At 65.3% G+C, this 51,713-nt stretch carries 45 protein-coding genes; 17 read left to right on the forward strand and 28 right to left on the reverse strand.

Translation table 11 applies throughout. The features are described from left to right. Positions 1–78: 78 nt before the first annotated feature. The 4 genes from ACFM35_RS10950 to ACFM35_RS10965 are packed head-to-tail and all read right to left on the reverse strand — an operon-like array spanning position 79 to position 5,411. On the reverse strand, positions 79–1,413 hold the full coding sequence (locus ACFM35_RS10950; protein ID WP_378841912.1) for an ABC transporter substrate-binding protein: 1,335 nt from the start codon (positions 1,411–1,413) through the stop codon (positions 79–81). A 49-nt stretch (positions 1,414–1,462) separates the two neighbouring features. Next, positions 1,463–2,401, reverse strand: a complete 939-nt coding sequence (locus tag ACFM35_RS10955) for a carbohydrate ABC transporter permease (protein WP_378841914.1) — start codon at positions 2,399–2,401, stop codon at positions 1,463–1,465. Then, positions 2,398–3,339 (reverse strand): carbohydrate ABC transporter permease, encoded by a 942-nt coding sequence (locus tag ACFM35_RS10960; protein WP_378841916.1) that lies wholly within the window; start codon positions 3,337–3,339, stop codon positions 2,398–2,400. The genes ACFM35_RS10955 and ACFM35_RS10960 overlap by 4 nt, the downstream gene beginning before the upstream one ends. Continuing rightward, positions 3,336–5,411 (reverse strand): beta-galactosidase, encoded by a 2,076-nt coding sequence (locus ACFM35_RS10965; protein ID WP_378841918.1) that lies wholly within the window; start codon positions 5,409–5,411, stop codon positions 3,336–3,338. Before ACFM35_RS10965 ends, ACFM35_RS10960 begins: the two co-directional genes overlap by 4 nt. 157 nt (positions 5,412–5,568) lie before the next feature. Here ACFM35_RS10965 and ACFM35_RS10970 point away from each other — a divergent pair, with 157 nt between their 5' ends. Next, positions 5,569–6,591: a LacI family DNA-binding transcriptional regulator gene (locus tag ACFM35_RS10970; protein ID WP_378841920.1), complete on the forward strand. Its 1,023-nt coding sequence runs from the start codon at positions 5,569–5,571 to the stop codon at positions 6,589–6,591. A gap of 21 nt (positions 6,592–6,612) precedes the next feature. Here the strand turns inward: ACFM35_RS10970 and ACFM35_RS10975 are convergent, their stop codons facing one another. After that, positions 6,613–7,605 (reverse strand): phytanoyl-CoA dioxygenase family protein, encoded by a 993-nt coding sequence (locus ACFM35_RS10975; RefSeq protein WP_378841922.1) that lies wholly within the window; start codon positions 7,603–7,605, stop codon positions 6,613–6,615. A gap of 87 nt (positions 7,606–7,692) precedes the next feature. Here ACFM35_RS10975 and ACFM35_RS10980 point away from each other — a divergent pair, with 87 nt between their 5' ends. Together ACFM35_RS10980 and ACFM35_RS10985 are read left to right on the forward strand one after the other, a co-directional pair. After that, positions 7,693–8,526: a helix-turn-helix domain-containing protein gene (locus tag ACFM35_RS10980; protein ID WP_378841924.1), complete on the forward strand. Its 834-nt coding sequence runs from the start codon at positions 7,693–7,695 to the stop codon at positions 8,524–8,526. A gap of 160 nt (positions 8,527–8,686) precedes the next feature. Next, complete coding sequence (locus ACFM35_RS10985) at positions 8,687–9,523, forward strand: alpha/beta fold hydrolase (protein WP_378841926.1); 837 nt, start codon at positions 8,687–8,689, stop codon at positions 9,521–9,523. Positions 9,524–9,625: 102 nt separating this feature from the next. On the opposite strand, the gene ACFM35_RS10990 is transcribed toward ACFM35_RS10985, so the two are convergent. Both ACFM35_RS10990 and ACFM35_RS10995 read right to left on the reverse strand, forming a co-directional pair. Then, complete coding sequence (locus ACFM35_RS10990; protein ID WP_378841928.1) at positions 9,626–10,177, reverse strand: DUF4395 domain-containing protein; 552 nt, start codon at positions 10,175–10,177, stop codon at positions 9,626–9,628. Beyond that, a complete protein-coding gene (locus tag ACFM35_RS10995) occupies positions 10,164–10,604 on the reverse strand; it encodes a TlpA family protein disulfide reductase (RefSeq protein WP_378841930.1) in 441 nt (146 codons plus the stop codon). The genes ACFM35_RS10990 and ACFM35_RS10995 overlap by 14 nt, the downstream gene beginning before the upstream one ends. 217 nt (positions 10,605–10,821) lie before the next feature. Between ACFM35_RS10995 and ACFM35_RS11000 the strand changes: the two genes are divergently transcribed. Continuing rightward, positions 10,822–11,394, forward strand: coding sequence for a flavin reductase family protein (locus ACFM35_RS11000; RefSeq protein ID WP_378841932.1), 573 nt, complete (start codon positions 10,822–10,824; stop codon positions 11,392–11,394). A gap of 16 nt (positions 11,395–11,410) precedes the next feature. Here the strand turns inward: ACFM35_RS11000 and ACFM35_RS11005 are convergent, their stop codons facing one another. After that, complete coding sequence (locus tag ACFM35_RS11005; RefSeq protein WP_378841934.1) at positions 11,411–12,352, reverse strand: LysR family transcriptional regulator; 942 nt, start codon at positions 12,350–12,352, stop codon at positions 11,411–11,413. A gap of 123 nt (positions 12,353–12,475) precedes the next feature. On the opposite strand from ACFM35_RS11005, the gene ACFM35_RS11010 reads away from it, so the two are divergent. Continuing rightward, on the forward strand, positions 12,476–13,468 hold the full coding sequence (locus ACFM35_RS11010) for a DUF1852 domain-containing protein (protein WP_378841936.1): 993 nt from the start codon (positions 12,476–12,478) through the stop codon (positions 13,466–13,468). A gap of 17 nt (positions 13,469–13,485) precedes the next feature. Further along, positions 13,486–14,523: a methionine synthase gene (locus ACFM35_RS11015; protein ID WP_378841997.1), complete on the forward strand. Its 1,038-nt coding sequence runs from the start codon at positions 13,486–13,488 to the stop codon at positions 14,521–14,523. 15 nt (positions 14,524–14,538) lie between these two features. Here ACFM35_RS11015 and ACFM35_RS11020 read toward each other — a convergent pair whose 3' ends face one another. The 4 genes from ACFM35_RS11020 to ACFM35_RS11035 all read right to left on the reverse strand — a co-directional run bounded on the left by ACFM35_RS11020 (position 14,539) and on the right by ACFM35_RS11035 (position 17,329). Further along, complete coding sequence (locus tag ACFM35_RS11020) at positions 14,539–15,147, reverse strand: nucleoside deaminase (RefSeq protein ID WP_378841938.1); 609 nt, start codon at positions 15,145–15,147, stop codon at positions 14,539–14,541. Between the two features lie 108 nt (positions 15,148–15,255). Next, the gene (locus ACFM35_RS11025) at positions 15,256–15,597 is read right to left on the reverse strand and encodes a hypothetical protein (protein WP_378841940.1); all 342 of its coding nucleotides are present in this window, start codon (positions 15,595–15,597) and stop codon (positions 15,256–15,258) included. Positions 15,598–15,679: 82 nt separating this feature from the next. Next, positions 15,680–16,459, reverse strand: a complete 780-nt coding sequence (locus ACFM35_RS11030) for an SDR family NAD(P)-dependent oxidoreductase (protein WP_378841942.1) — start codon at positions 16,457–16,459, stop codon at positions 15,680–15,682. Between the two features lie 129 nt (positions 16,460–16,588). Next, on the reverse strand, positions 16,589–17,329 hold the full coding sequence (locus tag ACFM35_RS11035) for an SDR family oxidoreductase (protein WP_378841944.1): 741 nt from the start codon (positions 17,327–17,329) through the stop codon (positions 16,589–16,591). Positions 17,330–17,478: 149 nt separating this feature from the next. Between ACFM35_RS11035 and ACFM35_RS11040 the strand changes: the two genes are divergently transcribed. Then, positions 17,479–18,327: a helix-turn-helix transcriptional regulator gene (locus ACFM35_RS11040; protein WP_378841946.1), complete on the forward strand. Its 849-nt coding sequence runs from the start codon at positions 17,479–17,481 to the stop codon at positions 18,325–18,327. A 150-nt stretch (positions 18,328–18,477) separates the two neighbouring features. On the opposite strand, the gene ACFM35_RS11045 is transcribed toward ACFM35_RS11040, so the two are convergent. Both ACFM35_RS11045 and ACFM35_RS11050 read right to left on the reverse strand, forming a co-directional pair. Next, entirely contained in the window at positions 18,478–19,584 is a 1,107-nt protein-coding gene (locus ACFM35_RS11045; RefSeq protein WP_378841948.1) for a PucR family transcriptional regulator, read from the reverse strand. Between the two features lies 1 nt (position 19,585). After that, a complete protein-coding gene (locus tag ACFM35_RS11050) occupies positions 19,586–20,311 on the reverse strand; it encodes an alpha/beta fold hydrolase (protein ID WP_378841950.1) in 726 nt (241 codons plus the stop codon). 182 nt (positions 20,312–20,493) lie between these two features. On the opposite strand from ACFM35_RS11050, the gene ACFM35_RS11055 reads away from it, so the two are divergent. Further along, positions 20,494–23,187, forward strand: a complete 2,694-nt coding sequence (locus tag ACFM35_RS11055; protein ID WP_378841952.1) for an AAA family ATPase — start codon at positions 20,494–20,496, stop codon at positions 23,185–23,187. A gap of 218 nt (positions 23,188–23,405) precedes the next feature. Next, positions 23,406–23,603 carry a hypothetical protein gene (locus ACFM35_RS11060; RefSeq protein WP_378841954.1) on the forward strand — a complete coding sequence of 66 codons (198 nt, stop codon included), beginning with the start codon at positions 23,406–23,408 and terminating at the stop codon, positions 23,601–23,603. 176 nt (positions 23,604–23,779) lie between these two features. Here ACFM35_RS11060 and ACFM35_RS11065 read toward each other — a convergent pair whose 3' ends face one another. Then, positions 23,780–24,997 (reverse strand): cupin domain-containing protein, encoded by a 1,218-nt coding sequence (locus ACFM35_RS11065; protein ID WP_378841956.1) that lies wholly within the window; start codon positions 24,995–24,997, stop codon positions 23,780–23,782. Between the two features lie 270 nt (positions 24,998–25,267). Here ACFM35_RS11065 and ACFM35_RS11070 point away from each other — a divergent pair, with 270 nt between their 5' ends. Next, the gene (locus tag ACFM35_RS11070; RefSeq protein WP_378841958.1) at positions 25,268–25,930 is read left to right on the forward strand and encodes a YoaK family protein; all 663 of its coding nucleotides are present in this window, start codon (positions 25,268–25,270) and stop codon (positions 25,928–25,930) included. A gap of 5 nt (positions 25,931–25,935) precedes the next feature. On the opposite strand, the gene ACFM35_RS11075 is transcribed toward ACFM35_RS11070, so the two are convergent. From ACFM35_RS11075 to ACFM35_RS11095, 5 genes are all read right to left on the reverse strand, one after another. Beyond that, positions 25,936–26,220, reverse strand: a complete 285-nt coding sequence (locus ACFM35_RS11075; RefSeq protein WP_378841960.1) for a hypothetical protein — start codon at positions 26,218–26,220, stop codon at positions 25,936–25,938. Between the two features lie 33 nt (positions 26,221–26,253). Further along, the gene (locus ACFM35_RS11080) at positions 26,254–26,652 is read right to left on the reverse strand and encodes a nuclear transport factor 2 family protein (RefSeq protein WP_378841962.1); all 399 of its coding nucleotides are present in this window, start codon (positions 26,650–26,652) and stop codon (positions 26,254–26,256) included. Then, a complete protein-coding gene (locus ACFM35_RS11085) occupies positions 26,649–26,987 on the reverse strand; it encodes a hypothetical protein (protein ID WP_378841964.1) in 339 nt (112 codons plus the stop codon). Before ACFM35_RS11085 ends, ACFM35_RS11080 begins: the two co-directional genes overlap by 4 nt. A gap of 222 nt (positions 26,988–27,209) precedes the next feature. Then, positions 27,210–28,826 carry an MFS transporter gene (locus tag ACFM35_RS11090; RefSeq protein WP_378841965.1) on the reverse strand — a complete coding sequence of 539 codons (1,617 nt, stop codon included), beginning with the start codon at positions 28,824–28,826 and terminating at the stop codon, positions 27,210–27,212. A gap of 25 nt (positions 28,827–28,851) precedes the next feature. Further along, entirely contained in the window at positions 28,852–29,574 is a 723-nt protein-coding gene (locus ACFM35_RS11095; protein ID WP_378841967.1) for an alpha/beta fold hydrolase, read from the reverse strand. Positions 29,575–29,825: 251 nt separating this feature from the next. Here ACFM35_RS11095 and ACFM35_RS11100 point away from each other — a divergent pair, with 251 nt between their 5' ends. Continuing rightward, positions 29,826–30,953 (forward strand): FAD binding domain-containing protein, encoded by a 1,128-nt coding sequence (locus tag ACFM35_RS11100; RefSeq protein ID WP_378841969.1) that lies wholly within the window; start codon positions 29,826–29,828, stop codon positions 30,951–30,953. 23 nt (positions 30,954–30,976) lie between these two features. Continuing rightward, on the forward strand, positions 30,977–31,237 hold the full coding sequence (locus ACFM35_RS11105) for a hypothetical protein (RefSeq protein ID WP_378841971.1): 261 nt from the start codon (positions 30,977–30,979) through the stop codon (positions 31,235–31,237). A 112-nt stretch (positions 31,238–31,349) separates the two neighbouring features. On the opposite strand, the gene ACFM35_RS11110 is transcribed toward ACFM35_RS11105, so the two are convergent. From ACFM35_RS11110 to ACFM35_RS11140, 7 genes are all read right to left on the reverse strand, one after another. Beyond that, entirely contained in the window at positions 31,350–31,844 is a 495-nt protein-coding gene (locus ACFM35_RS11110) for a DsbA family protein (protein WP_378841973.1), read from the reverse strand. 54 nt (positions 31,845–31,898) lie between these two features. Next, the gene (locus ACFM35_RS11115) at positions 31,899–32,408 is read right to left on the reverse strand and encodes a redoxin domain-containing protein (RefSeq protein WP_378841975.1); all 510 of its coding nucleotides are present in this window, start codon (positions 32,406–32,408) and stop codon (positions 31,899–31,901) included. Between the two features lie 102 nt (positions 32,409–32,510). Beyond that, positions 32,511–32,891, reverse strand: a complete 381-nt coding sequence (crcB, locus tag ACFM35_RS11120; protein WP_378841977.1) for a fluoride efflux transporter CrcB — start codon at positions 32,889–32,891, stop codon at positions 32,511–32,513. After that, a complete protein-coding gene (locus ACFM35_RS11125; RefSeq protein WP_378841979.1) occupies positions 32,888–33,328 on the reverse strand; it encodes a fluoride efflux transporter FluC in 441 nt (146 codons plus the stop codon). The genes crcB and ACFM35_RS11125 overlap by 4 nt, the downstream gene beginning before the upstream one ends. A 151-nt stretch (positions 33,329–33,479) precedes the next feature. Beyond that, a complete protein-coding gene (locus tag ACFM35_RS11130; RefSeq protein WP_378841981.1) occupies positions 33,480–34,301 on the reverse strand; it encodes a carbohydrate ABC transporter permease in 822 nt (273 codons plus the stop codon). A 1-nt stretch (position 34,302) separates the two neighbouring features. Further along, the gene (locus tag ACFM35_RS11135; protein ID WP_378841983.1) at positions 34,303–35,223 is read right to left on the reverse strand and encodes a carbohydrate ABC transporter permease; all 921 of its coding nucleotides are present in this window, start codon (positions 35,221–35,223) and stop codon (positions 34,303–34,305) included. A 93-nt stretch (positions 35,224–35,316) separates the two neighbouring features. Next, on the reverse strand, positions 35,317–36,594 hold the full coding sequence (locus ACFM35_RS11140; protein ID WP_378841985.1) for an ABC transporter substrate-binding protein: 1,278 nt from the start codon (positions 36,592–36,594) through the stop codon (positions 35,317–35,319). Positions 36,595–36,833: 239 nt separating this feature from the next. Here ACFM35_RS11140 and ACFM35_RS11145 point away from each other — a divergent pair, with 239 nt between their 5' ends. From ACFM35_RS11145 to ACFM35_RS11160, 4 genes are all read left to right on the forward strand, one after another. After that, a complete protein-coding gene (locus tag ACFM35_RS11145; protein ID WP_378841986.1) occupies positions 36,834–37,859 on the forward strand; it encodes a LacI family DNA-binding transcriptional regulator in 1,026 nt (341 codons plus the stop codon). 111 nt (positions 37,860–37,970) lie between these two features. Next, positions 37,971–40,241 carry a glycoside hydrolase family 3 N-terminal domain-containing protein gene (locus ACFM35_RS11150; protein ID WP_378841988.1) on the forward strand — a complete coding sequence of 757 codons (2,271 nt, stop codon included), beginning with the start codon at positions 37,971–37,973 and terminating at the stop codon, positions 40,239–40,241. An 81-nt stretch (positions 40,242–40,322) separates the two neighbouring features. Further along, a complete protein-coding gene (locus ACFM35_RS11155) occupies positions 40,323–42,602 on the forward strand; it encodes an alpha-L-rhamnosidase (protein WP_378841989.1) in 2,280 nt (759 codons plus the stop codon). A gap of 173 nt (positions 42,603–42,775) precedes the next feature. Then, positions 42,776–45,613 (forward strand): discoidin domain-containing protein, encoded by a 2,838-nt coding sequence (locus tag ACFM35_RS11160; RefSeq protein ID WP_378841991.1) that lies wholly within the window; start codon positions 42,776–42,778, stop codon positions 45,611–45,613. Between the two features lie 86 nt (positions 45,614–45,699). Here ACFM35_RS11160 and ACFM35_RS11165 read toward each other — a convergent pair whose 3' ends face one another. Beyond that, a complete protein-coding gene (locus ACFM35_RS11165) occupies positions 45,700–48,369 on the reverse strand; it encodes a glycoside hydrolase family 3 C-terminal domain-containing protein (RefSeq protein ID WP_378841993.1) in 2,670 nt (889 codons plus the stop codon). 61 nt (positions 48,370–48,430) lie between these two features. Here ACFM35_RS11165 and ACFM35_RS11170 point away from each other — a divergent pair, with 61 nt between their 5' ends. Further along, on the forward strand, positions 48,431–51,703 hold the full coding sequence (locus ACFM35_RS11170; protein WP_378841995.1) for a discoidin domain-containing protein: 3,273 nt from the start codon (positions 48,431–48,433) through the stop codon (positions 51,701–51,703). Positions 51,704–51,713 lie beyond the last annotated feature (10 nt).

Here is a 51,713-nt window from a genome sequence, read left to right on the forward strand (position 1 = left end):
GCCCCCCCCCCCCCCTCCCTGGTTCCTCCACCGACTCCCCCCCCCCCCCCCCCGCGGAGGTGGGTGATCATGAAGCCGTCACTCCGCGACCGGGATGGACTGTGCCTTCAGCGCTTCGATCGTGGACGCCTGGCTGGCGGCCAGGGCGTCGGCGAGCGTCTCGCTCCCCGAGGCGGATGCCTTGAAGCCGTCCGACACGTCGGCGTACGTCTGCGTCATGGTCGGGCCCCACACGAAGTCGGGGCTGACCTGGGTCGCCGCTTCGGCGAACACGTCGTAGATCTTCTGTCCGCCGTAGAACTCGACGCCTTCCGACAATGACGGCAGCTCGAGACCGGCGGTGGTGGCCGGGTAGATCTGGGCCGTCTTGTTGAGCGAGGTCAGAGCCTCGGCATCCGTGTTCAACCACAGCGCGAACTTCGCCGCCTCATAGAGGTGCTCGGTGCCCTTGAAGACGGCGACCGACGATCCACCCCAGTTACCGGCGGCTTCCTGCCCGCTTTCCCACTGCGGCGCGAGGGCTACGGACCACTTGCCCGAGGTGTCGGGAGCGCCGCTCAGGATCGAGTTCGCACCCCAGACGGCGGAGTTCCAGGTCCACACCTCACTGGAGTTGTAGGCGTTGTTCCACTCGTCGGTCCATGCCGGATAGGTCGACACCAGATCGTTCTCGAGCAGGTCCTGCCAGTAGTCCGCGACCTTGACTGATTCGGGGCTGGTCAGATCGACCGACCACGCATCGCCGTCATTGCTGAACCATTCGCCGCCGGCCTGCCAGACGAACCCGGCGAACTGGTTGATGTCGGTCTGTGAGAAGTTCGTGATGTAGCCGCCCAGTGCCCGGATCTTCACCGCAGCATCGCGGTACTCGGCCCACGTCGTCGGCACGGGGATACCGTTCTGCTCGAAGAGGTCCGAGCGGTAGAACAGACCCATAGGCCCCTGGTCCTGAGGAACGCCGTAAACCTCGTTCTCCGTGCCGAGGGTGACCTGTCCCCAGGTCCACGGGAGGAACTGGTCTTCGGCCGCGACGACCTCCTCGCACGCCGAGAGGTCTTCCAGGCCATCCTGCACGCGGAAGTTGGGCAGTGCGTCGTACTCGATCTGTCCGAGGTCGGGCGCGTTCCCCGCTTCGAGCTGGTTGAAGAAGTTCTGGTACGTACCGGCATTGCCGGACGGCCCGGTCTGCACCTCGACCTGGATGTCGGGGTTGGCCTCGTTCCAGATCGCCACGGCGTCCTCGATGCCGGGGATCCAGGTGGTGAAGGACAGCGTCACATCGCCGCCGGAGGGGGCGCAGTCGCCGCCCGCCGCAGGATCGGTGGTGCTGGAGCCACCGCCGGAGCAGCCGGCGATGGTGAGTGCTGCGGTTGCGAGCAGGGCTGCAGTGACCGCTCGTGATGTCTTGCGCATGATCTCTCTTTCTTGGTGGGGGTGGACCGTCCGTGGTGCGGGCGGGGGTTTACTTCAGGGCGCCTGCCCCGAGCCCGTTGCGCCAGAAGCGCTGCAGGATCAGGAAGGTGATGATCAGCGGGATGATCGAGAGGAGCGAGCCGATGAGCACATACGTCCGCAGTTCGGGGAACTGGTTGATCGTGGAGTTCCACGCGTACAGGCCGTAGGTCACCGGGAACAGCTCCTCGCTGCGCAGCATGATCAGCGGCAGGAAGAAGTTGTTCCAGATCGAGACGAACTGGAACAGGAAAACCGTGACGAGCGCGGGGAACATCAGACGCACCGAGATGGTGAAGAAGGTGCGCACTTCGCCCGCCCCGTCGAGGCGACTCGCCTCGAGCAGTTCATCGGGCACGGATGCCTCGGCGAAGACGCGCGTGAGGTAGACGCCGAACGGGCTGACGATGCTGGGCAGGAAGACCGCCCAGAACGTGTTGGTGAGCTCGACCTGACTGAAGAGGAGGAACAGCGGAAGCGCGAGCGCCGTCGCCGGCACCAGGACCCCACCCAGAACCACGTTGAAGATGGTCTCGCGGCCACGGAATCGGTATTTGGCCAACGCGTAGCCGCACATCCCCGCGAGGATCGTGGCGACGAGCGCCCCGACGCCGGCATAGAGCGCACTGTTGAGCAGCCACCGCGCGTACACCCCATCGCGGTACCCGAAGAGCCCGGTGAGGTTCTCGAAGAACTGCGGCTCGGCGAACCACAGGGGATTGGTGGAGAACAGGTCGCCGCGCGACTTGGTCGAGGCCACCAGCAGCCACCAGATGGGCGTCAGGAAGTACAGGGTAAACACCGTCATGACGAGCAGCGCCGCGGCACGGGGGACGATCCCCTCGCGGGGTCCGCGGGCGCGGTCATTCCGCCGCCCGGAGCCTGTCACGAGAGCGCGTGTGTCCAGCGAGGACGTGCGCGGAGCATCCGGATTCGTCGCGAGGCTCATGATGCCGCCTTCCGTCGCGTGAGGCTGAGGAACGTGAAGGACAGGATGAATGTCGCGAGCGCGAGCACCACCGACATGGCGGCCGCCAGCGGGACGTTGGGGACGGCGCTCGTGGCGTAGATCGTCATGTTCGGAGTGAACGTGCTGGTGACCGCCGAGCTGAACGCGCGAAAGGTCTGCGGTTCGGCGAGCAGCTGCAGCGTGCCGATGATCGACAGCACGGCGGTCAGGACGAGCGACGGCCGGACGAGCGGGATTTTGATCGACCAGGCCATGCGCAGCTGACCGGCTCCATCGAGGCGCGCAGCCTCGTACAGGTCGGGCGGGATCGACAGCAGAGTCGAGTAGATGATGAGCATGTTGTAGCCGACGAAGACCCACGTGACGACGTTCGCGATCGACCAGAGCACGAAGTCCGCCGAGAGCAGATCGACCTGACTCGTCAAGGCGGTGAACGGGGACAGCCGCGGGGAATAGAGGAAGCCCCACATGATCGCCGCAATGACGCCGGGAACGGCGTACGGGACGAAGAAGGCCAGCCGGAAGAAGCGCTTGCCCCTGAGGAGGGGCGAGTCCAGGAGCAGTGCGAAGATCAGCGCCAGTCCGAGCATGACGGGCACCTGCACGGCGCCGAACAGGAGCACTCGGCCGACCGACTGCCAGAACACCTCGTTCTCGAAGACCCGGGCGTACTGCGCGAGACCGCCGAACACCTCCTTCGCTTCACCGAATGTCCCCTCGCGCTCGACCACCTGCAGCGACTTCCAGATCGCGTAGCAGATCGGCACGAGGTAGAACAGGATGAACAGCGCCGCGAAGGGCCCGACGAAGATCAGGAGTGCCCCGATCGGCGCGTTCCGGATTCGAGGTTTTCTGTGCGGCGGCGCTGCTGTCGGCGGCGGGGCGAGCACCGAAGGGGAGGCCTTGATCGAGCTCATCTCTGAGACTCCTCTCTGAGGACGCGAACGCTGCCGGGAGGGATCGTGAGTGCACCTCTCACCCGCTGACCGCTGAGGAGCTCGGTGCCGGAGCCCGAGACCTCCACGGTGTCCGTGCTGTGGTTGATGACGAACCGCCAGGCGCGACCGTCGTCCATCCGACGGCGGACGACTTCGACGTCCGGTCCGGCGCCGGGCTCGGGGACGATGCCCGCGCCTTCGACGACCCGCTGGACGAGTCGGGTGAGATCGGCGGGGTTCAGCATCGTGCCGACGTACCAGGCGTCGCCCGCAGCATCCGTCGGACCCGAGGACCGGCGGCGGGTGATCGCCGGCATACCCGTCGCGGGTCCGTCCGCGAACCGGTCGATGACTTCGGCATCCGAGACGACGATCCGCTCCGTCCAGAGCGTGGCACCCGCACCCGACGTCAGCGTGAGCGCGGTTCCCGGCATGACCGGCGCGAACTCATCGACACGGACCCCGAGCAGTGACCGCCAGGCGCCGGGATACCCGCCCGGGCGGACCCGGTCGTTCTCGTCGACGATGCCGCTGTAGAAGGTGATGAGAGTGTGCGCTCCTCCGGCCACGGCCTCGTCGAGCCGCGCCGACGCGCGGTCGGTGACGAGGTGGAGCGCGGGGACGACGATCAGCCGGTACGCGGTGAGGTCGGAGTCGGGGTGCACGACGTCCACCGTCACTCCGACAGCCCGCATCGCTTCGTACGCGGAGTGCACCTGTTCGAGATAGGTGATGGCCGTGGACGGCCTGTTCTCGGCATCGGTCGCCCACCAGGCATCCCAGCTGAACAGGATCGCCGCCTCCGACACCACTCGGCTGCCCTGGACCTCGGCGATGGATCCGACGGCCTGTCCCAGCTCGAGCGCCTCATCCCACACCGCACTCGCCGTGCCGGCGTGCGGCAGCAGCGCCGAGTGGAACTTCTCCGACCCTTGGAGCGATGCACGCCACTGGAAGAAGCAGACCCCGTCAGCACCACGGGCGACGTGGGCCAGCGAGTTGCGCAGCATCTCGCCGGGAAGCTTGGCGAGATTCGTCGGCTGCCAATTCACCGCGCCGGTCGAGTGCTCCATCAGCAGCCACGGCTCCCCCTGCGCGATGCCACGCGTGAGGTCGGCTGCGAAGGACAGCTCCGCGGCCGGCGCGCCGAGGCGATGATCGAGGTAGTGGTCGTTTGCGATGACGTCCATCTCGGGCGCCCACGACCAGTAGTCGAGTGCACTGATGTGCGCGGTGACCATGAAGTTCGTCGTGACCGGCCGGTCGCTGTGCCGTCGGATCACGTTTGCTTCGGCGATGTAGTACTCCCGGAGGGCGTCGGAGGAGAAACGTCGATAGTCGAGCATCTGACCGGGGTTCCGAGTGGAAAGAGTCGCGCGCGGCGTCAGGATCTCCGACCAGTCCGTGTAGGTCTGGCTCCAGAATGCCGTGCCCCAGGCGGCGTTCAGGCCGTCGATCGTGGCGTACTTGGCCCGCAGCCACGCCCGGAAGGCGTTCGTCGAGGTTTCGCAGTGACAGTAGGCGTTGTGGCAGCCCAGCTCGTTCGACACGTGCCACAGGGCGACCGCAGGATGACTGCCGTAGCGCTCGGCCACCGCCGCGACGACGGTGAGCGCGGCGTGCCGGAACACCGCCGAGCTCGGGCACCACGCCTGGCGACCGCCGGGGTAGCGGCGCGTGCCGTCCTCGACCATCGGCAGGATCTCGGGATGCCGCGTCGTCAGCCAGGGCGGCGGCGACGCCGTGCCGGTGCCGAGGTTGATCCGGATCCCGTGAGCGTGCAGCAGCTCGATCACCGCATCGAGGTCGGTGAAGTCGAAGGTGCCGTCCGGTCGCTGAAGGCGTGCCCAGCCGAAGATGTTGATCGCCACGAGATCGATGCCGGCCTCGCGCATCAGCGCCGCGTCCTCGCGCCAGACGTCCGGCGACCACTGCTCCGGGTTGTAGTCGCAGCCGAACGCGATGCCCCGGTGCGTGAAGCGGGGACGCCCTTCGTTCTCGTCCGTCCGGACGTCGACATCCGAAGGGCTGCGGGTGGCAGTCGTACTCACGTGTCTCCAGTGATCGGCGCTGATCGTGGTACCGCGGGCGCGGTTCTGTGCACGTGCACAGAACCGAACCAAAAAAATGGGCTCACCGTGTGTGCACGTACACACAATGTCATCTCGCTCCCGCTTCGTCAAGGCCGCGTCCCGATACAGTGAAGGCGTGCAGACTCCTCGCCCGAGAAAACGGCGCGCGACCGTACACGACGTCGCCATCCATTCGGGCGTCTCGCGTGGCACGGTCAGTCGTTACATCAACGGCAAGCAGTACGTTTCGGCCTCGGCACGTGAGGCGATCGAGGCGGCGATCCTCCAGGTCGGGTATGTGCCCAACACCGCCGCGCGCAACCTCGTCATGCAGCGCAGCCAGTCCGTCGGGTTCGTGGTCCACGAACCCGGGGCGTCCTTCGTGGAGGATCCCAACATCGGCGAGATCCTTCTCGGCGCCAACGCCGCGGTCTCGGCCGCCGACCATCAGATGGTGGTGCTGGTGGTCGATTCGGAACGAGACACCGCACGTGTCGCGCGCTATCTGTCGGGGGGCTTCGTCGAGGGGGTGGTCGTCGTCTCGGCGCGCTCGCACGATCCCATTTCGGACGTGATCGAACGACTCGAACTGCCTGCCGCGTATGTCGGGCGCCCCCCGGACGCTCCGGCCTCGGCGTCTTTCGTCGTCATCGACAACCGCAGCGCGGCGCAGACCATCACAGAGCGGCTGGCCGCCACCGGCCGACGCCGGATCGGCATGATCGCCGCGGCGCTCGACAGGGACTCCGGCGCAGACCGTCTGGCAGGTTTCCGCGCCGCCCTGGGTGCGGCGTTCGATCCCGATCTGGTCGAGGCCATTCCCCTGTACTCCTATTCCTCCGGGCGCGATGCGGCGACGGCTCTCCTCGAGCGCGCCCCCGACCTCGACGGCATCTTCGCGGCGTCGGATGCCGTCGCCGCCGGCGCGATGGAGGCGGTGCGGGCGGCCGGGCGCCGCATCCCCGAAGACATCGGCATCGTCGGATTCGACGACAGCGCGTGGTCGCGACGCACCACACCGGCATTGTCCACCGTCCGTCAACCCGCGCGCGAGCTCGGAGCCACCGCGGCGGGACTGGTACTCGGCAAGCTCATCGGCGACGCCGCCCCCTCGCAGGTCGAGCTCGATTGCGAAGTGGTGTGGCGAGATTCTGCCTGACGAGCTGCGACAACGAGCCCGTCAGAGGCCGGTTCCCACGGTATCCGCCGACTCGGGTGTGAACGGCACGCTGCCCGCGCTGCAGTACGAACCGGGGCTGTGGACCCCGTGCGCGACCCGGAGCTCGTGCGCCGCGTCGGAGCCGACCCGCGGGGCGAGAGCCGCAGAGACGTTCCAGTCGAAGACGTCTGCGTCCGGATGGCGTCGCTTCCACTCATCCCGGCCGAGCGCGACGAGTCTCAGTCGCTGGTCGATGAACTCGGCGTCCCACGGACCCTCGTCGAGGATCTGCTCAGCGGCGCGGAACTCGTAGTAGATCGTGCGCCTGAGCTTGCCCGCCGTTGTCGCCTCGGAACCGTGCACGAGCATGACATCGTGCACCAGCACATCGCCGGGATTCAGTTCGGTCTGCACAACACCGGGAGCATCCCACCCGAATTCCTCCTGAAGCTGGCAGACGTCCACCACCTGCCGCTGCGATCCGGGGGCCACCCGTAGCGAACCTGCGCCCTTGCGACTCTCGTCCAGATACACGTCGACGTTGAAGATGCGATGGGAGCGGGGGTGCACGGCGTCCTGATGCCAGTCGATCGGAGCCCCATCGCCGGTGTTCTTGAAGACGAGCGACTCGTAAGTGGGAACGAAATCGGGGCCTGCGAGGCTCTCGGCGATACCCAGCATTTCGGGGCTGCCCAGCAGTTCGAGCGAGGCGGCCTCGCTCTTGTTGTGCAGGTAGTTGACGCGGAACAGCACCCGTCCTGACGGTCGGTCGGCGAAGTTGTAGTCTCCGTCCCCATCCGTCTCGTTCTCCAGGGCGTGTCCGTCGGCAATCCATCGGGTGGATGCCTGCTGCAGCCGACGCAGCAGATCGCCGCCGATGCGGTTGCGCAGAATGACATAGCCGTTCTCGTCGAAGAACGCGATCTCCTCCTCCGTGAGGTGATAGTCGCGGCGCGCGTAGGTGTTCTCGGCGACGCTCCCCCGGTTCACGGTCGGCTGCGATGTGTGGCTCATGGTTGCTCCTTCTCTCCTGACCGACACTAGGCTCGAGATTCTCGTCATAGTTCGTGAAAATCACCCCTTCGTTCCGAGAATGTCACCATGGGTCTCTGGTCGCCGCCGAGTCTGTCCGGCAACACCTTCGGCTTCGCGGTCTGGCGCGGAACGACGGTCGCGATGACGGCGCCCCACGCGCACAATGACATCGAGATAAACTTCTGTGCGGCGCCGGTCACCTACGACGCAGCGGGTCGCACATCGATCCTGCCCGCGGGGGTGCCGAGCGCATTCTGGGGAGCGACGCCCCACCAGCTCGTCGACATCCCGCCTGACGTGCCGCTCGCCTACGCGACGATCCCGCTCGCACGCTTCCTGTCGTGGCGTGTGCCCGCGGATGCCAAAGACCGCCTGCTGGGCGGCGAAATCCTCCGCGGGCGCGACGCGTTCGACGGCCTGGGGTCGCGTTTCGAACGGTGGTCCGAAGACCTGCGCGCGGCCAGCGAGAACGCGCGGCGGGCGACGGCGCTCGAGATCGAGGCGCTGGTGATCCGGATGTCGGACGGCGACTTCTCGGAAGCGCGGGCCGGGTCCAGCCGATCGTCGCAAGACCTGCGACGCGCGGCCGACATGGCCACCTTCGTCGCAGCGAACTTCGCCGGCGACATCCGCGTGCCCGACGTCGCGCGAGCCGTGCACCTTCATCCGCACCGCGCCGCGGCGGCCTTCCGCGGCGTCTTCGGCATCAGCATCACGAGCTACGTCCAGCGCTACCGCGTGGCCGAGGCGCAACGTCTTCTTCTCACGACCGACCTTCCTTCCGGCGCCGTGGGAACCCGTGTCGGCTTCCAGTCCACGAGCTCCTACCATGCGGCATTCGCCGCGGTGACGGGGATCTCGCCCGCATCCTGGCGCCGCGCGCAGGTGACCGGATCATGAGCGCTCCGTCCGTCTACGGCCGCAGAGTCTGAACAAAAGTAGGAACCCCCCGGTCGGCGTCGAGCGCTACTTTGAGAGCGCTCCCCGCCGATCACCGGCCGAGAGCGTCCGCTCGTCGTCCTGAGAGCAGCTCGGGCCGACATGAACCTGGAGGTGCACCATGGCGTTTGTCACCACGGATGATGGCGCTGAGATCTATTACAAGGACTGGGGCAGCCGCGACGCGCAGCCGATCATGTTCCACCACGGTTGGCCGCTGTCGGCGGATGACTGGGACGCGCAGATGCTCTACTTCCTCGACAAGGGCTTCCGGGTCATCGCCAGCGACCGCCGCGGTCACGGACGGTCCTCGCAGATTTCCACCGGCCACGACATGGACCACTACGCCAGCGACGCCAACGCCGTGGTCGAACACCTCGACCTGCGAAACGCCGTCCACGTCGGCCACTCCACCGGCGGCGGCCAGGTCGCCCGTTACGTCGCGCAGTTCGGAGAACCGCAGGGACGCGTCGCCAAAGCCGTGCTCGTGTCCTCGGTTCCCCCGCTGATGGTCCAGACCGACGCGAACCCGGACGGAACACCGATCTCGGTGTTCGACGGATTCCGCGAGGCCCTGGCAGCGAACCGGGCCGAGTTCTACCAAGCCGTCGCCTCCGGACCGTTTTACGGCTTCAACCGCGAGGGCGCCAAGGTCTCACAGCCGGTGATCGACAACTGGTGGCGGCAGGGCATGACCGGCAGCGCCCAAGCCCACTACCTCGGCATCGCCGCGTTCTCCGAAACCGACCAGACGGAAGACCTCAAGGCCATCTCCGTCCCGGTCCTGGTCCTCCAGGGCGACGACGACCAGGTCGTCCCCTACAAAGACGCATCCCTCAAACAGCACGAGCTCCTCAGCAACTCCGCCCTGAAGATCTACGAGGGCTACCCCCACGGCATGCTCACCATCCACGCCGACGTCATCAACCCCGACATCCTCGCCTTCATCCAGGAATAACCGCACCACCCGACGAAAAGACGGCGCACCCGAGACGACCTCGGGTGCGCCGTCTCTTCATCACCCGCTCGCTACCCCGGCCGGGCCGGTCAGAACTCGGGGTCAGGCGGTGGCGGAGTGGCGGCCGAGGACACCGGCGCGGACGAACAGCAGATACAGCTGGCAGCCGAGGCACAGGCCGATCGATGCGTTCAGGAAGGCCGCGAGGAAGGCGGCCGCGCCGGCGATCGGGAGCGCCAGAGGCACGCCGAGCAGGTGCAGCACGAGTCCGACCGTCACGACGAACAGACCCACTCCCTGCGCGAAACGGGGCGGTCGAGGGTCTTCGAGCTCGGCCGGAGGGGCCAATCGCGGCCTCACCGCCGTGCGGAACAGCACCCCGTAGGGCTGGCTGGCAGGAAACGCGACCGCCCAGAGGAAGAGGAGGGCGATGACGGCGAACAGGACGAACCCGGCGTCGCCCGCCCGCTGAGCGAGCGAGGCGTCCGGAAGCGACCAGGTCGATCCGTCACGGGCGGCAGAGATGCCCGTCGCCGCGAAGAACGTCGCGATCAGGACGACGGCCGACGTGATGGCAGCGGCGAAGCGCGGTCCGCGCGGGTCGATACCGCCCGCGGTGCCGCTCGAGACGACGGTGCTGTCAGACTCCGACACGGTGACCTCCGGTGATGCGGTCAACCTCCCGCTCCAGCGCGGCGCGGGTGACTGCTCCCCCGAACCGGGTGCGCACCACCCCGTCGCGGTCGAGCACGAGGGTGGTGGGCGTCTGCAGGACGCGGAAATGGTTCGCGAGGTCGGCGCGGTGCGTCAGATCGACATCGATGTGGGCGACGCCGGAGCGTTCCCGCGCGATGGCCTCCAGCGTGCGGCGCACGCCCGGGCAGCGCGAGCAGAACTCCGTGCTGAACTGCAGCAGCGTCGCACTCTCCCCCCACCGCGCGGCACCGATGAGTGCCGGATCGAGCTGATCGGGCATCCGCACGGATGTCGCCCGACCCTCGCGAGACCGGAGGACGACGGCGACGACGGCCGCTCCTGCGACGAGCGCGGCGAGCGCCCACAGCGCGGTGATCGGGTCCACCGCGCCAAAATATCACCGCCCCGACCGCGGTCGGCGATCCGGGTCGCTCCACGACATCCGGCGTAATGTCGGGCTCATCTCCCGGCCCCCGCAGGTGCATCAGCGCCCGGGGCGAGCAGCATCGGGCCGGCCACGAAACTATGACGTGAAGTGACGTCGTCCGACCCATCGGGTCCCGCGGTGGCGCAAGCTCGAAGGAGACCACCACGGAGGACCCATGACGTACAGAGCCGGCTCCGAGCCGTCCCCGAGCGACGGCGACCAGCCGTCCGCCCGAGCGTTCGGCATCGTGTCCGCCGAAGACTTCAAGACCGCGTTCCGCGCCCACCCCGGCGGCGTATCCGTCATCACGGCCGACGCGGGAACCGGCCCGGTCGCTCTGACGGCGACGTCCGTGTCGTCGGTGAGCGCCGACCCCCCGCTCCTCGTCTTTTCGGTGTCGACCCGGTCTTCGAGCGCGACCACCCTCACGACAGCGGAGACCGTGGTCGTGCATCTCGTCGACGCGGATGATCTCCCCCTGGCGCGACTGGCTGCGACAAGCGGGGTCGACCGGTTCGCCGACACGAGCTCGTGGACACGCCTGGTCACCGGTGAGCCGGTGTTCCACGGGGTGCCCCGGTGGATTCGCGCGCGCGTGCTCAACCGATTCGAGGCGGGCGGGTCAACGGTGATCGTTGCGCACGCGCTTCAGGTCAACGTGCCCGAGACGCCGAGCGATCGTGGTCTGGTCTACGTGAACCGCCAGTGGCATCGCCTCGGAGATCATTCCCGCATCGACGTACCCTGACGTCGAGTCGTCCCCGCTAGCCGATCAGCGCGACACCGAAGCCCGCCACGACCGCCCGCAGTTCGGTGAGGTAGCGCTGCGCCTGCTCGGTGAGCGGGATCGCCGAGTGGCCGATCCAGCCGATCTCGATGCGCTCGTCGACGTCGAGCGGGATGGCGACGATCTCCGGATCGAGATCGTCGCTGACGATACCCGTGGAGATCGTGTACCCGTCGAGCCCGATCATGAGGTTGAAGATGGTCGCGCGGTCCGAGACCCTGATCTCCTGCGTGCTCGACAGGGTGGAGAGGATCTCCTCGGCGAAGTAGAACGAATTGTTCGCGCCCTGGTCGAAGGTGAGCCGCGGCGAGTCGGCGAGATCGGCGAGGGCGACGCGATCTCGAGAGGCGAGTGGGTTCTTCCGTGAGATGAAGATGTGCGGCTCGGCGAGGAAGAGCGGTCGGAAGGCGAGGCCGGAGTCCCGGAGCAGTTTGTCGATGACTTTCCGGTTGAAATCGTTCCGGTAAAGGATGCCGAGCTCGCTGCGGAGCGTCCGGACGTCCTCGATGATGTCCCACGTGCGGGTCTCACGCAACGAGAACTCGTACTCGGCCGCTCCGCTGCCTTTCAGCATCCGGACGAACGCGTCGACGACGAACGAGTAGTGCTGCGCCGAGACGCCGAGCAGGCGTCGCGATGGCGGCCGACCGAGGTAGCGCTGCTCGAGGAGCGCCACCTGCTCGGTGACCTGCCGCGCATACCCGAGGAATTCCGCGCCGTCCGCGGTGAGCGTCACCCCGCGGGCGGAGCGGAGGAGGAGAGTGCGGCCCACCCGTACCTCGAGATCTTTCATCGCCGCGGACATGGTCGGCTGAGCGACGAAGAGCAGGTCAGCGGCAGCACTGATCGACCCCTCCGCGGCGACCTCGACGAAGTATTGCAGCTGTTGCAGGGTGATCCCTCGCGATGCTCCGGTCATAGTCAAAGCCTATGGCCTTGCATAGGTCAGTCGAGTTACTCGATAGTCGTGCGACCCGGGCACGATAGCCGGACAGACGTCCACACGGCCTTGCCCGGCCGACTCGCCAACGATTGGCCGCTCATGACGAACGAGTTCGCGTTCACCATCTCCACCACCCGCTTCGACGAAGACTACGCACCGTCCGAGAGCTCCAGGATCACGACGAACTTCGCGAACCTGGCCCGTGGCGAGCACCGTCAGCAGAACCTCCGCAACGCGCTGGAGATGATCGACCGCCGATTCAACGACCTCGCGCACGAGGACAACCCGAACCTCGACCGCTACGGTGTGGAGCTCGAGATCGTCTCGGTCGAGATCGAGTTCACCGCGGCGGCCGAGGATCGGGCATTCCCGCTGCTCGAGGTCCTTGACATCCAGATCATCGACCGGCGAACCGGCGAACGCCACCAAGGCATCGTCGGGAACAACTTCTCCTCCTATGTCCGGGATTTCGATTTCAGCGTGCTGCTGCCGGCGGCCACCGAGGCCGCCGGCACGTTCACCGTCCCCGACGATTTCGGCGATCTGCACGGCAAGCTGTTCCAGCACTTCCTCGAATCCGACGCGTACCGTGAACGGTTCCCGACGGCCCCCGTGATCTGCATCAGCGTGTCCACCAGCAAGACCTATCGCCGGACCGATCATCGCCACCCGGTCCTCGGCGTCGAGTACCTGCAGGACGATCACTCGCTGACCGACGACTATTTCGGACGCATGGGATTGCAGGTCCGGTACTTCATGCCGCGCGGCAGCGTCGCGCCGCTCGCGTTCTACTTCCGCGGCGATCTGCTGAGCGACTACTCCCCCCTGCAGCTCATCGGCACGATCAGCACGATGGAGACGTTCCAGAAGATCTATCGGCCAGAGATCTACAACGCGAATTCGGCCGCCGCGAGCATCTATCGACCGAGCCTGGATCGGCAGGATTACTCGCGCACGCAGATCGCCTACGACCGCGTGGAGCGCAGTCAGCTCGCCGCGAAGCAGGGGAAGTACGCCGAGGAACACTTCGTGAAGCCGCACCGCGAAACACTGGAGCAGTGGGCGGCCGACTACCCCACCCTCGTCCGATGACCATCGGAGCGTCGTCGGTGAGCGCGCTGCTGCCCACCTCGATCGTCGGCAGTCTGCCGAAACCGTCCTGGCTCGCCGAGCCGGAGACGCTGTGGTCTCCGTGGAAGCTGGAGGGTGAGGCGCTAGTCGAGGGCACGCAGGATGCGCTGCGCGGCGTCGTCCATGAGCAGCATCGGCGAGGCATCCACATCATCAGCGACGGGGAGCAGACCCGCCAGCATTTCGTCACGACCTTCATCGAGCATCTCGGAGGTGTCGACTTCGAGCACCGTGAGACGGTTCGCATCCGCAACCGCTACGACGCAAGCGTGCCGACCGTCGTGGGCGCGGTGAGCCGCGAGCACTCCGTCTTCGTCGAAGATGCGAAGTTCCTCCGCCGGCAGACCGATCAGCCGATCAAGTGGGCTCTCCCCGGCCCGATGACGATGATCGACACACTCTCCGACCGCCACTACGGGAGCCGCGAGAAGCTGGCGTGGGAGTTCGCGACGATCTTGAATCAAGAGGCCAGAGAGCTGGAGGCCGCGGGGGTCGACATCATCCAGTTCGACGAGCCCTCCTTCAACGTCTTCTTCGATGAGGTCCAGGATTGGGGGGTGGCGGCGCTGGAGCGGGCTGCTGAGGGACTGCGCGCGGAGACCGTCGTGCACATCTGCTACGGATACGGGATCAAGGCGAACATCGACTGGAAGGCGACCCTGGGGTCGGAATGGCGGCAGTACGAGCACACGTTCCCGCTGCTGCAACGGTCCACCATCGACACCGTCTCGCTGGAGTGTCAGCACTCCCACGTGCCCATGGACCTCCTCGAGCTCGTCCGTGGCAAGAAGGTCATGCTCGGCGCGATCGACGTGGCCAGCCCCCTGATCGAGACCCCGGAGGAGGTCGCCGACACCCTGCGGAACGCGCTCAGGTTCGTCGATGCCGACAAGCTCATCCCCAGCACGAACTGTGGGATGGCGCCGCTGCCCCGCGGCGTCGCACTCGAAAAACTGAGCGCGCTCAGCGCAGGTGCGGCCATCGTCCGCGCGGAGATCGATCCCGCGAACCCCTGACCGCTGCGACCGCGGTCAGATGCGTGAGCCGGTCCCCCGGGCGTTGTAGACGATCGATCGGGATGCCCCGTATTCGGCGAACACCGCGATGGCCTCGTCGCGGAGTACGTCCATCGTGACGCTGATGCCACGCGCCTCGAGCTCGCCGCGCCAATCCCCGCCCGGCACCGGTCCCTCGTCGAACCCGCTGAGCTGCTCGAGCTCCGGGCCATCGCCGGCGATCACCAGATGCTTCACGCCCGACCAGATCAGCGACCCGAAGCACATGATGCACGGGCGCCAGTTGACGACCAGCTCGAGATCATCCTCCGCCGACGCTCCGAGATCCCACCGGCCGAGTTTCTCCTGCGCCAGCGACAGCGCCATGAATTCCGCGTGACCGGCGCTCAAGCCAGAACTGAGGACCACGTTGACACCGACCGACACGATGCGATCCGTTCGCCGGTCCACGACCATCGCGGCGAACGGGCCACCGTTGCCCTCGCGGTAGTTGCGGCCCGCGAGTCCGTGGACGAGCGCCATCCGCTCCCCGTGGGTGGCCGGAGCGATGTCGTAGGCGTCGAGCTCGGCGACCAGCCATTCCGGCAGCTGGGCGGAGACGCGGGTGGCGAAAGAGTGAGTCATGATGCTCCTGTCGGTTTCGACAGTACGGGCGACCGATTTCCCTCGCGTTTCACCGACGTGAAGAAGGGTCGGACGTTCCGAGCTCTGCGGGCGCACCCGCGCGGCGCGTCAGTAATCGTCCGTCCACGCGCCATGATCGTCCGCACCGTCTTCCCGATCCGGAGTGCTCCTGACCGTCGGGCGATATGCGCGGGTCTTGGCCTGAATGCCCTCGACCGCGTCCGGGTCTAGGAGTTCATCGAACTCCGTCACCTCGTCTTCGGCAACGATCTGGCTGGATGGGCCGAGCAGCAGTGTCGCCGTCGAGAGTCGGCCTTCCTCGGTCAGCACCGGGATCTGCACCGTCTCGGCGGCCTCCGACTCGGCCAGCGCTGCGCCGTACTCGAGGACGGCGTCCGCGATCTCGTCGCCCGTCAGCAACCGTGCTCCCGCGTAGACAATCCGCTTCATACCCACTTTCTAGCGCGCCGGCGCCCCGGGATACAGCGGGTTGCCAGAACCGACGGTGTCGTCTATCACGCCCGCTCACCTCTCAGGACTGGTAGCGCGTGGCGAGAGCGGGCGACTGCCCCTCGAACGCGGCCAAGTCCGCCGTGAACACCTCCTCCAGCAGGGCCCCCCGCTCCACGCCCGGCGCGGTGACGGTCTCACCCCGCTCGATACCGCGCAGGCTGGCGGTGACGACGTCGGCGGCGCTCATCCGGGGCGCCGCTGACAGGTCCATCCCCTGCCGCTCGTGGAATTCGGTCGCGACGACTCCGGGCAGGAGGACCTGGACCGTCACACCACGGGGGGCGAGTTCGGCGTTCAGCGTCTGGGAGAGCGCGACGGTGTAAGCGAGTGTGGATGCGTACACGGCGCGGCGGAGTCCGACCTGCTCGAGAGTGGCGGGTCCGCTGAAGGCGATCATGCCTGCCACGTTGACGATCTGTCCCGTACCTCGCTGAACCATGCCCGGCGCGATCGCGCGGGTCAGGAGGGTCGGTGCGAGGACCTTCACCCCCACGAGTTCGGCGGCCTGGTCCTCGGGCAGGTCGATGAATGCCTTGTAATGGGCGACGCCGGCGTTGTTGATCAAGAGCGAGACGGGCTGATCGCCGACGGCCGCAATCACCTTCTGGATGCCCTCGTGCGTCGACAGATCTGCGACAACGCTCTGGACGTGAACGCCGGGGAACTCCATGGCGAGTTCGTCCAGCCGCTCCTGACGGCGACCGACAGCGATGAGATCGCTGCCTCGCGATGCCAGCCGACGGGCGTACTCGCGTCCGATTCCTGACGATGCTCCGGTGACGACGGCCAATTCGGTCATGGTGGTTCTCCTTTGTTCTTTCCGTGGCATCGCCTGTGCGACGTTCACGACGTGAGCGGGATCTGGTGCTGTCCCGCGCTCTCTGCCCGTGTCCCCGTCGGATTCGGGCTGGCCCGACGATCGCGGAGGTCAGTGCCCCGGAAGCATCTTGAGGGCCTGGGAACGCTGAACGAGAAGCTCGTCGTATGTGCCGTCGCGCTCGGCCCAGCGAAGACGCTTCGCGGCGTCGACGACGATCTCGTCGGGGGCGTCGGGCGCGCTGATCAAACGGATGACTTCATCGAGGTAGTCATCGAGCGGGAGGGCAGCAGGGTTCATGCCGCCTTGTGCCTCGGTCGCGACAGCCGGCGGAACGATCTCCGTGACACGGACTCCCACGTCGGCGAGCTGAGGACGGAGAGCTTCGGTGTAGGCGTGCACGCCCGCTTTGGAAGCACCGTAGGTCGGCATGACCGGAAACGGCATGAAAGCGATTCCGGAGGTCACGGTGACGATGTCGCCGCCGCCCCGGGCGATGAGGTGCGGGGTGAACGCATCGATGACTCGGATCGTGCCGAGCAGATTCACGTCGATCGTCACTTCGGATATCGCGAAATGGGCGGGGTCGCGGAGGTCCTCGGGGATCATCACACCGGACATGGTGACGACGACGTCGAGGCCGGGGTGGTTCTGGAGGACCTCGTCTCGGGCACTCGCCACCGAGTCGGGGTCCGTGACATCGATCCGGACGGTCTCGAGGTCGGCGACGCGATCGACGTTTCGGCCGCCCACGATGACGGTGCTTCCTGCTCCCGCGAACCGGTGAGCGAGTCCGAGACCGATGCCCGAGGTTCCTCCCACGATGAGGACCGTTCGTCCTTGGATGTTCATGGCGTCTTCTTTCTTCTGCAATCGGTCGCCCTCGAATCTGCGGCGCGTACCCAATGGTCGTGAAGGTTCTGTCGAGGAGGAAGGTCCCCGCTGGTCCGGGGAGTGGCAGGGCCTCCCTCAGCGCGGACATCGCAACTACCGTGTTGTTCGTGAACGATTCCGGCACTGCGAACCGGCTGGGAGAGTATTTGAAGGCCCGCCGCGCTCTCCTCACTCCCGATCGAGTCGGTCTGACCGCGGGGGCGAATCGGCGGGTCCCGGGACTCAGGCGTGAAGAAGTCGCGCTCCTGTCCGGGATCAGCGCGGACTACTACTTGCGGCTCGAGCGCGGACGCGACAGTCGTCCTTCCCTGCAGGTCTTGGAGGCGCTGGCGCGGGTGCTTCAGCTCGACGAGGTCGAGACCGCTTATCTGCTGAGCCTCGGGAGTCCGCGTCCGCGTTCCCGTCGGCGTCCGCGCGAAGAGCGCGTCCCTGCTCGACTGCACCACTTGCTGGCATCCATCGCCGCACCGGCATTCGTGGAAGGTCGGTACTTCGACGTCCTCGCCGCGAACCCTTCGGCCATCGCCTTCTCGCCGCGTCTCGCTCCCGGCAACAATCGTCTCCGCTCCCTGCTTCTCGACCCCGAGGAACGTGAGTTCCATCGGGACTGGGAGCAGTCGGTGAGTGCTTTCATCGCGCTTTTCCGGCATTCGATCGCGGACGACGTCGATGACGTCAGGGCGATCGAGCTTGTCGGGGAGCTCTCGCTGGCAAGCGCGCGGTTCCGTGAGGAATGGGCGCGCCAGGGCGTGAGGAACTTCGTCGGCGGCTCCGTTCAGGTCCAGCACCCGATGGTCGGGGACTTGCAGCTCCATCGAGAGAAGATGCAGGTCGAGGACTTGGTTCTCGTCGTCTACTACGCCGAGCAGGGCAGCCCGAGCGCCAAGCGACTGCGCATGCTCGACGCTCTCGCGACCCCCTCGGTGCCGTCAGCGGCGGGGTCGGACGAGTCGTAGGGCCGCGCGAGGACCAACACGAGAGAACAAGGCCGCCGTCCCCGAGTGCCGCAGAGACGTGCTGATGCTGTCCGGACCTGCTGCGTCGTCGAAAGAGCGCGCACGGCGCACTCGATCGACTCGACACCGGCGCTGATCCGCAAGCTTGCTCTAGATCCGCTCGTGGCTCGCCCAGAGGTGCATGAGCTTCAAGGCGAAGTGCAGCGTGCTTCGCTGCATCCCGTCGGAAAGTGCCTCGCGCACGATCGTCGGCAGCTTCTCCAACCGGTAATAGAGCGTCGTCCGGTGGATGAACAACTGCGCGCACGCGGTCGTGACTTGGCCACCAGCATCCAAGTAGACCTCGACGGTGCGCAGCAGCGTCGAGTCATCCTGAGTCCGCAATTCCGCTGCGGCGGGCGAGATCAACGACAACCACGATGGGTCGAGGTCAGCTCCCGCGAGGAAGACCCAACCGCCGAGACTCGAGATATCCGTGGACGGATAGAAGCTCTTCATCCTGGATGCGAACCTGGCAGCGAGGCCGGCCTGATCAGCAGCGCGGGAGAGCTCGTCGGTCTCGTTGTCCACGGACGCGGTCCCGATGCCGAGCACTTCGACACCGCGGCGACGCCCTTCCGCAATGATCAGGGTGTCGACGGATGCGTCCATGTGGGTTCCGACCGTGAACAGAAGACGAGAACGTTGCGCGATGAGCGCCAGGGGTGTCGGCCGGAGTGTCGACAAGTATTTGCCGAAGGACACGAGATCGATGGCGGATGCTGCACTGCCGGTGAGCAACGCTCGCACGACGATCTCTCCCCTGCGCGGGATCCACCGATGCCCAACCGCGGTGGCGTACGCCGCTCGACGTCGATCGGGATCCTCGGAAAGGAGGTCACTGAAGACGACGTCCCGAACGGATCGGTGAGTGTCCACCCGGTCTGCACTGAGCAACGCGCCCAGCAACGCTGCAGCCGAATCCATCGCGTCGTATTGAGCGGGGCTGAGGGCGGGAAATCCCGCCACCGGGGCGGAGAGAAACCCCACGCTTTCACCGGCGCGGACGATCTGGACTCGGGCGAGATCGAGCTCATCTCGACCTGCCACGTGCCCCGTCGAGCACACGCCACCGTCTGGCTCGTCACTGCGCACCTGAACGGCCGCGTCTCGTGACTCGAGGACGATGGGCCGCGCCAGGGTCTCCGAGAGCTGGTTCACGACGCCCTGCAGGTCTATATGTGCGCCGGAGCGGACGACATCCTCAGCGATCGACATGTCAACTGCTCGCTTCGAGCGCATCGAGCGCGGTCTCGATGACGGCGACCACGGCGTCCGGCTTCGTGATCATCACCAGATGCGGGGCTTCGACCTCGGTCACCTCGAGGAGCGCTGCTCGCGAGTAGGCGAATCGTTCGACGACCGGGTTGATGGTCCGGTCGTTGCTCGCCACAATCCCCCAGCCCGGCCGGCTCTCCCATGCAGCGACGGGCGCTGCCTCGCCGAACGCAACAGCCGCGAGAGGTCGCTGCGATAGCGCCATCACCTGCGCAGCCTCGGGTGGCATGCCCTCGGCGAGGATGTCGTAGAAGGCGCTGATCCTGACAGAGACGTCGATGCCCGGCTCGGTCCTGCCGCTGGGAAAAGATGCGTACACCAGATTCGATGCGAGCTCCGACTCGGGGAATCGTCCTTGGAGCTGTCCGAGACTCTCGCCTTCCTCCAACGCGTAGCCCGCGACGTAGACCAGTCCGACGACGTTCTCCGCTACACCGGCAACGGTGATCACCGCGCCACCGTAGGAATGACCGACGAGCAGAACCGGCTCATCGATCTGCTCGACGAACGAACGAATGTACGCGGCGTCGCCGATGAGGCTCCGGTTCGGCACGGAAGGGACGAGAACGGCATGACCACGGTCGAGCAGGATCCGGACAACCGATGCCCAACAACTTCCATCGACGAATGCGCCGTGCACGAGCACTATCGTTGTTTTCCTGGGCACGATCGCACCTTTCGTGCTAAGAGGGAACGACGACTTTCTGGCCGGAGAGTCGTGGGATGCAACTTCCTCGAATCTAGAAACGGCCCGGCGGTCATGCCACAGGAAACCCGACTTAGTTGCTGCGGAACGCTACTTAGATTGGCCCGACCATTACTCAACCGACAGCGCACGAGCGACCCTTCTTGGGGCGGGATCGCGAACTTCAGCTGATTCAGAACGCCCTCTCCGCGCTCACGGACACGGGGCGGGTGGTGATCGTCAGTGGCGACCCCGGCGTGGGCAAGACAGCGCTTTTCGAGACAGTCATCGCACATGCCCGCTGGCGCGGTATCGACGTGTTGCGCGCGACCGGCGTTCAAGCCGAGTCGGATATTCCGCTCGCGGCCCTGCACCAGCTGACGCATGGGCTTCAGGACCGCGTCGCTGAGCTGCCCCCTCCGCAACGAGATGCTCTTCGCGTGGCCTTCGGCGAGATGGCGGGCTCGCCCGCTGACGCCTTCTTTCTGGGCATCGCGACCCTCACGTTGCTGTCTGAGCGCGCGACAAGCGCCGGCCTGCTGATCGTCATCGACGACCTGCATTGGGTCGACGCTGTCACGTCGCGGATCCTCGCGTTCGTCGCGAGGCGGATTCCCGATGAGCCCATCATGCTGCTGGTCGGCGAGCGGAGCGGCAATACGCGACCCGAGTGGGATGACGCGGAATTCACGCGGCTCAGCCTCGGCGCACTCGACCCCACAGACGCGCGTCTTCTGCTGGACGCGGTCGCGCCGACCTTGTCGACGTCGACGCGGGACCTCGTTCTGGAGCGGTCGATGGGTAATGCCCTGGCGTTGATCGAGCTGAGCGAGTCACCCCACGCGTGGACCGCTGCAAGCGGTGACGTCGTGCCGCTGACAGCGCGGCTCGAGCGCGCGTTCACCGACAGGCTTGCGCCCCTGGACGAGATCTCCCGCACCGTTCTGCTGGTCGCCGCGGTGAGCAGTGACGACGCCCAGGCGGCCATTCTCGAGGCGACCAGCCGAATCGTCGGTCGCGTGGTGATGCCCGCTGAGCTGAACGTTCTCATCGACACCGGCCTCGTGAACCGCTCACGCGGACATCTGATCTTTCAACACCCGCTCGTTCGCTCCGCGGTTGTCCAGAGCGCGACCAGTCAAGAACGTGAGCGCGCTCACCGCTCCGTCGCGGCCCTTCTCCCGCCTGGTTCCGACCGAGCGACCTGGCACCTCGCTGTGGTCGCGGAACATCCCGACGAGGCTCTCGCAGATGCCCTCACAGCAGGTGGCAATCGTTTTCGCAGCTTCGGTGCGGTGGACGCCGCGGTGAGCGCCTACAGGCGCGCGGCCGAACTGAGTGTTACTCCGGCAGATCGCGCTCGCCGCCTTCTGCTCGCTGCCGAGACGGCATTCTTCGGTTTCAAGACGGAGCAGAGCATCTCACTTCTCACCGAGACCGAGCTCGCGTCCACCGACCGCACAGTTCGGGCGCGGGTTTCCTGGATCCGTCAGCTGCTCCCTGGCGGCACGGTCGGCGGGGGCGACTGGGTGGCGGCATTAGCCGTGATCCAGAAACTACGTGAAGCGGGGAATGACGACGACGCCATCACTGCCCTGAGCACTCTGGCTTTCCACGGGGCGACGACCATCCCTGGTCCATACTGGCGGCAGATCGTGGACGATGTTGCGGCGTGGGGCGCGAACCCGATGGATCCTCGCCGACTCCAGATCGAGGCTCTGGGGGCACCCTCGGATCTCGCCGAGAGTGTCACTGATCGGCTCGCCGCGATGGATGTCCACGCGATCAACGACGCGGACGGGCTTGCGGTGCTGGCGTTCGCGGCCATGGCAGCGGGGTCGGTCATGGAAACGGATCGATTCGGCAGCGCGGCCGTCGAGGCGTTGAAAGAAGGGGGCCGCATTGCCGGCCTCGGACATCAGCTCGTGCTCATGGCGACCAACCGGCATTTCCAGGGCCGGATGCGTGAGGCTCGACTGGCGTGCGAGGAATCGCTCGCATACGCTCGCGAGATTCAAGAGCCGTTCCTCGGGCTCACCGCCCGCCTCACGCAGTTGTGGATACGAGCCGCTGAGGGCCACGCAGTCGACGCCGCCGCCCTGCAGCAAGAGTATCCGGAGGCTGCAACGGCCCTCCAGGGAGGCGTCCTCCGGATGCACTTCCTCCTCGCGCGCGGAACGTCCGAATCGGCGAGTGGTCGACATCAGGACGCATTCGAGACACTGTCGGAGCTCGTCGATCCGGCCGGAGGTTCGTACCACTGGTTCTACGGTTCTCGCGGTCTTGCGGAGTACGCGGATGCGGCGGCGCGATCCGGAAACGGCTCGCTGGCCTTTCCCGTGCTGACGCATTACCAGGCGATGAGGTCGTTCGCAGCATCCGAGCGAATGAGTGGCGAACTGCAGTTCGCGCACGCCGTCCTGGCGCTCGAGGAGCGAGAGGACGCCCTCGCTCGCGCTTCCGACGACAGGATCAATCCGCTGCCGTACCTTCGAGCTCGAGCCAACCTCAGTTACGGTGAATGGCTTCGCCGGCAGAACAGGATCGGCGAGGCACGTGAGCGGTTGAGGCAGGCGCGGGACGCGTTCGACCATTTCGGCTTTCAGATGTGGGGCGACGTGGCCCGTGCTGAGCTGACTGCGGCGGGAGAACGTAGCCCGAAGCAGAGGCGAGACGCAGGGCGAGCACTGACGTCGCAGGAAGAACGGGTGGTCGGGTTGGCGGCGACCGGCATGACCAACCGCGAGATCGCTCAGGCTCTCTTCTTGTCGCCCAGAACGGTCGGCGCACACCTTTACTCGGCGTACCCGAAATTGGGTATCTCGGGACGGGCAGAGCTGAAGAAGCTCAAGCCCTGATCGTCAGGCCCGCAAGGGTGGGCTCCTGGATAGCGCCCTGTCGCGAGAGACTTTCCGGGCACCTGGCGAGCATCTCGACCGATCATTGCAGTAGCTGATGTTCCGATGACTTTCGGCATCCGTCGAATGATTGGGGCGGCATCACCTCGTATCGTGACCGCACGTCTCTGCCGCGGATCTACCGGCACAGCGACGTCGTCACAGGATCGAGGAGAGATATGACCGGAACAGACTCCAACCCCGCAGACCTGAGTGGGAGCGTTGACGAGCGAATCGCGCAACTCACCGCACTCGAGGACCACGTCGAGCAGCTCGGAACGGAGTGGCTGGCTCGTCAGCTCCGCCTGGCTCTGGCGGCATGGGCGCAGGACGCGACAGAGGTGGACACCGAGGTGGAGAATCGTTCGGACTACTGACGGGAGGCGGCCTCCCGCGACCGAACCCGAAGCGGGCCATGGCCTTCGGCCCATGGCCCGCTTCGGCGCGTGTCGAGGCGGTCAGCGTGATCGCGGCGCTCCCCCGGGCGCGCGAGGGCGGAAGGTGCGGTGTTCGGGGTCCCGGCAGGTCACCCTCGCCACGCGCATTGCGGCCTTCAATCGCGGATGGGGGTGATGCCTTGCGTGCCGCGCGGGAACGTCGCGAGAGTTGCCTCGTCGATGTTCAGGTGGGCGGCCAAGAGCGACGGAGGAACGTGGCTCAGCCAGTTCGCCAGCGAGATCTCCTCGTACTTCGGGGCCTTGAAGACTTCCAGGAACTGCAGGACGTCATCGCCGGTGTTCTCGACGTAGTGCCCGAAGTTCTTCCGGACGACGCCCACATCCCCGGCACGAAAGTCGGTGGTGTTCGCGTGAGGGCCCGTGTTGAAGACGGTCATGCGTGCGGAACCCCGTAGGTAGTACTGCCATTCGTCTGCGTTGGGGTGCCAGTGCAGCTCCCGCATCGAGCCGGGCTCGATGGTGACCAGTGCCGCGGCAACAGTGTTGGACAGAGGGAAGTTCGTACTGTCTGCAACCTGGATCCGTCCGCCGGAGTTCTCGTGCAGCGGCTGCGACCGAGAGAGTCGGAAGATGATGGGCTCTGCCGAACCCCATTCCACGCCCGCGTCGGATTGGTCTTTCGCGAGATCACCGGGTTCGTCGCCGGGGAAGATCCACAGGTTGTGCAGTGGGATGTCGCTGAAGACCTCTTGGGCCACTCCGAAGTTCTTCGCCAGAATGTCCGGAGGGGTGTGCGCGAACCAGTCCGTCAGGAGCAGCGTGTTCGATTCCGACTGCTCTCCGTCGTCGAAGGCCAGGACGAACTCGGCGCCGTCGGGTCCGAGGCCCTGGAGAGAGTGTGGGGTCCCGCCGGGGAAGAACCACAGGTCGCCTTCTTCCACATCCTCGACGCTGGGTAGCCCGGACCGGCTGATGGTCGTCACACGGCAACGACCGCGAGTCATCACCGCCCACTCGGCAGTCTGATGCCAGTGCAGCTCACGAATGCCGCCCGGCTCGAGATACATATTGACGCCGGCGATCTCGTCGGAGATCGCGAAGTCCTGTTTTGTGAGTTCGCGCGCCCAGCCGCCGCGCTGCACGCGGCGCGGTGAGATATTGAACGATGACCAGAAGATCGCTTGGGTCGAGATGTCCGTTCCGGGGGCGTCCATCTGGCTCGGGAACTGGCTTTCGATGATCCGGTTCTGAGGGCCGGTCATCCTCAGACTGGCCGGGTCGTCGACGGTGTTCGCCTCACCCTCGGCGGGGAGGTCCGGGTTTCCGAGCGAGGGCGACTCGTGGTGCGGGGTGGGGTTGTCGTTGTCGTTCATAAGGAGGCTCCGTTCAAGCTCGCGAGCTGTGCGCGAGCTTCGGCCCGCCCTCTCAGCACACTCGTGTCGCGTCATCGATCTCTCCGACAGATGTTGAAGATTTGGTGCGGGTCATCATTCGACCTTTGTCGTAGCCGGGCGGGGGTGCAACGCGATTGCGTGGGGCGACGTCGTTTCACCGTCTACTGCGAGAGATCATCTATGCCATCTGCAGCACCACGGGGCGGGGCCCGCGCTTTCCCCGTCCTCGAACGTCCTCACTCAGCCGTGGTGCTCGCTGTCGTTTCGGGCCTCCTGAACGCGTGGACCTTTCAGAACGCGTCCACGTTCGCCACTGTCCAGTCGGGCAACATCGTGTCCGTCGGGTACCTTCTGGTCGACGGCGAGTACGAACGTCTGGTCACCGCGCTGGTATCCATCTTCGCGTTCGCGATGGGCGCGTGCGCGTGCAGCATTGTGGTTCTGCTCTTCGAGCGCGCGCGTGCGTCCTACTCCGTCCCGGTTCTGGTTGTCGAGGCCGCGTTCCTCATCGCACTTGCGGTGCTGTACTCGACGGGTCTTCTCGGGCCGGTGGTTGTTGCCTGGGCCATCAGCTTTCTCGCCGGCGTGCAGGGGAATGCTTTTCACCGAGAATCCGGAATGCTCTACGGAAACGTCGCGGTGACCCTTGTTCTGCAGATGGCATCAAGCCTCGTCGGGCGCGCGCTCGCACACCGTGTGTCCACGGACGGTCAACCGCACCTCCGGCAGGCGGGGGCGTATCTCGTCGTTCTCGTAGGGTTCGCCGCGGGTGGTGGGATCGGTTTTGCTATCGACCGTTGGTGGGTCGGTAGTTCCCTCGGCGCGGCGGCCCTCGCGTTGCTCGTGCTCGCCGCGGCGGCGCTCGCGCATCGAGGCCCGGTGGACCCCGCTCAGAACGCGCCGACGCCGTAGCCGGGCTACTTCTTCGCGGTGCTGATGCCGTTGATGCGGAGGAGACGACGCACGTCCATGACCATCAATTCATCGATGTCCTTGTGATGCGGTCTGGTGAGGAAGAGTTCGGACTGCCCGAGTCGGACCCGGAATTTGCCGCTGTGCTCTTCCGTCACATCGGCGACCTCATCCAGGAGCGCGAGGAGGTCCGGCCACTCGACGTTGTGGGAAGTAGGGTGCTGCTCGAGGTGGTAGAGCGTGTTGCGGTGATTCTCTGACAGGTGCTCGGTGAGCGGCTGATCGGGCATAGCTTTCTCTCTCTCGGTGTGCGGCTGGTCGGACTAGGCGTGGAGCTGGTGCCAAGCGGCTATACGGAAGTTCTCGAGGCGGAAGCTCGCGAAGCCCATCACGAGGTGCGGTTCTCCTCCAGGCAGCCGAAGACTCATGGACTGCTCAGCCAAGACGACGTCGCCCGTCACTGCCACGTCGACCATGAAGGTGCGCCACTCCTCGAACGCGCACCTGATGTCTTCGATCATGGCGACGACGGCCGCCCTCCCATAGATGGTCCGGGCGGCGGATGGTCTGTAGTGAACGTCCTCGGCGAGGAAGGCGTGCAGCTCCCGAGGCGAACCCTCGTTGAGTACGGTGATGAAATCGCGGACTATCAGTTCGAGCTCCAGTTGCCCGATGGCGGAGTTCGCCGCGCGTGAAAGCTCGTCCATATCCGTTCCGTTCACGTGGTGATGTGCAGCGCGCGGATGCGTGCCCCGTTGAGGGTGAACGCGAAGGTGACGGGTCCGATATAGTCGCGGCTCGTCATCTGTGCATGGACAGCCGCAATCTCGCCCAGTTGCGCGTAGATGAAGTCCGTCAAACCGAACTGGTCGTCCGAGAGCAGATCCCGTGCCCAGTACTCGATGGAGGCGCATGTCGTGTGAGAGCACCCCCACACGTCCACGCTCGCGTCCCTCGTGAAGCACGACAAGAATTCGGAGAGGTCATGTCGGCATGCTGCCTCGAGCGCCCCGCCGACGGCGGAAGGCAATGTGCCGAATCGGGCTCGCAGTGCCACGGGGGTCTCCATCTTCAACCGTGGGACGGCATGCTGGGCGCGTCGGCGAACTCGGCCGCGCATCGCATCAGGACGGTCGGCGGCGCGATTCTCTCGATCGTCAGCATGGCGCTCCTCGGGGTCTGTGCGGCCGAATGTAGCGAGGGAAGCGGCTCGAGCTCTTCGACTTCCGTTGGAACCTGTCGCATTGCCCGGCGAAGGCTCCAGGAGCACGCCCCGCGCTCAACCGTTGCCGCGGGGCATGTGGTTGTGGAAGCGCGTCGGCTGGATGGCGAGAAGGTGCGTCGCAGTGGGCACTACGGCGCTCATGGCGCGAGCGCGGGAGATGAGTGCGCCGTCGAACTCGGTTGTGCGGCCCTCGTGTTGGCTCACATGCTCTCGCCATGACCCGACGCTGTAAGCCTCCACGATGACGTCGGCGTCGTCCGCGTCACTGTAGACATGCCATTCGCGGCCGCCCGTGCGAAGCCGTGTCTCTTTGACTTGTGTGATGACCGATAGGAATTCTGCGCGTCGATCCTGGGGAACGGTGTAGCGAATCAGCACGAGGACGGCGGCGTCATCGCTTCCGTCTGCTCTCGGCTCGTCGTCGACTCCAGGCACTTCGACGATGTCGCGTCCGATGCCTGTGGTTTTGGGGATCGGCGAGACGAGCAGGGAAAGCGCGCCTAGGACGCACAGGATCCCGGCTGCGATGACGACGACTTCGGATCCCCAGATGGCAGCGAGCACCCCTGACACGGCTGAGCCGGCCGCCGTGCAACCGAAGAACACGAGCTGGTAGAACGAGAGTCCGCGGGTGCGCACCCATACGGGCAGGAATGCCTGGAGAGCGCCGTTGATGGTAGCCACCACCCCTATCCAGGCCAGCCCCGTGGCCACGAGAACCGGAAAAGTCACCCAGAGGGTCGGCGAGAGGACGAGTACGACGAGCCCCACGCCGAAGACGGCCGAGGACAAGAGGATGACACCGTTGAACGCGGCCACCCGCCGAGCCCAGGGCAGCACGAACGCACCGATGATCGACCCTGCCCCGAGGGCCGCCAACAGGAGTCCGTAGCCGCTCGCCGTCAGTCCGAGGGAGCCCTTCGCGATCGTCGGAAGGAGTGCCCAAAGCGCATTCGCGGGGACCAGGAAGATCGCGAGTCGGAGCAGGATGACCCGCACGATGTGGGAGTGCAACACGTATCGGGTTCCCGCGCGGGTGGCATCCACGAACGGCTCGTGCCGGGCCACGGGTGGCTTGTATGTCTTCCAGAAAAGCAGCACCCCCAGGAAGACGACGAAGGAGAGGGCGTTGAGGAAGAAAACAGCTGCGACACCGAACTGCGCAACGACAAGACCTGCGATGGCCGGACCGATTGCGCGCGCAATGTTGACCCCGATGGACGAGAGGCTCGCCGCGTCGACGAGCATGTTCCGCGGAACGATGTCGGGCACGAGCGCCTGAAACGCGGGGAGTTGGATGGCCGAGATTATTCCCAGCGCAAACGTGGACGCCAACAGAATCAACGTCGTCGTCTGACCGATCCATGTCAGATATGTCAGCCCGAGGACGACAATGAGTTGTACCGCCTGCGAGTACAGGAGCACCAGCCGCCGGTTCAAGAACTCTCCGATGACACCGGAGGGGATGGCGAATATCAGTACGGGCGCAGCGGATGCCGTCTGAACGAGGGCCACGAGCAAAGCGGAGCTGTTCGTCTCGACAAGCAACCATTGAGCTCCAACCGTCTGCATCCAGCTGCCGATGTTGCTGACGAGCGATGCCAGCCACACCAGTCGGAAGATGGGCACGGTGAGTGGTGCGAAGCCTGCGGCCCATTCGCGTGTCTGCACCGCGGGTGTAGGTTCAACCGGCTGGTCAGCCATCTGCAGCGATCTCTCTCACGATGGCGGCGATGAATCTCACGATCTCCGCGGCGTGAGTTTGGATCACCAGGTGCGGGCCATGAAAGGCGGCGACCTCCCGGCAGCGTGCGCGTTGGTAGCCGAATCGTTGCAACTCGGGACTCACGGCTCGATCCTCGGTCGCGACTACTCCCCAGCTTGGGGTTGTCCGCCACGCATCGGTTGCGGCGCGCTCGGCGAGAGCCGCGACGGAGATCGGCCGCTGCGACACGGCGAGGACAGCTGTCTCGTCGTCAGGCAGACCTTCGGCCATCAAGTACGGGTACTGATCGATGGCGATGGTGATTTCCGTGCCCGACGCCCCGTCGCCCTGAAATGTCGCGGCAACGAGGTGTTGGGAGGCTTCGGCCGGGGCGAAGAGGTCATTCATCGCCTCGATACTCTCCTCGCGCTCCGGTACGTACCCAGCGATGAAGAGCAGGCCTTTGACGTTGGCTGCGTGGCCGGCGACGGTGACGACCGCCGCACCATAGCCGTGGCCGACGAGGAGGACTGAACCTTCAAGGCGCTCGACGAAAGCGCGGATGTAATCGCAGTCGGCGTGGAAGCTCCGGCCGATGACGGGCGGCGCGAGGACGCGGTGACCGGCGCCGAGCAGACGCAGCACGACTGGCCACCAGGTGGAGGCATCCGTGAATGCTCCGTGGACGAGGACGACCGTGGTGCTTGCTGTCATGGTTACCTCGCGGTCGTTCCGGTGCGATCAAACGAATCTATAAAGAGCAGTCACAACCTTCTTTCGACAGAAGTCGTAGAGGTTGCTCCCACTTTGCGCGTGCCGCCTCGCCTGGTGCGAAAGTTCATCCGGCTCTGAGGGACGACGGCGCGTGACATCGCCGGGCGTGGACTGAAGTTTCGGCGAACGTCGAAGCGGAGCACTCCCTCCCATCGATACCGTCGTCTCACCCACCATCTAGGAGGCGCCCGATGCCCACCACACCCTTGAATGTCGGCGTCGTCGGAGGATCGCTCGGCGGCCTCTTCACCGCGGCGTTGTTGCATCAGTCCGGCCACCACGTCACCGTCCTCGAACGCTCGCAAACGGGGCTGGCGCGGCGGGGCGCGGGGCTTGTCGGTCAGCAGGACCTCTACGACATCCTCGCCCGGCTGCAGTTGGCAGCGGTCGCGCGCTCCGGCGTCGAAGCACGCGAACGGATCACGCTCGACCGCCGAGGCAACGTCCTCTACCGGGATCCCACGCCGCAGACTCAACTCTCCTGGGACTACCTTTACGACGGATTGCGGGCACTCATCCCGGACGGTCGCTATCTGCTGGGAAGCGCGGTCACCGCGGTGCGTCCACAGGGCCGCGAGGCGGTCGTCCACCTCGAGAGGGGGCGGGAGCAAACCTTCGATCTGGTCGTCGGCGCCGACGGCCTCAACTCCGTAGTCCGCGGCGCCGTCGCTCCGGGACAGTCCGCCAACAGCTACGTCGGGTACGTCACCTGGCGCGGTCTCGTCCCGGAGGAGGCGCTCCCAGAACCAGCAGCCAACGTCCTCCTGGACCGTTTTGCCTTCTACACGGCCCGGCATGCGCACATGTTGGGTTATCTCGTCCCGGGGGCAGACGGCCAGACAACTCGCGGCCTCAGGCGATACAACTGGGTCTGGTACCGCTCGCTGTCCCCCGCCGACCTGGAGAATCTCATGGTTCAGAGTGGGCACAGCCGGACGGGAGTCTCGCTCGCACCCGGCGACCTGCCCGCAGACCTCCGCGAGACGCTCGTGCAGGCCGCGACGACCGAGCTTCCACCGGCGATGGCGCAGGCGGTCGCGGCCGAACCGGAGCCCTTCCTCCAAGCCATCTACGACTATGTAGCCCCTCGTCTGTCTACAGACAACATTGCGCTCGTCGGTGATGCGGGCGTCGTCGTTCGGCCCCACACCGCTATGGGAGCGGCGAAAGCGGCCGGCGATGCGATGGCCCTGGTCGACCTCCTGAGGACGGAGCTCTCCGTCGCCGACGCACTCGAAAAATACAACCAGGATCGGCTGCCTGTCGGTCGGACCATCGCCCGCTATGGGCAGCAGCTCGGCGAATCGCTTACGCTGTGACACGAATGCAGGAGGACGGAATCATGGACAAGACGCTGACGGACGCCGCGCAACGAACGCTGTTTGAGATCCTGCACCACCCGACTTCCCAGAACATCAGCTGGGATGCGGTGGTCACGCTGCTTGAGCAGGTGGCTGACGTGGAGGCGACGCAGGAAGGGAGTCAACTCATCGTCCGCATGAACAATGTTCGGCTCACCCTGCACAAGCCCAGCGGAACACCCGTCTCCGAGCAATCTCTCCTCGAGATCCGCCGGATGCTGCGAGGTGCGGGACTCGGGTGAAGTCCCGGGTCCGCATCAGGAGCGTCACTGCGGAACGCGGTGGCGACAACCAGAACCCCACGGTGTGCGACATCTGCGGCGATCCGAGCGGTGTGGCACGTGACGGCACGGGTCACCCTCCGGTGTTGAGGTGCCCGATCTCGGCTGCGATCGCGTCCGCGAGGCCGGCGGTTCCGGCTTCGACCAGTGCGCCGTTGAGGAAGAAGGTCGGTGTGCCGTTCACGCCGCTGCGGAGGCCCCCGTCTTCGTCGGCCTTGATCCGTGCGGTGTATTTGTTCTCCTTCGCCGCCTGCTCCAGGTCAGCGGCGCTCAGCCCGAGCGCTTCGCAGATCCGCTGGTACAGCTGTGGCCCGAGATCGGTCTGGTTCTCGTAGAGCAGGTCGTGGGCCTGCCAGAACTCGCCGTGTTCCGAGGCGAACTCGGCGACGAAGGCTGCGTCCACGGCCTCGGGGTGAATCTCTGCGATGGGAAAGTTCCGGAAGATGAAGCGGATTTTTCCGTCGTATTTCTTGAGGAGCTCCTTCACGACAGGAAATGCCGCGCCGCAGTACGGGCACTGGTAATCCCCGTACTCGATGAGCGTTATCGGCGCGTCGGCCGGACCCAAGCTGTGGTCGTGATCGGAGACGGGGATGCGAAGGTGTGACATGGGGATCCAATCTCAATGAGGTGGCTCGGTCGGTGCCTTCAACGCGGCAAGCGCGTCCAAGACACCGTCGACGCCCGGATTGACGTCGTTGGGTGACAGGTAGCTCCAAGCGATGACGCCGGCGGCGTCGATGACGAAGAGTGCCCGCTTGCTCGTGCCGGTGTGAAAGTCATACGCACCGTATCGCCGGGAGACTTCCCCCTTCGGCTCGAAGTCGCTCAGCAGGGAGAACCGGAGACCGCGGTCGGCGACGAACGCCTGGTGCGACCAGACCCCGTCGACCGAAATGCCGAGCACGACGGCGTTATCCGCACTGAGCAACGTCTCGGCTGCGTTGAATACGTTGAGTTCGTCTCCGCACACCGCGCTCCAGTCCGCGGGGTAGAACACCAAGATGACGGGCTTACCGCGAAGACTCGAGAGAGTGAGAGTGTGTTCCGGGGTGTCGTGGAGTGCGAAGTCGGGCGCTTTCTCGCCGACGCCGAGGATGTCTTTCGGGTGGTGCTCGACGTAACCGGTCATCGGATCATCCTCGTCAGATATGTCTTCCGTGTGCTTCGAAACGCTAATGACATCAGGTCGGGGAGGCACGGGACAGATGTCGAGATTTCACATCAGCTGGTTTCACACCCACGCTGTTGCGAGCCAGAAGCCGGCTGCGGCGGCCACGACGGACCCGAGGAGCATCCCCGCGGCATAGACCGCCGCGTCAGTGAAATGGCGGTCTCTGATGAGGTCGACGGTCTGCGTGCTCGCTGTGCTGAACGTCGTGTAACCACCGAGGAAGCCTGTCCCGGCGATCGCAAGAACGTCAGCCGAGATCAGTTTGCCGACAAGCAGGCCGGTCGCCAGCGCCAGCAAGAACGACCCACTGATATTGATGACCAGCGTCCCGACAGGGATTCGACTCTTGGAGCTCGCGGTGATCGCACTGTCCAGCGCAAACCTCGCTGCAGCACCGCAACCCCCTGCGACCGCGATGGTCAGTAGGACGGTGATGCTCATGAACGTGTCCGCCGAATGCCACGAGCATGCGAGGTCTTCACCAGAGCGGACCCGGCAGCGGCCGCGACGATGCCCAGGACCGCCGTGGGGAGACCGAACAGCAGTGCCGTGCCCATGTCCCCTGCCAGGATGAACCCTCGCTCATCCACCGCGAAAGTGCTGTACGTGGTGTAGCCGCCGAGCAGTCCCGTCCCGAAGAAAAGGCGTGCCGCGCGGCTCCGATCGGACTCTGGACTGATTGGTGACAGGACCGCGAGCAACCAGCCGAGAATGAATGCGCCGCTGATGTTTATCAGGCAGATCGCGGTGGGAAACGGCCCGACACTGGGGATGAGCACGACCAGGCATGCCCGCACGAGCGTGCCGATGCACCCACCGAGGCCGACAAGAAGAACGTCGCGAGACGATATGGGAACGGCGCTGCTTTTCGGATGCATCTGCTCTCCTGGGAGTCTGCTCAGATCCGAACCTTATGAATGTCACGCAGCATGGCGCTTCATCATTCGTCGCAACTCTCCCCGGTTGAACCCCCACATGCCGCCGCGACGGTTCAAGAACGCTACGCTGACCGAACCGTGGGGGCGGAAGCTATCCCTTCAACCCACCTGCGAAGCCCTGAACAATGTACTTCTGCAGGAAGAAGTAGGCGATCAGGATGGGCAGAATGCTGATGATGATGCCCGCGAAGATGAGGTTCCACTGCGCACCGAACTGCCCCACGAATCCGTAGATGGCAACGGTGACCGTCTGCTGGTCACTCCCGGAGAGGTAGAGCAGCGGAGTGAGGAAATCGTTCCACGTCGCTACCGCGGTCAGGATGACCACCGTGCCGGTGATGGGTCTGACGAGGGGGAAGACGACCGACCAGAACGTCCGGAAGGCGTTCGCGCCGTCGAGTGCAGCCGCCTCTTCGTACTCGGCAGGGAGCGCCCGGAGGAATCCGGAGTACAGGAAGACGGAGAACGGCATGCTTCCTCCGACGCCGACAAGGATGACGCCGGCGAGGCTTCCCAGCAGGCCCAGGTCGCGAATGGTTTGGTAGAGCGGCAGCAGCGCGAGTTGCGCGGGCAGGAGGAGCCCGGCGAGGAAGGCGAAGTAGGTGAGCTTCGACCACCGTGCTCCTAGCCGCGAGAGCGGGTAGGCGGCGGATGCGGCGAAGATCACGGTGAGGCCGACTGTTACGACGGTGACGATGAAGCTGTTCAGTAGGGCGCCACCGAGTCCGCCTTGCTGCCACGCGTCGATGAAGTTCTGGAAGGTGGGCTGCAGTGGCGGGGCGAGCGTGGCGCTCTGGTCGCCGGGGGCCTTCAGGGACAGGTTGACGAGGACGTAGATGGGGAAGAGGAAGACGAGACCGACGATGATCATCACGATCTCGAGGACCCCTGTGCGCCAGGTGTAGCGGAACATGTCAGCGCTCCTGGAGGGCGAGAAGACGGTATTGGATGATCGACGCGACGGCGACGAAGATGGCCAGGACAACGGCGAGGGCTGCGGCATAGCCGAAACGTCCGAGCGCGAACGCATTCGAGTAGATCAGAGTGGAGATGGTGTTGGTCGCACCGCCCGGTCCGCCCTGGGTCATGACGAAGACCTGATCGAACAGCTTGAGTCCGCCGATGAGGGAGAGCATCACGTTGATCGTGATCGCGGGTGCGAGGAGCGGACGGATCACGGACCAGAATCGTCGGATCGGGCCTGCCCCGTCGATGGCCGCCGCCTCCAGGACCTCCTCGGGAATGCCCTGCAGGCCGGCGAGGAAGATCACCATGGAGTAGCCGACGAACTGCCAGAACATGACGATGATGATCGACCAGATGGCCACGGAAGGATCGCCGAGCCAGTTCTGCTGAAGCGCGCCGAGCCCGACCGATTCGAGGATCTGGTTGATACCGCCTTCGGGCGCGTAGAGGTTCTTCCAGAGGAAGCCGACGGCGATGGACGTGACCACGACGGGGGCGAAGATCAGCACCCGGAGAATGTTCCTCGTCTTGATACGGGAGTTGACGGCGAGTGCGATCAGCAGCCCGATCGCGTTCTGGATCACCGTCACGGCGAAGGCGATGAGGAGCGTGTTCCTGATCGCCGTGAGACCGTTCGGGTCCGACCAGATGCGCGCGAACTGATCGAGGCCGACCCAGCTGGGGTCCAGAGAGACGCCGTCCCAATCAGTGAAGGCGTAGAGGCTTCCGCGGATGCTGGGGTAGACGACGGCGAAGACGTAGAGAGCCGCTGCCGGCAGGACGAACCACCACACGGAGTGGGCGAACCCGCGATAGGGACGTCTTGCGCGCGGCCGCTTGTCCAACCGCACAACTGGTACTGCTGCCATGGTGTTGCTTCCTAACTAGGGACCTTCATGGTGCGGGTCGCAGTGCCAGGGTCGTGAACACCCCGGCACTGCGACCCGGAAGGTCGGCTGGCCTCAGCCCTTGAAGGCGTCGTCCATCTGCTTGAGAAGGTCGGATGCGGAGGTCTGGCCACCGAGGAAAGCCTGGAGGCCGTCGACGTAAGTCTGGTTCACGACGGCGTTAGGCCAGGTCTGGTCGGGGAAGGAGAACGTCTTGTCCCCCTGCGCCTGCTCGGTGACGCCGGCAAGAGCCTCGGGGGCAGCGAAGCCGTCGACCGGTGCGCTGGGGAACATCGATCCCGTGGTGAGGGCGATGTTCAGCCCCTCTTCGGAGAGGTAGAAGTCGACGAACTTCTTGGCGAGGTCGATGTGCTCAGACTTGGCGTTGACTCCGTAGCCGGCACCGAGTCCGACGGGGAGAACCGTCTCGGACGCGTCATCGGTCGCGGGGAAGGCTGCCGTCTCGAACGTGGTTCCCTCCGGTGCCATCTCTTCGATTGCGCTGATCTGGGGGCTGACCGTCACGATGCCGAGCGCTTCGCCCTTGGCTACCTGGCCCTGAGCGACCTCGAGGCTCGTTCCCGTGGCGTCCGCGCTGAAGCAGCCGGCATCCGTGAGCTCGCGATACTTGTCGAGCACGGTCGTCCACTCCGAATCGCTGAACGACGCGTCGCCCGACGTCTGCTGCTCGACGAAATCGGGGTTCGGGCCGTAAACCAGGGTGGCGGACAGGGCGTACGGGAGGTAGTTGTAATTGCCTCCTGCCAGCGCACCCAGGGCGAAAGCGACCTTGCCTTGGGCCTTCGCGGTGGAGCAGAGGTCGAGCACTTCGCTCCAGGTCGTCGGTGCGGTGGCGCCGACGGCCTCGAGCGCTTGCGTGTTGTAGACGGCGGGAATGATCGTGAACCCATTCGAGCCCATCAGGATCTTGTCGTCAGCGCCCATGACCGCCTTGTTGGCGTCGTTGTAGTTGCCCACCCATTCCGCGTCGCTGAGGTCAGCGAGGTAGTTACCCTTCGCCAGGACCTGCGCGGCGATGGGGCCGCCGTTGCCGGGGAACACGACAACGATGTCGGAGGCTGTGCCCGAGACCAGTTCGGTGTTTATCTGGGTGGTGATACCCGGCCAGGGGAGACCGGTGTAGTCGATGGTCACCCCAGGGTTGTCGGCTTCGAACTTCTTGATGAGCGCCGCGGCGATGTCATCGTCCGCCCACGCCGACATGGTGAGGACGGTGTCGCCGTCTGAGCCGCCGCCCGAGCCGGACTGTGGTCCGGAAGAGCAGCCGGCCAGGCCGAGTGCCAGCGTCGTCAACGCGACGACGGGAAGTGCTGCTGCTGTTGCTTTTCGCATGAAATGCTCCATTGGACTTCAGGGTGATCCCGGCCTATCGCCCGGGGCGGGTTGTGCGTCATCGGCGGAGAAGCGGCACGGTGGCGCGTTCATGACGATAAGCGGCTTGTCCAGCTTTTGTCAACCGGTCTACGTTCCCGTTATCCGTTCGATGTAAATCGATCGACGTATCATGAAGTCATCTCGCTCTTCGCGAGGGGGATAGGCGGCGGATACTTCCGCGACAGAGGAGTTCACCGATGACGGCACCCGACGTGCAGCGGAAGTCGCGTCCATCGATGGACGACGTCGCCGCGGCCGCGGGCGTCTCCAAGGCCGCCGTGTCGAAGGTCATCCGCAACGCCTATGGCGTCAGCCCGGGAATGCGAGCGAAAGTCGAATCTGCCATCGACGCACTCGGGTATCGCCCGAGTATCGCTGCCCGCTCGATGCGGGGGGCGAGCTACACGATCGGCTTCGAGATTCCGCAACTCGGAAACGACTTCTTCACGCAGATCATGCAGGGCGCCGCCGACGAGCTGGGCGGATCGGGGTACCAGCTGATCATCGCTCCCGCCATCGGCGACCTGAAGGGTGCGCCCGTTTTGAATGCGCTCGTCGACCGGCAGGTGGACGGTTTCGTGGCGATCTCCCCGGAAGTAGCCCCCGACTGGCTCGAGCGCCTCGGGCTCGACATCCCGATCGTGCTCCTGGGCCGGCACGATCCCTCGATCAACTACGACACCGTCACGAACGATGATGCCCGGGGCGCCGAGCTCGTCATGGAGCACCTCTTCGAGCTCGGCCATCGCCGTATCGCGCATCTCTCGATCACCGCGTATCCGCAGGTGACGGAAGACCTCCTCCCCCACACCATTCGGCGTCGCGCCTATGACGCCGCGATGGCCTCGCGCGGTTTGTCACCGCGATCCGTGTTCTCCGGGCCGCTGGAGCCCGAGGCGTACGACGCGAGCATGGGTCTTCTGAGCGCGTCCGACCGACCCACCGCGATCTTCGCCGCGAACGACACACTCGCCATCGGCGCGCTCCGTGCGCGAATCGAACTGGGCCTCACTGCCGCAGACGTTTCGATCGCGGGCTATGACGACATCGACCTGGCGTCTCATCCGATCATGTCCCTCACCACCGTGGACCAATTCGGCCGTGAGTCTGGCATCCGTGCCATTCGGCTGCTGCTCGAGCGTATCCAGCAGGGTCGGACGGAGGCGCGTCACGAGGTCATCTCGCCGGAACTGCGCGCACGCACGTCTACGCAAACGGTGTGACCGATCCCCGCACGTCTGAGGACGTGTATCGGTTGACACGATGGCGTCCTCGTGCGTACGGTGGTCGAATCGTCGATGTAGACCGGTGCACAATCCGGGTGGAGGCACAGGATGACCGGCTCACCGGAAAGCGCTTACGAACACGCCTCGCAGACGGGCCCTGCATTCGTCGATGAGCTGCTGAGGTCGATGACACTTGCCGAGAAGGTCGGCCAGATGATGCAGTCGGACGCACGGGGCGACCTCGATGATCTCGTCTCCCGCCAGCTGGCCGGGTCGCTTCTGCACGCTTCGCCGGAGCGTATCGACGAGGCGGACCGTCTGGTCGCGAAGACCCGCCTCCGCATTCCTCTGCTGATGGCCGACGACTGCATACACGGCCACTCCTTCTGGCCGGGCGCGACCATTTTTCCGACACAGCTCGGAATGGCCTGCACATGGAATCCCGAACTCGTCGAACGAGGCGCGCGCGCCACGGCGATGGAGGTGTCGGCCACGGGCTTGCACTGGACCTTCTCCCCCGTGCTGTGCATCGCCCGAGATCCGCGCTGGGGTCGCGTCGACGAGACATTCGGCGAGGACCCCCACCTGATCGGCGAACTCGGCGCTGCGATGATCCGCGGGTACCAGGGGGCGGGTCTCTCTGATCCCACCGCGATCCTGTCCACCGCGAAGCATTTCGCGGGATACTCCGAGACGCAGGGTGGCCGGGACGCCAGCGAAGCCGACCTCAGCCCACGCAAACTTCGATCATGGTTCCTGCCGCCCTTCCAACGGGCCGTCGAGACCGGATGCCGCACCTTCATGCTGGGGTACCAAGCCATTGACGGCGTCCCGATCACCGCGAACAAATGGTTGCTGAAAGACGTCCTCAAGGGCGAGTGGGGGTTCACCGGCACCCTGGTCACCGACTGGGACAACGTCGGCCGGATGGTGTGGGAGCAGCATGTCTGCGCCGACCACGTCGAGGCGGCGATCGTCGCCGTCGAGGCCGGCAACGACTTCGTGATGACCACCCCCGAATTCTTCGACGCCGCCCGGCAGGCTGTGACAGACGGGCGCCTTGAGGAGGCCCTGATCGATGACGCCGTGCGCCGCATCCTCACCCTGAAGTTCGACCTGGGGCTCTTCGGCAACGCCCGCCGGAGCAGCCGGCCGGGACGAAGCGTCATCGGGAGCGTGGAACACGCGCGGATCAATCTCGAGATGGCCCGCCGCTCCCTCGTCTTGCTTCGCAACGACGGGATCCTTCCCTTCCAGCCCTCGCCCGACGCATCCCGACCGCCGCGCATCGCTGTCATCGGTCCGAACGCCGATGATCAGCATGCCCAGCTCGGCGACTGGGCCGGGGCTTCGGGTCAGATTCCCTGGCTGCCGGAAGGACATCCCCGCGAGCTCACCACGACCGTCTTGGACGGGATTCGGCTGATCGCGCCGAGCGACTGGTCCGTCACCTACGCTCGCGGAGCAGACATCGGTGAAGAGCGCCCCGACCCCGCAGGTGAGGTACTCCGGGACGGACAACCCCGCCCCCAGGTCTTCGTCCCGTCGTCGCCCGACCCGGTTCTGATCGCCGAAGCCATCGAGGCAGCCGCGGGAGCGGACTGGGCAGTCGTCGTCCTCGGCGACACCGTCGCCCTCACCGGCGAGAGCAAATCGACCGCGACCCTGGAACTGCAGGGAGCCCAGGCCGCACTGTTGAACGCGCTGGTCGAGACTGCTACCCCCGTCGTCCTGGTTCTCGTTCATTCCAAACCCAGCGTCCTACCCGAATCCGCCCATCGCGCCGCGGCGATCATCGAGGCGTTCAATCCGGGAATGCAGGGAGGTCGAGCAATCGCAGAGTTGCTCACCGGAGTCATCGACCCCTCTGGGCGTCTTCCGATCTCCTTCCCGCGCCATGCGGGCCAACTGCCGGTCTACTACAACACCGTCCGCGGCCAACACGGAGAACGGTACGCCGACCTCACCCAAGAGCCCCTCTTCGTCTTCGGTGAAGGCCTGAGCTACACCACCATCGAATACTCCGACCTCCGCTTGACGAGTTCCGAGCTCGACCCCGATGACACCGTCGCCGCGACGATCACCCTCGAAAACACCGGGCAACGCCCGGCAGTCGAAACCGTGCAGGCATACATCAGCGATCTCGTGACCAGCGCCACCTGGGCCGAGAAGGAGCTCAAGGCCTTCACACAAGTGACCATCGAGCCTGGAGAGCGAAGGGACGTGACCGTGACGGTTCCCGTCTCGGCATGCAGTATCGTCAACGCCGCCGGCACGCGAACGGTGGAATCGGGCGTATTCGAACTCCATGTCGGGCGCAGCTCGCGACCGCGCGACCTCCTCACGAAAACCTTCATCGTGAACGGCGCCCCCGCGTGACAGCGCAGGCCGAAGTTCCGGCCCCATCTCGCTGAGCTGCGAGTGCACGAGGTCCACGCCCACCAACGAGAAAGATTGCTGATGTCCTCCCCGACCGCACGATTCATCGCCGCAGATGCCGAGCCCGAAAGTGCTCCGCTGTTCCGGCGCGAGTTCTCGCTCGAGCCGGACCATGGCGCCGTCGTCTCGGCCACGCTGAAGCTCAGCGCGCTGGGAATCTGCGAGGCCTGGATCAACGGGATGCCAGTCTCTGACGATCTGCTCACACCCGGGTGGACGAGCTACGAGTGGCGAGTTCACTACGTCGAGCACGACGTGACCCGCCTTCTGGCGCAGGAATCCACGATCGCCATCGCGGTCGGCAACGGCTGGTATCGCGGAAGGCTGGGATGGATCGAGACGCGACGGTACGGACGTGAGATCGCCGCCTACGCTCAGCTCGTCGTAGATTACGCCGACGGATACCAGCAACAGATCGTCACGGACGATACCTGGAGAGTCGGCGGCAGCGAGATCACCTTCAACGACTTCTACGACGGCCAGCACATCGACGCACGGCTCCACGACGACCGTTGGAAGAGCGCGGGATTCGACGACGCGTTATGGGGTCGCACGCACGCTGTCGACTTCGTTCCTGAAAGGTTCGACCAAGACCCGGCACCACCCGTCCGTCGCGTCGATGAACTTCGGCCACGGCAGATCTGGAAGAGCCCGAGTGGCGCCACGCTCGTCGACTTCGGCGAGAACATCGTGGGATTTCTCCGTGTACAGGTCCGTGGACCGCGCGGAGACCGACTGACACTCCGTCACGCGGAAGTCCTCGAAGACGGTGAACTCGCCGTGCGCACACTCCGCTCAGCGTCCTCCGTCGACAGGTACATCTTCAGCGGTGGGGACGATGCGTTCGAACCGACATTCACCTTCCACGGTTTCCGCTACGCCGAGATCACAGGCTGGCCGGGAAGCGATGATGACATCACCGCAGCAGTGACCGCGATCGTCATCTCCACCGACCTTCGCCGCACCGGACTCTTCGAATGTTCCGTTCCCGAACTGAACCAGCTGCACGACAACATCGTTCGCGGGATGCGCGGCAACTTCATCGACATCCCCACGGACTGTCCGCAACGCGATGAGAGGCTCGGCTGGACTGGCGACATATCCGCATTCGCGCCCACGGCCGCATTCCTCTTCGATGTCAAGGAGTTTCTCGCCGACTGGCTGCAGGATCTTGCCCTCGAACAAGCCCATCATGATGGCGTCGTGCCGTATATCGTGCCGGACATCCTCAAGAACGCGACCATCCCCCAGCCGGGTGCGGGAGCGGAGGAGGCCGCAGCATTCTGGAGCGACGCCGCCGTCTGGGTACCGTGGGCGCTGTGGGAGGCCTACGGTGACGCGCGCATCCTCGCCCGCTCTTTCGAGTCCATGCTCAGCCACGGCCGGCGGGTGCAGTCGCTGCTCTCACCCAGCGGGGTTTGGGATACAGGGTTCCAGTTCGGAGACTGGCTCGATCCTGACGCTCCCGCAGACAGCCCCGGTTCTGCGAAAGCCGATCCCGGCGTCGTGGCCACTGCATGCGCGTATCGCACAGCTCACCGAATCGCCGCGTCCGCCCGCATCCTCGGGCACGTTGCGGAAGAAGCTGAATTCACTGAGCACGCGCACCATCTTCGAGAAGCATTCGTTGCCGAGTACGTGCGTGGTGATCGCATCCACAGTGACTCGACCACCGTGTACTCGCTGGCGATCGTCTTCGGCCTCCTCGATGAGACGCAGCAACAGTGGGCCGGTCGCCGGCTCGCGGAGCTCGTCGCCGACAGCGGCTTCCACATATCGACGGGTTTCGCCGGCACGCCCTTCATCGCCGACGCGTTGACCTCGACGGGTCATACCGCCACCGCCTACCGCCTGCTTCTTCAGCGCGAGTGCCCGTCGTGGCTCTACCCGGTCACGATGGGTGCGACGACGATTTGGGAGAGGTGGGACTCGATGCTTCCGGATGGCAGCATCAATCCGGGGGACATGACGAGCTTCAACCATTACGCGCTCGGAGCTGTCGCGGATTGGATGCATCGGGAGATCGGTGGCATCGCTGCCCTCTCCCCCGGCTACCAGCAGGTTCTCATCGCGCCCAAAATCGGACCAGGCATCGACTGGGCACGCACATCTCTCAATTCACCTCACGGCACGGTCAGCGTGCAATGGGAACGAGCCCGCGACGTCATCGACTTCGAGATCGTCCTCCCGACGGGGACGACGGCCGTATTCGAGTGGCCCGATCACCTCGAACGGGTACTGACCCCCGGCATCCATCGCATCTCCGTCCCGGCCCCCGCTGAACTCGAAGCGGCAGCGTGAGCAAGCCCTCAGCCGACTGACGGCACTGGTCTTTCGTCAACCGGTCGACGAATCCGCGTAAACCGATTGACGAGCTCCTCGGCGACGGGTGAGACTGGAGATTCTCGCTCGATGGCCCGGCCGCAGCACACAACTGTGCGCGCCAGGTCGACGGGACTGATCAAGGAGGATCGATGAGAACGTCATTTGTGCTCGCCGTGGCCGCAACCGTGCTGCTGGTCACCCCGTTCGCGCCACCGCTCCCGGCGCATGCCGCTGATGCTCTGGACGGATCCGATTTCCTCACAGCAGACGGGAGCGTTCTGCGGACGGGGTCCGGGTCGGGGGATGTGATCAACCTTCGCGGGACGAACGTCGGCGGCTGGCTGGCGCAAGAAGACTGGATGTCGCCTCTTGGCGAGTTCGCCATCGATCGGCACGGTTGGTCTGCCACCGTATCTTCGGGAGAGGCCGCGGCGGTCTTGGACGGATCGCAGGCCACGAGGTGGACGACCGGCGAGCTACAGTCCGGGACCGAGTGGCTGCACCTCGATCTGGGTGCACCGACGCAGTTCAATCGACTCTCCCTCGATGACAGCGGTGCGTCTGGCGATTTTCCGCGCGCACTCGTCATCGAGGTGTCCTCGGATGGCTCCACGTGGGAGTCCGTCGCGGCCCAACCCGGAACGAGTGGCGTCACCACCGTCAAGTTCGCGATGCAGGCCTCGCGCTTCGTTCGCCTTACTCAGACATCGACTGCCGAGTACTTCTGGTCCGTCGGAGAGCTCAATCTGTTCCTCGACCCTGTTCTGACGAACCCGCCGCAACGCGTCGAGGCTTTTAGCAGCGGTCCTGGCGTGACGCCGTCTGCAGCAATGGACGGGGCGCTTTCCACCGTGTGGCAAAGCGGGGTCCCTCAAGCGCCGGGACAAACCGTGACCGTGGATTTCGGTCGATCTGTGCAGATGGATCGGGTGCTGGTCGACTCGGGCGCGGCGCATCCGGACGATTACCCGCGGCAGTGGGAGCTTCAGACCTCCGATGACAACGCCATCTTCACGCCGGTGGCGAGCGGGTACGGCACGAACAGGATCGTCGAGGCGGATTTCAAGGCATGGAAGTACGCGAGGTATCTGCGCATCGTCTCCCATGGCGCTGCTTCGGAGTGGTGGTCGATCGCGGAGGTATCGATCTCGACGGGAAACATCCTCGATCGCTCCACGTGGGAGATCACTGCCTCGGAAGGCTCTGCTCCCACCAACGCTCTGGACGGCGACGTCACCTCGCGATGGACGACGGGGGTCGCCCAGAACCCCGGGCAGGAGATCGAAGTCGATCTTGGCGCCTTGGTCACGTTGAACAACGTCTCCATCGACACGGCACGAGACGCCACAGACGAAGGCGACTGGGCTCGCGGGTACCGCTTGGATGTGTCGCGTGATGGGGTGTTGTGGTCGACGGTGGCGGTGGGGGTGGGTTCTGTGAAGGCGACGAACATCGGTTTCACTGCGCAGGCCTTGCGGTTCTTCCGGCTCACGCAGACCGGTACGGCGTTGCAGTGGTGGTCGGTGGGTGAGTTGACCGCAGGGTTGTATTCCGATGACTACTCCCTCAATGACACCTTGACCGCCCGGTTCGGTGTCAAGGGGGCCCAGTCGGTGATCGACGCGCATCAAGACACCTGGATCACCGAAACCGACATCGACAACATCGCCGCGACCGGGTTGAACTTCATCCGCGTCCCGATCGGATGGAACACGTTCCTGAACCTCGACGGGACATGGAAACCGAACCCGTGGGAGAAACTGGACTGGCTGATCGAGGAATCCTCTCAGCGCGGCATCTACGTCCTCCTCGATCTGCACATGGTGCCCGGCGGCGGATGCTCCTGGGGGAGTTGCGGCCGGATCGGCCCGTCTCCGAACGGGTTCTGGGGCAACCCGACCTACCAGGACTGGGTCCAAGACATCTGGGAGAACATCGCCGCCCGCTACGAAGGAAACCCCGCCGTCGCCGGATACGACCTCATCAACGAACCCCTCATCGACCCGGCAGAAGACACCGACGACCTGAAGAAGAAGAACGACTTCTTCGACCGGATCTACGACGCCGTCCGCGCGATCGACCCCGACCACCTCATCGTGCTCCCCGCGTTCCTCGGCATGGACTCCATCGCCGACCCCGACGACTACGGCTGGACCAACGTGATGTATCAACTCCACCCCTACGACATGTCCGCCCCGAAAGACTGGAACGCCCAAAACCAGCTCGTCACCAACGAACTCGCCGCGACCCCCCAACGACTCACCGACCCAGGCGTTCCCATCCTGAACGGCGAGTACTCCCTCTACTACAACGACGACGTCTGGGCCCGATTCATGGCCGGGATGAACGCGCAACACGTGTCCTGGTCGAACTGGACCTACAAAGTCCGCGGGCAAGCCGAAGACGCCTTCGGCTACTGGGGCATGTATTACGACAACCAGAACCCGGTACCGATCATCAACAGCGACGACCAGGCCACCTTCACCCGCAAACTCACCCAGTTCACCACCACGAACTTCACCAGAAACGACCGCTTCGTCGAGACCGTGAAGAAATACGCCGGCGGACTCTCCACCTACAACCCCATCACCATCGACCCCACCGGATGGACCGCGACCGCCTCCACCACCGCCCCCGACACCACCCCCACCTCCGGCATCGACGGCATCAACAACACCGCCTGGACCAGCGGACACCCCCAAACCGGCGGCGAGTGGTATCAAATCGACATGGGCACCACCCACACCGTCGCCATGATCACCCTCGAAACCGCCCCCTGGGCAACCACCGACTACCCCCGCAGCTTCACCATCGACACCTCCACCGACGGCACCACCTGGACCACCACAACCACCGGCACCGGATACGGCTACAAACGCCCCATCACCATCCCCCCCACCACCACCCGCTACATCCGCATCACCCAAACCAGCACCACCACACACTGGTGGAACATCAACAACATCACCCTCCACACCAGCTACTAACCCCCACAGCAAACCAACAACGGAGCCCCGGGGCTGTCGTCCCGGGGCTCCGTTGTTGCCGACGCGAGGTCAGCACGTCGATAGCGTCAGCTCGATCCTTCGCTGCGAAGCTTCGAACGCGACCGTGAGCGCGAGCGGACGAATACTCCGATCGCCACCAACAGCGCGCTCACGGCGGCAAGGATGCCGACCGGGGCGACGAGACCGGTGACAGCAAGTGAGCCGTCCCGTTGACCCGTCTGCGTTCCGGCTACTGACCCACTGCCGCCGGTCGTGTCGGTGCCACCACCCGCGCCGGACCCTCCTCCATCGCCTCCGCCGCCGCCCGGGGTGGGCGCGGCGATCGCGAATGAGGCCGAAGCGGGAGAGATGGGGGACTCGCCCTGACCATTCACTGCGACCACCGTGGCGGTGTAGGTGCCGACCGGCAGATCGGTGATCGTGGTGCTCATGGCTACCGTCAGCCCGTCGACCACGGTGACGCTGCGCACAGGCGATGCCGGTGGGCCGGACGTGCCTGCGGCGTCCCATACCTCGACGCGGTACGACGAGATCGTCGAGCCGTTGGCCGCCGGAGCAGTCCAGGACACTGCGGCAGAGGTTCCGGATGCCACGACGGTCGGCGCAGCCGGCGCAGATGGGGTGGTCGGCTTCGCGATGCCGATCGTGGTCTGCAACGGCAGATCGCGTGAGGAGCCGCCGACGGACAGCAGGTAGTCGCCGTCGATGATCTTCCACACATCAGCGTCCACATCCCACACGGACAGCGGGTTGTTGCTGGCCTCGGAATCGATGACCACCTCCACAGCGCGCTGCTCGCCGGCCGCAAGCTCGATGCGGTCGAACCCGACGAGACGCTTGCCGGGTTCGCTTGCCACCTCGGGGAACTCGACGTATACCTGCGGGATCTCCGCGCCATCGACTGCGCCGGTGTTCGTGACGGTGAAGCTCACGGTCGAGCGCACGGCGCCGGTGATCTCATCGATCGCGGTCGCCACGTTCAGAGCGGAGTACTCGAACTGCGTGTAGGACAGTCCATGCCCGAACTCGAAGAGCGGCTCGATGCCCTGCTCGTCGTACCATTTGTAGCCGACCTGAAGGCCCTCCGTGTAGTTCACCTGACGGATTTCGGTCGAGTCCGGTTCCCGCCTTGTGGATCCGTCAGCGAATGTGCCGGGGTACTGGTCGTTGTTGCCTGCACCGGTCGGCAGGTCGGCAGCCTCCTTCGGAAAGGTGACCGGTAGTTTCCCCGACGGGTTGACGTCACCGAAGAGCAGACCGGCGATGGCGTCGCCGCCCTTGTCTCCCGACCACCAGGCTTCGAGCACGGCCGGCACATCGTCGATCCACGGCATCAGCACGGGCCCGGCCGTCTCCAGCACCACGACGGTGTTCGGGTTCGCGCCGGCGACGGTGTCGATCAGTTCGTTGCCGCCCTTGAAGAGGTCGAGGGTGTCGAGGTCGAAGTACTCGCCGGAAAGGTTGAAGCCGAACACCACGACGACGTCTGCGCCGGCGGCCACTTCCGCAGCCTCCTCGAGGTCGGTGCCGTTGTTGTACACGACGGTGCTGCCATCCTGCGCTGCGCGGGCCGCGATGGCGTCAAGAGGAGCCGTCTGGTGGCAGTCGATGACAGCGTTGGCGATGGTGACTCCGAACAGCGGCGAGGTGCACACGGTGCGTGCACTCACACCCCCGCGGTCGTACGCGGGATCCGGGGTGATCTCGTTAGAAGCTGTCGGACCGAAGACGGCGATCGTCTGACCGGCGGTCTGCAGCGGGAGGATGCCGTCGTTCTTGAGCAGCACGGACCCCTTCTCCGCCATCTCCAAGGCCACAGCATTGGAGCGTGTCGTACGCACGTCGGAGTAGCGGCCGGTCTCGGGGAGTGCGAAGTCCTGGATGCCGCTGGCGAACTTCGCTCGCAGCACCCGGAAGGCCGCTCCCCGGATCTGCTCTTCGGTGATGTCGCCGGACGCGAGGGCCTCGTTCAGCTTGGGCGGCGCGAAGTACAGCGGGAGGCTGAGCTCCTGGTCAAGGCCGGCATCGAGCGACGCGGCTGTCGAATGCTGAGCCCCGTTGTCGGTGACAGCGAACCCCTCGAAGCCGAGCTGATCGCGCAGGTTGGTCTTGAGCAGATCGGGATTCTCGCAGGAGAAGATGCCGTTGAGCTGGTTGAAGCCGCACATGACGCCGGCGGGGTCTGCATCGAACGCGATCTCGTACGGCTGCAGGTAGAGCTGGTGGAGAGTGCGCTCGTCGATGTTCGACGAGCTCGCCGCTCGATCCAACTCTTGCTGGTTCCCGACGAAGTGCTTCAGGACGGAAGCGACAGGCTGACCCGGGTTGCTTTCCCGAAGGGATCGGATCCACTCTGCGGACAGGGTGCCGGCCAGAAGCGGGTCTTCTCCTAAGTACTCGGCGTTTCTGCCACCCCAGGGGTGGCGAACCAGGTCGATGCCAGGCGCGAAGAGCGCGTTGTACTGCTGCTTCCAGGCTTCGTCGGCCATCACCGCACCTTTGGCCCCCGTGAGCTCCACGTCCCAGCTGGCCGCCTGCGCGACCGGCACCGGGAATGCGGTGGTTCCGGTGCCGTACGCGACGCCCCACGGGCCGTCGATATCAGCGTTGAACTGCACGCACGCCGGGTGCTCCGGGTAGGTCACCGGTGGCCCAGGGGGCTGGCCCAGCCCGCCGGCCGTATTGAACTCCGTGAACATGGTGTCGTTGGCAGCGGCCTCATTCAGCCATCGCATTTGCTGTTCGACCGACGACGCGTCCAGCAGTAGATTTGCACGTTCTTCTGGGGACTTCTCCGTGTCGGTCCACGCGCACGCGGGATCGGTGGGAGCCGCCTGTGCCGACGAGGCAGCAAGCGATTGGCCGGTGAACGCGAGGAGAAGAGCGAGCGCGGCCGCGGCCCCTCCCCTGATTCTTCTTGCGGTGAGCGGCGCGGGCGTCATCGCCTGCGAGGGATTTGCGGGGGTACGCGACATGGAACGTGGTCTCCTATGGATCCGCTGCGGTGGGACCCACACGAGGAGGGCGAGTGCTGGAGGGCACTTCGGCTACTCGCCACGGGACGCAGTTGAGGGTGTGGGGCTTGTCAACTGCCGCCCCTGGTGTGCTCATAGTATTTTCCCAGGGAGATTTTGTCAACCGGTCTACACTCGCAGGATGGCACCCGACTCAGAGGACCTTCGGCCGCGTAGGTCAGACCTGCCGACATCTGTCATCACCAGTGGGTCTTGCCGCGGGTTCACCCTTCTCGCTGCCGTTCTCGTCGCATCGCTGTTGACTTCATGCGTCCCGTTCACGTCGAACCTGGATTCCCGCGGTCTCGGCAAGGATGACTTCCTCAAGGCCAGCGGCAGCGTGTTGAAGACGGACGCCGGGGCGGGTGAGGTCACGAACCTTCGTGGGACGAACGTCGGCGGCTGGCTTGCGCAGGAGGACTGGATGTCGCCGCTCGGCGAGTTCGCCATCGACCGGACGGGATGGTCGACAACCGCGTCCACCGGCACGGGAGTGGACGCCGTCGACGGATCCCTGGCCAGCGCCTGGTCAACAGAACTCGGCCAGGCCGGCGCCGAGTGGTTGCAGCTCGACCTTGGTGCTCCTACCCTCGTCGATCGCGTCGTAGCCGACGTCGGCAGCGTGGAGGGGCACTATCCCAGGGCGTTACGTGTTGAGACTTCCGCGGACGGCTCAGCGTGGGTGGACGTGGCCGAGGTACGAGGCCTCGAGAGTGTGATGACCATCAAGTTCGTCCCGCAGACGGCGCGGTTCGTTCGCCTGACGCAAACCGCGACGGCCGACGAACCCTGGTCGGTCGCGGAGCTGAACTTGTTCTACGATCCGGTCCTCAGCACTCGTGGACAGTCGGCGACGGCATCCCACCCGGATGGCGGGGCGCGGGACGCGTCCATGGCGGTCGATAGGGACGTCACGACCGGTTGGCAGAGCGGCGTCGCTCAGTCGCCCGGTCAAGCCATCACGGTCGACTTCGGCCGAAGCATCCAGATGGATCGGGTGCTGGTCGACTCGGGTGCGGCGCACCCGGAGGACTTCCCGCGGCAGTGGGAGCTTCAGACCTCCGATGACAACGCCATCTTCACGCCGGTCGCCAGCGGGTACGGCGAGAACCGAACCATTGAGGCGGATTTCAAGGCGTGGAAGTATGCACGCTATCTGCGGATCGTCTCCCACGGTTCGGCCCCACAGGGATGGTCGGTCGCCGAGGTCGCTGTCGCCACGGGGAACATCATGGACCGTGACGACTGGACTGCGGTGACGACCGACGGCGCAGATGCGGGGAATGCGCTCGACGGCAACGCGAGCTCGCATTGGTCGACGGGTGTCGCCCAATCTCCCGGCCAGTCGATACAGGTTGATCTTGGCGCCCTGGTCACATTGAACAACGTCTCCATCGACACGGGGAAGAACGTGCCCGAGGAGAACGACTGGCCGCGTGGTTTCGTGCTGGATGTGTCGCGTGATGGGGTGTTGTGGTCGACGGTGGCGGTGGGGGTGGGTTCTGTGAAGGCGACGAACATCGGTTTCACTGCGCAGGCCTTGCGGTTCTTCCGGCTCACGCAGACCGGTACGGCGTTGCAGTGGTGGTCGGTGGGTGAGTTGACCGCAGGGTTGTATTCCGATGACTACTCCCTCAATGACACCTTGACCGCCCGGTTCGGTGTCAAGGGGGCCCAGTCGGTGATCGACGCGCATCAAGACACCTGGATCACCGAAACCGACATCGACAACATCGCCGCGACCGGGTTGAACTTCATCCGCGTCCCGATCGGATGGAACACGTTCCTGAACCTCGACGGGACATGGAAACCGAACCCGTGGGAGAAACTGGACTGGCTGATCGAGGAATCCTCTCAGCGCGGCATCTACGTCCTCCTCGATCTGCACATGGTGCCCGGCGGCGGATGCTCCTGGGGGAGTTGCGGCCGGATCGGCCCGTCTCCGAACGGGTTCTGGGGCAACCCGACCTACCAGGACTGGGTCCAAGACATCTGGGAGAACATCGCCGCCCGCTACGAAGGAAACCCCGCCGTCGCCGGATACGACCTCATCAACGAACCCCTCATCGACCCGGCAGAAGACACCGACGACCTGAAGAAGAAGAACGACTTCTTCGACCGGATCTACGACGCCGTCCGCGCGATCGACCCCGACCACCTCATCGTGCTCCCCGCGTTCCTCGGCATGGACTCCATCGCCGACCCCGACGACTACGGCTGGACCAACGTGATGTATCAACTCCACCCCTACGACATGTCCGCCCCGAAAGACTGGAACGCCCAAAACCAGCTCGTCACCAACGAACTCGCCGCGACCCCCCAACGACTCACCGACCCAGGCGTTCCCATCCTGAACGGCGAGTACTCCCTCTACTACAACGACGACGTCTGGGCCCGATTCATGGCCGGGATGAACGCGCAACACGTGTCCTGGTCGAACTGGACCTACAAAGTCCGCGGGCAAGCCGAAGACGCCTTCGGCTACTGGGGCATGTATTACGACAACCAGAACCCGGTACCGATCATCAACAGCGACGACCAGGCCACCTTCACCCGCAAACTCACCCAGTTCACCACCACGAACTTCACCAGAAACGACCGCTTCGTCGAGACCGTGAAGAAATACGCCGGCGGACTCTCCACCTACAACCCCATCACCATCGACCCCACCGGATGGACCGCGACCGCCTCCACCACCGCCCCCGACACCACCCCCACCTCCGGCATCGACGGCATCAACAACACCGCCTGGACCAGCGGACACCCCCAAACCGGCGGCGAGTGGTATCAAATCGACATGGGCACCACCCACACCGTCGCCATGATCACCCTCGAAACCGCCCCCTGGGCAACCACCGACTACCCCCGCAGCTTCACCATCGACACCTCCACCGACGGCACCACCTGGACCACCACAACCACCGGCACCGGATACGGCTACAAACGCCCCATCACCATCCCCCCCACCACCACCCGCTACATCCGCATCACCCAAACCAGCACCACCACACACTGGTGGAACATCAACAACATCACCCTCCACACCAGCTACTAACCCCCACAGC

This window comes from Microbacterium songi (assembly GCF_042747925.1).
GTDB lineage: Bacteria > Actinomycetota > Actinomycetes > Actinomycetales > Microbacteriaceae > Microbacterium.

Bases quoted from the DNA above. Each gene is read 5' to 3' on its own strand.
- ACFM35_RS11035 (WP_378841944.1), bottom strand. From the start codon at position 17,329: ATGAACATCCAAGGACGAACGGTCCTCATCGTGGGAGGAACCTCGGGC.
- ACFM35_RS11010 (WP_378841936.1), top strand. From the start codon at position 12,476: ATGACGAACGAGTTCGCGTTCACCATCTCCACCACCCGCTTCGACGAA.
- ACFM35_RS11025 (WP_378841940.1), bottom strand. From the start codon at position 15,597: ATGAAGCGGATTGTCTACGCGGGAGCACGGTTGCTGACGGGCGACGAG.
- ACFM35_RS10975 (WP_378841922.1), bottom strand. From the start codon at position 7,605: ATGAGCCACACATCGCAGCCGACCGTGAACCGGGGGAGCGTCGCCGAG.
- ACFM35_RS11100 (WP_378841969.1), top strand. From the start codon at position 29,826: ATGCCCACCACACCCTTGAATGTCGGCGTCGTCGGAGGATCGCTCGGC.
- ACFM35_RS11150 (WP_378841988.1), top strand. From the start codon at position 37,971: ATGACCGGCTCACCGGAAAGCGCTTACGAACACGCCTCGCAGACGGGC.
- ACFM35_RS11125 (WP_378841979.1), bottom strand. From the start codon at position 33,328: ATGCATCCGAAAAGCAGCGCCGTTCCCATATCGTCTCGCGACGTTCTT.
- ACFM35_RS11145 (WP_378841986.1), top strand. From the start codon at position 36,834: ATGACGGCACCCGACGTGCAGCGGAAGTCGCGTCCATCGATGGACGAC.
- crcB (WP_378841977.1), bottom strand. From the start codon at position 32,891: ATGAGCATCACCGTCCTACTGACCATCGCGGTCGCAGGGGGTTGCGGT.
- ACFM35_RS11095 (WP_378841967.1), bottom strand. From the start codon at position 29,574: ATGACAGCAAGCACCACGGTCGTCCTCGTCCACGGAGCATTCACGGAT.
- ACFM35_RS11115 (WP_378841975.1), bottom strand. From the start codon at position 32,408: ATGACCGGTTACGTCGAGCACCACCCGAAAGACATCCTCGGCGTCGGC.
- ACFM35_RS11165 (WP_378841993.1), bottom strand. From the start codon at position 48,369: ATGCGATGGCTGAATGAGGCCGCTGCCAACGACACCATGTTCACGGAG.
- ACFM35_RS11060 (WP_378841954.1), top strand. From the start codon at position 23,406: ATGACCGGAACAGACTCCAACCCCGCAGACCTGAGTGGGAGCGTTGAC.
- ACFM35_RS10980 (WP_378841924.1), top strand. From the start codon at position 7,693: ATGGGTCTCTGGTCGCCGCCGAGTCTGTCCGGCAACACCTTCGGCTTC.
- ACFM35_RS11000 (WP_378841932.1), top strand. From the start codon at position 10,822: ATGACGTACAGAGCCGGCTCCGAGCCGTCCCCGAGCGACGGCGACCAG.
- ACFM35_RS10955 (WP_378841914.1), bottom strand. From the start codon at position 2,401: ATGAGCCTCGCGACGAATCCGGATGCTCCGCGCACGTCCTCGCTGGAC.
- ACFM35_RS10950 (WP_378841912.1), bottom strand. From the start codon at position 1,413: ATGCGCAAGACATCACGAGCGGTCACTGCAGCCCTGCTCGCAACCGCA.
- ACFM35_RS11030 (WP_378841942.1), bottom strand. From the start codon at position 16,459: ATGACCGAATTGGCCGTCGTCACCGGAGCATCGTCAGGAATCGGACGC.
- ACFM35_RS11155 (WP_378841989.1), top strand. From the start codon at position 40,323: ATGTCCTCCCCGACCGCACGATTCATCGCCGCAGATGCCGAGCCCGAA.
- ACFM35_RS11005 (WP_378841934.1), bottom strand. From the start codon at position 12,352: ATGACCGGAGCATCGCGAGGGATCACCCTGCAACAGCTGCAATACTTC.
- ACFM35_RS11045 (WP_378841948.1), bottom strand. From the start codon at position 19,584: ATGTCGATCGCTGAGGATGTCGTCCGCTCCGGCGCACATATAGACCTG.
- ACFM35_RS10985 (WP_378841926.1), top strand. From the start codon at position 8,687: ATGGCGTTTGTCACCACGGATGATGGCGCTGAGATCTATTACAAGGAC.
- ACFM35_RS10960 (WP_378841916.1), bottom strand. From the start codon at position 3,339: ATGAGCTCGATCAAGGCCTCCCCTTCGGTGCTCGCCCCGCCGCCGACA.
- ACFM35_RS11140 (WP_378841985.1), bottom strand. From the start codon at position 36,594: ATGCGAAAAGCAACAGCAGCAGCACTTCCCGTCGTCGCGTTGACGACG.
- ACFM35_RS11075 (WP_378841960.1), bottom strand. From the start codon at position 26,220: ATGCCCGATCAGCCGCTCACCGAGCACCTGTCAGAGAATCACCGCAAC.
- ACFM35_RS11160 (WP_378841991.1), top strand. From the start codon at position 42,776: ATGAGAACGTCATTTGTGCTCGCCGTGGCCGCAACCGTGCTGCTGGTC.
- ACFM35_RS11135 (WP_378841983.1), bottom strand. From the start codon at position 35,223: ATGGCAGCAGTACCAGTTGTGCGGTTGGACAAGCGGCCGCGCGCAAGA.
- ACFM35_RS11130 (WP_378841981.1), bottom strand. From the start codon at position 34,301: ATGTTCCGCTACACCTGGCGCACAGGGGTCCTCGAGATCGTGATGATC.
- ACFM35_RS11020 (WP_378841938.1), bottom strand. From the start codon at position 15,147: ATGACTCACTCTTTCGCCACCCGCGTCTCCGCCCAGCTGCCGGAATGG.
- ACFM35_RS11105 (WP_378841971.1), top strand. From the start codon at position 30,977: ATGGACAAGACGCTGACGGACGCCGCGCAACGAACGCTGTTTGAGATC.
- ACFM35_RS11065 (WP_378841956.1), bottom strand. From the start codon at position 24,997: ATGAACGACAACGACAACCCCACCCCGCACCACGAGTCGCCCTCGCTC.